The sequence below is a fragment of the Propioniciclava sinopodophylli genome (assembly GCF_004324755.1).
GTDB classification, from domain to species: Bacteria; Actinomycetota; Actinomycetes; order Propionibacteriales; family Propionibacteriaceae; genus Propioniciclava; species Propioniciclava sinopodophylli.
In genome coordinates, this window is sequence record NZ_SDMQ01000008.1 from 57,093 (window position 1) to 113,184 (window position 56,092).

53 protein-coding genes and 1 pseudogene (2 of these 54 only partly in view) are annotated in these 56,092 nt (G+C 70.5%); 38 read left to right on the forward strand and 16 right to left on the reverse strand.

The annotated features are described in order from the left end of the window. The 4 genes from ET989_RS08970 to ET989_RS14940 all read left to right on the forward strand — a co-directional run. On the forward strand, positions 1-370 hold the 3' portion of the coding sequence (locus tag ET989_RS08970) for a tyrosine recombinase XerC (protein ID WP_131168202.1). The gene continues 578 nt to the left of window position 1, outside the view; only the last 370 of its 948 coding nucleotides appear in the window; the start codon falls outside the window, past its left edge; its stop codon occupies positions 368-370. Between the two features lie 191 nt (positions 371-561). Then, entirely contained in the window at positions 562-1,326 is a 765-nt protein-coding gene (locus tag ET989_RS08975; RefSeq protein ID WP_241656285.1) for a type IV secretory system conjugative DNA transfer family protein, read from the forward strand. Next, positions 1,319-1,744, forward strand: a complete 426-nt coding sequence (locus ET989_RS14935; RefSeq protein ID WP_165490100.1) for a hypothetical protein — start codon at positions 1,319-1,321, stop codon at positions 1,742-1,744. The genes ET989_RS08975 and ET989_RS14935 overlap by 8 nt, the downstream gene beginning before the upstream one ends. Before the next feature lie 248 nt (positions 1,745-1,992). Continuing rightward, positions 1,993-2,145, forward strand: a complete 153-nt coding sequence (locus ET989_RS14940; RefSeq protein WP_165490101.1) for a hypothetical protein — start codon at positions 1,993-1,995, stop codon at positions 2,143-2,145. Between the two features lie 41 nt (positions 2,146-2,186). On the opposite strand, the gene ET989_RS08990 is transcribed toward ET989_RS14940, so the two are convergent. Next, positions 2,187-2,375 (reverse strand): hypothetical protein, encoded by a 189-nt coding sequence (locus ET989_RS08990; protein WP_131168205.1) that lies wholly within the window; start codon positions 2,373-2,375, stop codon positions 2,187-2,189. Between the two features lie 51 nt (positions 2,376-2,426). Between ET989_RS08990 and ET989_RS08995 the strand changes: the two genes are divergently transcribed. Further along, on the forward strand, positions 2,427-3,113 hold the full coding sequence (locus ET989_RS08995; protein WP_241656286.1) for an ABC transporter ATP-binding protein: 687 nt from the start codon (positions 2,427-2,429) through the stop codon (positions 3,111-3,113). An 11-nt stretch (positions 3,114-3,124) separates the two neighbouring features. Then, the gene (locus ET989_RS09000; RefSeq protein WP_206662286.1) at positions 3,125-5,896 is read left to right on the forward strand and encodes an FtsX-like permease family protein; all 2,772 of its coding nucleotides are present in this window, start codon (positions 3,125-3,127) and stop codon (positions 5,894-5,896) included. Positions 5,897-6,191: 295 nt separating this feature from the next. Here ET989_RS09000 and ET989_RS09010 read toward each other — a convergent pair whose 3' ends face one another. Further along, positions 6,192-7,133, reverse strand: coding sequence for a M23 family metallopeptidase (locus tag ET989_RS09010; protein WP_206662287.1), 942 nt, complete (start codon positions 7,131-7,133; stop codon positions 6,192-6,194). 313 nt (positions 7,134-7,446) lie between these two features. Between ET989_RS09010 and rpsB the strand changes: the two genes are divergently transcribed. The 7 genes from rpsB to ET989_RS09045 all read left to right on the forward strand — a co-directional run bounded on the left by rpsB (position 7,447) and on the right by ET989_RS09045 (position 13,491). Beyond that, a complete protein-coding gene (rpsB, locus tag ET989_RS09015) occupies positions 7,447-8,436 on the forward strand; it encodes a 30S ribosomal protein S2 (protein WP_131168208.1) in 990 nt (329 codons plus the stop codon). Positions 8,437-8,470: 34 nt separating this feature from the next. After that, positions 8,471-9,280: a translation elongation factor Ts gene (gene tsf, locus ET989_RS09020; RefSeq protein WP_131168209.1), complete on the forward strand. Its 810-nt coding sequence runs from the start codon at positions 8,471-8,473 to the stop codon at positions 9,278-9,280. A 108-nt stretch (positions 9,281-9,388) separates the two neighbouring features. Then, positions 9,389-10,099, forward strand: coding sequence for a UMP kinase (gene pyrH / locus ET989_RS09025; protein ID WP_131168210.1), 711 nt, complete (start codon positions 9,389-9,391; stop codon positions 10,097-10,099). A gap of 33 nt (positions 10,100-10,132) precedes the next feature. Beyond that, entirely contained in the window at positions 10,133-10,687 is a 555-nt protein-coding gene (gene frr, locus ET989_RS09030) for a ribosome recycling factor (RefSeq protein WP_180320777.1), read from the forward strand. Position 10,688: 1 nt separating this feature from the next. Next, positions 10,689-11,570 carry a phosphatidate cytidylyltransferase gene (locus ET989_RS09035; RefSeq protein ID WP_131168212.1) on the forward strand — a complete coding sequence of 294 codons (882 nt, stop codon included), beginning with the start codon at positions 10,689-10,691 and terminating at the stop codon, positions 11,568-11,570. An 11-nt stretch (positions 11,571-11,581) separates the two neighbouring features. Then, a complete protein-coding gene (gene rlmN, locus ET989_RS09040) occupies positions 11,582-12,754 on the forward strand; it encodes a dual-specificity RNA methyltransferase RlmN (protein WP_131168213.1) in 1,173 nt (390 codons plus the stop codon). Then, the gene (locus ET989_RS09045; protein WP_131168214.1) at positions 12,754-13,491 is read left to right on the forward strand and encodes a YwaF family protein; all 738 of its coding nucleotides are present in this window, start codon (positions 12,754-12,756) and stop codon (positions 13,489-13,491) included. The genes rlmN and ET989_RS09045 overlap by 1 nt, the downstream gene beginning before the upstream one ends. On the opposite strand, the gene ET989_RS09050 is transcribed toward ET989_RS09045, so the two are convergent. Beyond that, positions 13,492-14,568: an LOG family protein gene (locus ET989_RS09050; protein WP_131168215.1), complete on the reverse strand. Its 1,077-nt coding sequence runs from the start codon at positions 14,566-14,568 to the stop codon at positions 13,492-13,494. It abuts the gene before it with no gap. Between the two features lie 18 nt (positions 14,569-14,586). On the opposite strand from ET989_RS09050, the gene dxr reads away from it, so the two are divergent. From dxr to ET989_RS09085, 7 genes are all read left to right on the forward strand, one after another. Then, positions 14,587-15,741 carry a 1-deoxy-D-xylulose-5-phosphate reductoisomerase gene (dxr, locus tag ET989_RS09055; RefSeq protein WP_131168216.1) on the forward strand — a complete coding sequence of 385 codons (1,155 nt, stop codon included), beginning with the start codon at positions 14,587-14,589 and terminating at the stop codon, positions 15,739-15,741. Beyond that, positions 15,741-17,027, forward strand: coding sequence for a M50 family metallopeptidase (locus ET989_RS09060; RefSeq protein WP_131168217.1), 1,287 nt, complete (start codon positions 15,741-15,743; stop codon positions 17,025-17,027). The genes dxr and ET989_RS09060 overlap by 1 nt, the downstream gene beginning before the upstream one ends. Before the next feature lie 11 nt (positions 17,028-17,038). After that, complete coding sequence (gene ispG / locus ET989_RS09065) at positions 17,039-18,184, forward strand: flavodoxin-dependent (E)-4-hydroxy-3-methylbut-2-enyl-diphosphate synthase (protein WP_131168218.1); 1,146 nt, start codon at positions 17,039-17,041, stop codon at positions 18,182-18,184. A 138-nt stretch (positions 18,185-18,322) separates the two neighbouring features. Then, positions 18,323-19,150 carry a GNAT family N-acetyltransferase gene (locus ET989_RS09070; protein ID WP_131168219.1) on the forward strand — a complete coding sequence of 276 codons (828 nt, stop codon included), beginning with the start codon at positions 18,323-18,325 and terminating at the stop codon, positions 19,148-19,150. A 149-nt stretch (positions 19,151-19,299) separates the two neighbouring features. Further along, positions 19,300-20,316 carry a TerC family protein gene (locus tag ET989_RS09075; protein ID WP_131168220.1) on the forward strand — a complete coding sequence of 339 codons (1,017 nt, stop codon included), beginning with the start codon at positions 19,300-19,302 and terminating at the stop codon, positions 20,314-20,316. Positions 20,317-20,394: 78 nt separating this feature from the next. Next, entirely contained in the window at positions 20,395-22,158 is a 1,764-nt protein-coding gene (locus ET989_RS09080) for a proline--tRNA ligase (protein ID WP_131168221.1), read from the forward strand. After that, complete coding sequence (locus ET989_RS09085; RefSeq protein ID WP_131168222.1) at positions 22,155-22,949, forward strand: sulfite exporter TauE/SafE family protein; 795 nt, start codon at positions 22,155-22,157, stop codon at positions 22,947-22,949. The genes ET989_RS09080 and ET989_RS09085 overlap by 4 nt, the downstream gene beginning before the upstream one ends. 4 nt (positions 22,950-22,953) lie before the next feature. On the opposite strand, the gene ET989_RS09090 is transcribed toward ET989_RS09085, so the two are convergent. Then, positions 22,954-23,901, reverse strand: a complete 948-nt coding sequence (locus ET989_RS09090) for a DUF4439 domain-containing protein (protein WP_131168223.1) — start codon at positions 23,899-23,901, stop codon at positions 22,954-22,956. An 86-nt stretch (positions 23,902-23,987) separates the two neighbouring features. On the opposite strand from ET989_RS09090, the gene rimP reads away from it, so the two are divergent. After that, positions 23,988-24,467: a ribosome maturation factor RimP gene (rimP, locus tag ET989_RS09095; RefSeq protein WP_131168224.1), complete on the forward strand. Its 480-nt coding sequence runs from the start codon at positions 23,988-23,990 to the stop codon at positions 24,465-24,467. Positions 24,468-24,474: 7 nt separating this feature from the next. Further along, the gene (gene nusA / locus ET989_RS09100) at positions 24,475-25,443 is read left to right on the forward strand and encodes a transcription termination factor NusA (protein ID WP_131168225.1); all 969 of its coding nucleotides are present in this window, start codon (positions 24,475-24,477) and stop codon (positions 25,441-25,443) included. A 78-nt stretch (positions 25,444-25,521) separates the two neighbouring features. Here nusA and ET989_RS09105 read toward each other — a convergent pair whose 3' ends face one another. The 3 genes and pseudogenes from ET989_RS09105 to ET989_RS09115 form a co-directional block, all read right to left on the reverse strand. Then, on the reverse strand, positions 25,522-26,103 hold the full coding sequence (locus ET989_RS09105) for a hypothetical protein (RefSeq protein ID WP_131168226.1): 582 nt from the start codon (positions 26,101-26,103) through the stop codon (positions 25,522-25,524). Between the two features lie 170 nt (positions 26,104-26,273). Continuing rightward, a pseudogene (locus tag ET989_RS09110) lies at positions 26,274-27,896 on the reverse strand (solute symporter family protein). Beyond that, positions 27,893-28,330 carry a DUF485 domain-containing protein gene (locus tag ET989_RS09115; protein ID WP_131168227.1) on the reverse strand — a complete coding sequence of 146 codons (438 nt, stop codon included), beginning with the start codon at positions 28,328-28,330 and terminating at the stop codon, positions 27,893-27,895. The pseudogene ET989_RS09110 and the gene ET989_RS09115 overlap by 4 nt, the downstream one beginning before the upstream one ends. Before the next feature lie 185 nt (positions 28,331-28,515). Between ET989_RS09115 and ET989_RS09120 the strand changes: the two genes are divergently transcribed. The 5 genes from ET989_RS09120 to ET989_RS09140 all read left to right on the forward strand — a co-directional run bounded on the left by ET989_RS09120 (position 28,516) and on the right by ET989_RS09140 (position 34,402). Next, entirely contained in the window at positions 28,516-28,791 is a 276-nt protein-coding gene (locus ET989_RS09120) for a YlxR family protein (RefSeq protein WP_131168228.1), read from the forward strand. Positions 28,792-28,929: 138 nt separating this feature from the next. Next, complete coding sequence (gene infB, locus ET989_RS09125) at positions 28,930-31,899, forward strand: translation initiation factor IF-2 (protein ID WP_131168229.1); 2,970 nt, start codon at positions 28,930-28,932, stop codon at positions 31,897-31,899. Between the two features lie 142 nt (positions 31,900-32,041). Further along, positions 32,042-32,509, forward strand: a complete 468-nt coding sequence (gene rbfA / locus ET989_RS09130) for a 30S ribosome-binding factor RbfA (RefSeq protein WP_131168230.1) — start codon at positions 32,042-32,044, stop codon at positions 32,507-32,509. Between the two features lie 4 nt (positions 32,510-32,513). After that, entirely contained in the window at positions 32,514-33,413 is a 900-nt protein-coding gene (truB, locus tag ET989_RS09135) for a tRNA pseudouridine(55) synthase TruB (RefSeq protein WP_131168231.1), read from the forward strand. Beyond that, on the forward strand, positions 33,410-34,402 hold the full coding sequence (locus ET989_RS09140; RefSeq protein WP_421958220.1) for a bifunctional riboflavin kinase/FAD synthetase: 993 nt from the start codon (positions 33,410-33,412) through the stop codon (positions 34,400-34,402). Before truB ends, ET989_RS09140 begins: the two co-directional genes overlap by 4 nt. A 127-nt stretch (positions 34,403-34,529) precedes the next feature. Here ET989_RS09140 and ET989_RS09145 read toward each other — a convergent pair whose 3' ends face one another. The 4 genes from ET989_RS09145 to ET989_RS09160 all read right to left on the reverse strand — a co-directional run bounded on the left by ET989_RS09145 (position 34,530) and on the right by ET989_RS09160 (position 38,042). Then, positions 34,530-35,054 carry a GNAT family N-acetyltransferase gene (locus ET989_RS09145; RefSeq protein ID WP_131168233.1) on the reverse strand — a complete coding sequence of 175 codons (525 nt, stop codon included), beginning with the start codon at positions 35,052-35,054 and terminating at the stop codon, positions 34,530-34,532. A gap of 122 nt (positions 35,055-35,176) precedes the next feature. After that, on the reverse strand, positions 35,177-36,577 hold the full coding sequence (locus ET989_RS09150; protein WP_131168234.1) for an NAD(P)(+) transhydrogenase (Re/Si-specific) subunit beta: 1,401 nt from the start codon (positions 36,575-36,577) through the stop codon (positions 35,177-35,179). Further along, on the reverse strand, positions 36,574-36,870 hold the full coding sequence (locus tag ET989_RS09155; protein ID WP_131168235.1) for an NAD(P) transhydrogenase subunit alpha part 2: 297 nt from the start codon (positions 36,868-36,870) through the stop codon (positions 36,574-36,576). Before ET989_RS09155 ends, ET989_RS09150 begins: the two co-directional genes overlap by 4 nt. Next, positions 36,867-38,042 carry an NAD(P) transhydrogenase subunit alpha gene (locus ET989_RS09160; protein WP_131168236.1) on the reverse strand — a complete coding sequence of 392 codons (1,176 nt, stop codon included), beginning with the start codon at positions 38,040-38,042 and terminating at the stop codon, positions 36,867-36,869. Before ET989_RS09160 ends, ET989_RS09155 begins: the two co-directional genes overlap by 4 nt. Positions 38,043-38,272: 230 nt before the next feature. Between ET989_RS09160 and rpsO the strand changes: the two genes are divergently transcribed. Further along, complete coding sequence (rpsO, locus tag ET989_RS09165) at positions 38,273-38,536, forward strand: 30S ribosomal protein S15 (RefSeq protein ID WP_131168237.1); 264 nt, start codon at positions 38,273-38,275, stop codon at positions 38,534-38,536. A 243-nt stretch (positions 38,537-38,779) separates the two neighbouring features. Further along, on the forward strand, positions 38,780-41,002 hold the full coding sequence (locus ET989_RS09170; protein ID WP_131168320.1) for a polyribonucleotide nucleotidyltransferase: 2,223 nt from the start codon (positions 38,780-38,782) through the stop codon (positions 41,000-41,002). A gap of 190 nt (positions 41,003-41,192) precedes the next feature. On the opposite strand, the gene ET989_RS09175 is transcribed toward ET989_RS09170, so the two are convergent. Next, on the reverse strand, positions 41,193-41,897 hold the full coding sequence (locus ET989_RS09175) for a hypothetical protein (RefSeq protein ID WP_241656288.1): 705 nt from the start codon (positions 41,895-41,897) through the stop codon (positions 41,193-41,195). Positions 41,898-42,305: 408 nt separating this feature from the next. On the opposite strand from ET989_RS09175, the gene dapB reads away from it, so the two are divergent. Together dapB and ET989_RS09185 are read left to right on the forward strand one after the other, a co-directional pair. Continuing rightward, positions 42,306-43,040, forward strand: a complete 735-nt coding sequence (gene dapB, locus ET989_RS09180; RefSeq protein ID WP_131168239.1) for a 4-hydroxy-tetrahydrodipicolinate reductase — start codon at positions 42,306-42,308, stop codon at positions 43,038-43,040. 4 nt (positions 43,041-43,044) lie between these two features. Beyond that, positions 43,045-43,752, forward strand: a complete 708-nt coding sequence (locus ET989_RS09185) for an LmeA family phospholipid-binding protein (protein ID WP_131168240.1) — start codon at positions 43,045-43,047, stop codon at positions 43,750-43,752. On the opposite strand, the gene ET989_RS09190 is transcribed toward ET989_RS09185, so the two are convergent. Then, the gene (locus ET989_RS09190; RefSeq protein WP_131168241.1) at positions 43,753-44,796 is read right to left on the reverse strand and encodes a glutathione S-transferase family protein; all 1,044 of its coding nucleotides are present in this window, start codon (positions 44,794-44,796) and stop codon (positions 43,753-43,755) included. A gap of 56 nt (positions 44,797-44,852) precedes the next feature. Then, positions 44,853-45,803 (reverse strand): sugar-binding transcriptional regulator, encoded by a 951-nt coding sequence (locus tag ET989_RS09195; protein ID WP_131168242.1) that lies wholly within the window; start codon positions 45,801-45,803, stop codon positions 44,853-44,855. A gap of 106 nt (positions 45,804-45,909) precedes the next feature. On the opposite strand from ET989_RS09195, the gene ET989_RS09200 reads away from it, so the two are divergent. The 3 genes from ET989_RS09200 to glpK all read left to right on the forward strand — a co-directional run bounded on the left by ET989_RS09200 (position 45,910) and on the right by glpK (position 50,116). After that, a complete protein-coding gene (locus ET989_RS09200; protein WP_131168243.1) occupies positions 45,910-47,637 on the forward strand; it encodes a glycerol-3-phosphate dehydrogenase/oxidase in 1,728 nt (575 codons plus the stop codon). A gap of 116 nt (positions 47,638-47,753) precedes the next feature. After that, positions 47,754-48,518: an MIP/aquaporin family protein gene (locus ET989_RS09205; protein WP_131168244.1), complete on the forward strand. Its 765-nt coding sequence runs from the start codon at positions 47,754-47,756 to the stop codon at positions 48,516-48,518. A gap of 83 nt (positions 48,519-48,601) precedes the next feature. Further along, a complete protein-coding gene (gene glpK / locus ET989_RS09210) occupies positions 48,602-50,116 on the forward strand; it encodes a glycerol kinase GlpK (protein ID WP_131168245.1) in 1,515 nt (504 codons plus the stop codon). Between the two features lie 127 nt (positions 50,117-50,243). On the opposite strand, the gene ET989_RS09215 is transcribed toward glpK, so the two are convergent. Further along, positions 50,244-50,801 carry a GNAT family N-acetyltransferase gene (locus ET989_RS09215; RefSeq protein ID WP_131168246.1) on the reverse strand — a complete coding sequence of 186 codons (558 nt, stop codon included), beginning with the start codon at positions 50,799-50,801 and terminating at the stop codon, positions 50,244-50,246. A 51-nt stretch (positions 50,802-50,852) separates the two neighbouring features. Between ET989_RS09215 and ET989_RS09220 the strand changes: the two genes are divergently transcribed. The 3 genes from ET989_RS09220 (at position 50,853) to ET989_RS09230 (ending at position 55,241) form a co-directional block, all read left to right on the forward strand. Further along, positions 50,853-52,535: a ribonuclease J gene (locus tag ET989_RS09220; protein WP_206662288.1), complete on the forward strand. Its 1,683-nt coding sequence runs from the start codon at positions 50,853-50,855 to the stop codon at positions 52,533-52,535. Between the two features lie 192 nt (positions 52,536-52,727). Then, positions 52,728-52,913: a 50S ribosomal protein L28 gene (gene rpmB, locus ET989_RS09225; protein WP_131168247.1), complete on the forward strand. Its 186-nt coding sequence runs from the start codon at positions 52,728-52,730 to the stop codon at positions 52,911-52,913. Positions 52,914-53,015: 102 nt separating this feature from the next. Further along, positions 53,016-55,241, forward strand: coding sequence for an ATP-dependent DNA helicase RecG (locus ET989_RS09230; protein WP_131168248.1), 2,226 nt, complete (start codon positions 53,016-53,018; stop codon positions 55,239-55,241). Positions 55,242-55,245: 4 nt separating this feature from the next. Here the strand turns inward: ET989_RS09230 and ET989_RS09235 are convergent, their stop codons facing one another. Continuing rightward, the gene (locus ET989_RS09235; RefSeq protein ID WP_131168249.1) at positions 55,246-55,677 is read right to left on the reverse strand and encodes a pyridoxamine 5'-phosphate oxidase family protein; all 432 of its coding nucleotides are present in this window, start codon (positions 55,675-55,677) and stop codon (positions 55,246-55,248) included. A gap of 35 nt (positions 55,678-55,712) precedes the next feature. On the opposite strand from ET989_RS09235, the gene ET989_RS09240 reads away from it, so the two are divergent. Further along, positions 55,713-56,092: the 5' portion of an RsmD family RNA methyltransferase gene (locus ET989_RS09240; RefSeq protein WP_131168250.1), read on the forward strand. 205 nt of this gene lie beyond the right edge of the window; 380 of the gene's 585 nt are visible here — the first part of the coding sequence; it begins with the start codon at positions 55,713-55,715; its stop codon lies beyond the right edge, outside the window.

The following is a 56,092-nucleotide window of genomic DNA, read 5'->3' on the forward strand; positions in this document are numbered from 1 at the left end:
CAAGGATCGTTCGACGCCCCTGGGCGAGCCCGCGAGGCGCGCCCTCGACGCCTGGCTCGCCGACCGCCACCGCCTCGCCGGGCCGGACGCCGGCGCCGCCGTCTTCGTGGGGGCGAGGGGGAGCCGCATCGACCCGCGGGTCGTCCGCAGGGTCGTCCACGACGCCCTCGACGCCGTGCCGGATGCCCCCAGCCTGGGCCCCCACGGCCTGCGGCACGCGATGGCCACCCACCTGCTCGAGGGCGGCGCCGACCTGCGGGCCGTGCAGGAGATCCTCGGCCACGCCTCGCTCGGCACGACGCAGATCTACACCCACGTCACCAACGAACGGCTGCGCGACGCCTTCCGCCAGGCGCACCCGCGCGCATGAGGCGTCCGGCCCACCAGTGCCGTCATGGTGCACGAGGCCAGGAACCGATTCGACCGAGTGCAGCGTGCTGGAGTTCCTGGGGGGACCACGATCGTGCGCTCACCGGCGACGACCGCACCGCCGGGAACACGATCACCACCGTCCAGCAAGCGTTGACCTTGTTCTTCCAGCCAGACATTCGCCGTCGGTGCATGCCGCGTCCGGGGCATCCGGCCACCGACATCGCCGACATCATCCGGCGCGGGGGCACCATCTACCTGCTGGGACGCGAGGACCCCTACGCCAGCGCCAGCCCGCTGATGACCGCCCTGGCCGAACACGTCCTCGACACCGCCCTCGCCCTCGCCACGGCCAGCGAGCACAACAAGCTGTGCCCGCCGATGCTGGCCTGCCTCGATGAGTTGCCCTCGACCGCACCCCTGCCCACCCTCCGCATCCGGATGGCCAACGAACGAGCGTTGGGCATCTCGTTCATCTGGGCTGCACAGACGTGGCGGCAGCTCGCCGCCCTGTACGGCGAGCAGGAAGCCCGCGCCTTGCTCGGCCTGACCAATGTGCTGGTCATGTTCGGCGGCAGCAAGGACGGCGGGTTCAACCGGGAGATCTCCGAACTCGTCGGCAGCGTCCGCGTCGCCCGCACCACCTGGCAGACCGGCGGCAAGGGTGGCCGCAGCGTCAGCGGGGAGGACATGGCCATCCTCAAACCCGAGGAAGTCCGGCAGATCCCCACCAAGCAGGCCCTCGTCGTCCCCGAGAACGCACCCCCGATCATCGCCAAGCTGTCGCGCTGCATCGAGGGCAAGACCGGACGCCAACTGTTGGCCGAACTCGATGCCACCCGCACCATCGTCGAGCGTGCGCGTGCTGACGAGGTCTCCATCGAGGCCCGCCAACTCGCCGCCCTGGCCAACGCCCGCCGGCACGCACTCACCGAGGCGGCCGACCACGATGGATAGGACACCGGACAAGTCGCTGGTGTGGACGTTCCCCACCCCCAACACCCCACTGTTGGCCGTCGCCTACCGCGACCTCTACCTCGCCGCAGAGGGCACCGCCCAGCAGAAGGAGATGCTCGGCGACCCGGCCCTGCTCCCGCGCCCGTGGGACCCGGCCACCTGCCAGGACCCGCTCCTGCGCCAGGAAGTGTGGGACTGGCTGGAGGAGTTCGTGGTCTGGTTCAACCGTGAGTACGTGTGGGACCCCAACGCCGGCATGATCCCTTCCTGCTGGCCCCAGCACCCCCACCTCGTCCACGAGATTGCCGTGCTCGCCGACCAACGCCGGCGTGCCGGCATCGCGACCACCAGCGACCTGCTCGAGGACTGGCACCGCTACGCCGTGCCCGCCTTCATCGACCGGATGAAGGCCGCCTGAAGAACCAGTGCGACGACAGCCACCCCAGCTGGCCTGCCCGCGGCCGCCACGCCCGCCTCTTGAACGAGTTCGACACCCGCCTGCGCGCCTACGCCAGCGACGTCACCACCCTCACCCAGCACCACCGGGCCGCCCTCCTGGCCGAACCCGCCGAAACCCGAGCTCAGCCCGGCCAGCCCGCCGCCCCGGCCCATGCTCCGCCTGGTCGACGGCAGCGCCGTCGACCCCGACACCGGGGAGATCCTCCGATGACCCACCAACCCGACCAGCAGCTCGACCTGCTCGACTTCATCCCCTACACCGACGGCGGCCGGCAAGGCGCCCCACCACCGCCCCCCGAGATCACCGAGCGCCGGTGGTGCCACCGCTCGCTCGTCGTGGCCGCCCTGGGCCACAACTAAGCCGGCCCACTTATATAGAGAATCCGACATACCCGGGAGAATCAGAAGGGCCCAAACGGGCGTTGCTCCTGCTTGCGCTTCATCCGCAAGTCGTCATACGCGTTCTCGACACGCTCTTGCTCGCGCGCGCTGCGGATCTTCACCTCCTGCTCTCGTGTCAGCTTCGGCGGCCTGATGAAGGCGAGAATTCGCTCTATGAGGGTGCGGTGCTGGCCAGGCGTTACGTTCATGGGGTCTATTCTCGCCTAACTGGGACGATCGAAGTGAGTCAAGGGGGAACGGTGACGGAGATTCTCAGCTTGGCGCACGTGGAGAAGGCCTATCGGATGGGTGATGGTCGCACGCTGTTAGCTGCTGATGATGTGAGCTTGACACTAGCGGCGGGGAGTCGCACGGCTGTGGTCGGGGCGTCGGGGTCGGGCAAGTCCACGCTGTTGCACCTTGTGGGCGGGTTGGACCGTCCTGATGCGGGCACGATTTCGGTGTTCGGTGAGGAGATCACAGAGCTTGGGGCGAAGGCCCTGGCGGATTTCAGGTCTGGTGTTGGGTTCGTGTTTCAACAGTTCCATCTGATTCCGGCGTTGTCGTTGCTGGACAATGTGGCTGCTCCGTTGATCGGCCGTGCAGGTGCTGCCCGGCGTCGCGCGCGGGCGGCCGAGATGTTGGAGGCGGTCGGGTTGGTGGATCGGGCTTCGGCGTTGCCCTCCCAGTTGTCGGGGGGGCAGCAGCAGCGGGTAGCGATCGCGCGGGCGCTGGTGGTGGAGCCGAAGCTGTTGTTGGCCGATGAGCCGACCGGGAACCTGGATTCGGTGACTGCGGCGGAGATCCTCGACCTGATCGCCCGCGTGCACGCGGAGTTCGCCACGACAGTGTTGTTGGCCACCCATGATCCGGAGGTCGCGGCATCGTGTGATGCGCAGGTGCATGTGAGCGACGGCCGGGTGACCGGCATCTCGGGCGGCGTGTGATGGCGGGGTTGATGTGGTCGCGGTTGCGGTTGGACTGGAAGCGGTCGCTGGCGACGCTGGTGGCGGTGATGTTCGCGGTGACGAGCTTCGTCGTCCTGACCGGCGCGACCGTGACCCAGCGGGTTGAGGTGCTACAGAGCGCCGATGCGGCGTATCGGTCGAGCTATGACGTTCTGGTCCGTCCGAGTGCGGCGTTGACCGATCGGGAGGAGGAGACGGGTCGGGTCCGACCGAACTTCCTGTCCGACACCTATGGCGGGATCACGATGGAGCAGGTCGCCCAAATCGAGGACGTTCCTGGTGTGGAGGTGGTGGCGCCGATCGCGATGGTCGGGATTATGTGGGCTCCGGTGCGTATCCCGATCGACCTGGGTGACGAGGTTGCAGCGTCGGGGACGCAGGTGTTCCGGATCGCGACGACCGCGGTCTCGCGGGGTGGGTTCACCATGCCGAGCCAGTCGGCCTACCTGTACGTCACCGACCGTGCGTTGGCGCCCGGTGAGGTGGGTGAGATGACCTACCCGGTCGAACAGGTGGACGGGGCGGCGGCCTATCCGTGCCTGGCTCCCCAACCGCAGGGACGTGACCAGATGGTGGCCGACCCGTTCGAACCGGCCGCCCGCTACTGGGGCTACTGCATCTCCAGGCAGGACCCAAAAGCGATATTCGCCGGCGAGCTACGGGTCTCGATCCCGGTGTTGGTGGCCGCGATCGACCCGGACGCCGAAGCAGAACTGGTCGGCTTGGACCACACTGTCACCTCCGGCCGCTACCTCACCGCAGAGGATCAGCTGCAGTTCCGGGCCTCTGAGGACCTGGGGGCGCCGTTCCCGCGGGAGGACGCGCCGGTCGCCCCAGCCCTGCTGGCCGAGATGGCCGCCGAGGTCGACTACGGCTTGGAGATCGACGTCGAGGAGCTGGACGCCGACAGCGTGGTCCCGGCCCTGCTCGCCGCCAAGAACCGCGCCGACCAGGCCGACCTGATCGCAGCAGCCCCCGCCGCGCGCCAGGTGACCACCGAGTGGTTACCCATGGCTGACCTGCAGTCCCACCTCGTCGCATCGACCGCACCGAACCCCGAGCGCGGCCCCGATAACTCCGACGAGATCTGGACCCTGACGATCATGCGCCCCTCCGGGGTGGACTTCACCAGCCACACCCAAGACACCGGCGGACTGGCAGCCGAGGCGTCCGAGCCCGACCTCAACGCCTACTTCGGACACGGGTGGAGCAGTGGGTACGACCCGATCCCCGGCAGTGTCGCCGACAGCGCCTACCGCCAGATCGACGTGCTGGAGTCGGAGAAGTCCACCCACTTCGGGGTCCTCGCCTTCGAAATGGTCGGCACCTACGACCCCACCCGCACCCAGGTGGGTTCACCCCTGAGCCAAGTCCCCTTGGAGACCTATCGGACCGGTCAGGTCACCGTCGCAGACGAAGCCACTGCCACTGCTCTCGGTCAGGAACGCTTCCTGAGCAACCTCAACCCGGCCGATTATCTGATGACCGCCCCCAGCGTCCTCATCCCTTTGGACGCGCTCGGGATCATCGACGAGAAGTACCTACCCCGCCCCGGCGCGGGAGCGGTGGACGCCGGCGCGCCGATCAGCGCCGTCCGCGTCCGGGTCGCTGATGTGACCGGATGGGACGCCGCCAGCCGCGAACGCGTCCGGTTGGCCGCACAACTTATCCACGACCAGACCGGCCTTGCCGTCGACGTCACCATCGGCTCCGCTCTCGCCCAGCAGTCGGTCACCCTCACCCAGACCGACGGCCGACCCGACCTGCACCTGGTCGAGCTGTGGACCCAGAAGGGCGTCACCACCTTGGTCGTGGAATCGGTCGACCGCAAGAGCGTGCTGTTGTTTGGCCTGATCCTGCTTGCCTCCGGCCTGACCGTGGCCACCGTCGCCAACGTCGCCGTTGCGGCGCAACGCACCGACCTGGGCGTGCTCGCCAGCATTGGCCACACCCCCGCCCGCATCACCGGCCTGGTTCTGGCCCAACAAGCCACCCTCGGGTTCATCGCCGGACTCGCCGGCGCGCTGCTCGCCTGGCCGATTGCCACACTGATGCGCATCGACTACGCCCCCCTGCGAGCCGTCGCAGCCATCCCCGTCGCGATCGCCTTGATGCTGCTGGCCAGCATCCCCGCCGCTCTGTGGGCAGCCCGCCTCGCCCCGATCGACTTGCTCCGACCGCCCGTGCGCGCTGGACGCCGCAGCGCGCCGGTGAGCAACGAAGCCGCCCTCGGCTGGGCCCAACTCGCCCGCCGACCCCTGCGGCTCATCCGGGCCGCCCTTGGCGTGGCTATCGCCGTTACCGCGCTGGGTCTACTGCTGGCAATCGCCTGGTCCTTTCGCGGCGCCATTGTCGGCAACCTTCTCGGCGACGCCATCGCCCTCCAAGTGCGTACCGTCGACATCATCGCTGGAATCGTCCTCGCCCTCCTGGCGGCCATCGGGGTGGCCATGACCCTCAGCTTCGGCGCCCTCGAGGACGCCCCCGACTGGGCCGTCCTCACCGCCATCGGCTGGACACCCCAACGCATCAGCCGAGCCATCCTCACCCAAGGAGCAGCCATCGGCATCTTTGGGGCAACTCTCGGAGCCATCGCTGCCATCGCCTTTGCGGTGATCTTCACCGAAGCCACCCTGAACGATCTAGCCATCCCCATCGCCCTGGTGGCCCTTGGTGCTATCGCTCTCAGCACCGTTGCTTCAACCATCCCCGCCGCAACCATCCGACGGCTACCCCCAGCACGCGTCCTCGCCGGACGATAAGCGGCTCATCACAATCCACGGTGTAGTCGGGGTCTGAATCCGCCGGTTTCGAGTAGTGATCTGGCGATGTAGTGGGTGAGGTTACGGAAGCCGAGGGCGCTGCCGCGGCGGTGCTCGAGTGGGGTACGGACGCCTGCGCTGCACCCATGCGACCGGTAACTCCGGCGGCCGCCGACCGGGAGAGAGACCGGCCGCGCGCGTAAGCATCCAAGGCGGCGACATCGTTCTCCGAGAGACTCACGCTCAACTTCACCTGTCCCCTATCACCGCTCTTCCTCCTCCAGTAGCAGACTGCTCAGCTGAGCCAGCCCAGCGGGTCGACGTGGCGTCCGTCGGCCTTGACCCCGAAGTGGAGGTGGCACCCTGTCGACCAACCCGTGCTGCCCATCGTGCCCACCAGTTGGCCGCGCGCGAGCCGGTCGCCGGCCCGGACGCGGTAGCCCTCGGCGTGCAGGTAGACCGTCTGCAGGTTGACCCCGTCCACGCTGCCGTGGGAGAGGACGAGCCGCCACCCGCCCGAGCTGTCGTACCCCATGTGGCTCACCACCGCGTCAGCGGCCGCGTACAGGGGCGTCCCGCACGCCGCGGACAGGTCGATGCCGTTGTGCATCCGCCACTCGTTGAAGATCGGGTGCAGCCGCATGCCGAAGCGGGAGCCGAGGCGTCCGACCGTCGGTGGGGTCAGCCGGCCGTTGCCCGCCGGACCCAGCGGGCTCGAGGCCGCGAGCGCGGCCTCCCGCGCCGCCGCGCGCTCGCGCACCTGGGCCGCCGCCGCCTCGGGCAGCAGCCGATAGGTCGCCGTCACCAGGGAGAGTGGGTCGCGGTATGCCTCGCCGTGCCTGAGACCCCAGTGCAGGCAGGCTGCCGTCGGGCACGGCTGGTGCCCAGGCTCGAGGCGTCCGACCGCCTCGCCCGCCGCGACCCGCGCCCCGATCGGCACCACCGCCACGACCGGCTCCAGCGTGGTGCGCTCGGTGCCGTGGTCGACCACGACCACCGGCCGCCCCGCGACCTCGCCGGCGAACGACACCACCCCGGACGCCGGCGCCACGACCGCGTCCCCGGGCTCGCCGGCCAGGTCGACCCCGCGGTGCCCGGCGCCCCAGCGCACCTCGGGCGGGTCGTAGCCCCGCACCACGGGGCCCGCCAGCGGCCACAACCCGGACGCCACGGCCGGCGGCGCCACAGCGCCCACCAGCACAAGCACGCACAGCACCGTCCAGACCACTCGTCGCATGCCGGGACACTAGGCAGCGCCTGTCACGTCACGTCTGCCCCGGCCCTTCGAGGCTCGCTGCGCTCGCACCTCTGAGACGGTGGGCCGATTGGCGGCGCGGGGCGGGCGCGCCGTAGGATGAGCCCAGCGACCCGGCAGATCCGGGTCGACTTCGCGTGCAGGCCACGTCGAACCCCCGAGGTCCCCGGTGACGGGGTGGGGGGAGCGGCGCTGCACCAGGCGGGGCCGATCGCCGGCCCCACGAACCGAACCAGGCGGTCTCGCCCGGGCGCGTGCGCGTGCCCAGGGCCCGTCCGCCGAGAAAGGAACGGCCATGGCCGTCGTGACCACGCGTCAGCTGCTCGAGAGCGGTGTCCACTTCGGGCACCAGACCCGTCGTTGGAACCCGAAGATGAAGCGCTTCATCTTCGGTGAGCGCAACGGCATCTACATCATCGACCTCCAGCAGTCCCTCACCTACATCGACAAGGCGTACTCCTTCGTCAAGGACACCGTCGCGCGCGGCGGCCAGATCCTGTTCGTGGGCACCAAGAAGCAGGCCCAGGAGGCCATCGCCGAGCAGGCCACCCGCGTCGGCATGCCCTATGTGAACCAGCGCTGGCTGGGCGGCATGCTCACCAACTACGCCACGATCTCCAAGCGCACCGCGAAGATGAAGGAACTCGAGGCGATCGACTTCACCAACGTCGCCGCGTCCGGCCTCACCAAGAAGGAGCTCCTGCAGCAGGAGCGCAAGAAGGAGAAGCTGGAGAAGACCCTCGGTGGCATCCGCGACATGCACAAGCTGCCGCAGGCCATCTGGGTCGTCGACACCAAGAAGGAGCACCTCGCGATCGACGAGGCGCGCAAGCTGCGCATCCCGATCGTCGGCATCCTGGACACCAACTGCGACCCGGACGAGGTCGATTACGCGATCCCGGGCAACGACGACGCCATTCGCTCCGTCGCGCTGCTGACCCGCATCATCGCCGACGCCGCCGCCGAGGGCCTGCTGGCCCGTAGCTCCGGTGGCGTGTCCACCGGTGCCGCAGAGGTCGAGCCGATGGCCGAGTGGGAGCGCGAGCTCCTCGGTGCCGCCGAAGCCCCGCAGGCCGCCGCTGAGACTGTCGCCGACACCGATGAGCGTGCGGTTGCGGTCGAGGTCGACGAGGCCGCCCCGGTCCCCGCTGCGGCCGGTGACGAGCCGGTCCCGGCCGCCGTGTCCGCCGCCTCGCCCGTGTCGGCCGACTCGCCCGTGTCCGCGGACTCCCCGGATTCGCCCGAGTCGCCGGCCAGCCCGGCGTCGGCGTCCGACGACAAGTGACTCCCCGACAGAACAACCAGGAAGCGAGATAGTCATGGCGATCACCGCCCAGGACGTCAAGAAGCTCCGCGACGCCACCGGCGCCGGGATGATGGATGCGAAGAAGGCCCTCATCGAGGCCGAGGGCGACTTCGAGGCCGCCATCGAGATCCTCCGCGTGACCGGCGCCGCCAAGGTGTCCAGCCGCTCCGACCGTGAGGCCAGCAACGGTCTCGTGGCCGCCGCCGGCACCACCCTCATCCAGCTGGGTGCCGAAACCGACTTCGTCGCCAAGAACGACGAGTTCGTCGCGCTCGCCACCCAGGTCGCCGAGGCCGTCTCCGCCGCGGGTGCCACCGACGTCGAGTCCGCCAACGCGGTCAAGCTCGGTGACGTCACCGTGGCCGAGGCCATCGCGACGCTGGCCGCCAAGATCGGCGAGAAGCTCGAGCTCGCCGCCGTGGCCAGCTACGAGGCGCCCGCCGCCATCTACCTCCACCGCCGCAGCCAGGACCTGCCCCCGCAGGTCGGGGTGATGGTCGAGTATGAGGGCGGTGACGACGAGTTCGTCCGCGGCATCGCCATGCAGATCGCCGCGATGCAGCCGCAGTGGGTCTCCCGTGAGGACGTCCCCGCCGACGTGCTCGAGAAGGAGCGCCACGTCGCCGAGCTCACCGCCAAGGAGGAGGGCAAGCCCGAGAACATCATCGGCCGCATCGTCGAGGGTCGTCTCGGTGGCTTCTTCAAGGAGGTGACCCTGCTCGAGCAGGCGTCCGTCTCCGACGACAAGAAGACCGTGGGCCAGCTGCTCAAGGAGCACGGCGTGACCGTCAAGCGCTTCGTGCGCCTGTCGGCGGGCGCCTGACCCTTCGACAAGCTCAGGGACCCGAGCATCAACTAGAGTGGCGTGCACCGTGCTGGTCGCGGTGCACGCCACTTGACACGTCCGAACGCCACCGACCAAGGAGAACGCATGCCTGCCTACGACCGGATCCTGCTGAAGCTCTCGGGTGAGGCGTTCGGTGGGGGATCGGTGGGCGTCGACCCCGACATCATCTCCGGCATCGCGGGCGAGATCTCCGACATCGTCGCCGCGGGCACCCAGGTGGCGATCGTCACCGGCGGCGGCAACTTCTTCCGGGGCGCGCAGCTGCAGCAGCGCGGCATGGAGCGGCGCCGCGCCGACTACATGGGCATGCTCGGCACGGTGATGAACTGCCTCGCCCTCCAGGACTTCCTCGAGCAGGCGGGCGTCCCCACCCGCGTGCAGACCGCCATCACCATGGGCCAGGTAGCCGAGCCGTACGTGCCGCTGCGGGCCGTCCGGCACCTCGAGAAGGGCCGCGTCGTGCTCTTCGGCGCCGGCTCGGGCATGCCGTTCTTCTCCACCGACACCGTCGCCGCCCAGCGCGCACTGGAGATCGGCGCCGACGTCCTGCTGATGAGCAAGAACGGCACTGACGGCGTCTACGACTCCGACCCGCGCACCAACCCGGACGCACGTCGCTACGACGAGCTGTCCTACAACGACTTCCTCGCCCAGGACCTGAAGGTGGCCGACGCGACCGCCATCAGCCTGGCCCGGGACAACGGCCTGCCCATGGTCTTCTTCGACCTCGGCGTCCGCGGCAACATCGCGCGGGTCGTCAACGGTGAGAAGATCGGGACGACCGTCCACGCCTGACCAGACCACCACGAGTAAGGAGCATCGACGATGATCCCCGAGATCATGGCGACCGCCGAGCAGAAGATGAAGGCGACCATCGAGCACGTCAAGGACGAGCTCGCCGGCATCCGCACCGGGCGCGCCCACCCGGCCATGTTCAACAAGATCATGGTCGACTACTACGGCACCCCGACCCCGCTGCAGCAGCTTGCGACCTTCCAGGTTCCCGAGGCCCGCCAGGTGCTGATCAGCCCCTTCGACCGCAACGCGATGAACGCGATCGAGAAGGCCATCCGTGACTCCGACCTGGGCGTGAATCCGGCCAACGACGGCCAGCACGTGCGCATCGTGCTGCCCCAGCTGACCGAGGAGCGTCGCAAGGAGTACATCAAGATGGCCCGCAACAAGGCCGAGGAGGCCCGCGTCGCCGTCCGCAGCAACCGCCGTCACGCCGTCGACAGCATCAAGAAGCTGGAGAAGGACAAGGAGATCGGCGAGGACGACGGCCGCAACGGTGAGAAGCAGCTTGACACTTTGACCAAGAAGTACGAGGAGCAGGTCAACGAGCTGCTCAAGGCCAAGGAAGCCGAGCTCCTCGAGGTCTGACGTGACGGACCACGCTGCGGCGCCCCCCAGGAAGAAGCGATCGGCCGGGCGCGACCTGCCGGCCGCGATCGCGGTGGGCGTCGGGCTGGTCGCCCTGCTGGTCCTGACGCTCGCCTTCTGGCACTGGGGCTTCATCCTGCTGGCGGCCCTCATGCTGAGTTTGGGCGCGATCGAGGTGCACCAGGCCATGAAGCGACTGGGCATGAACGCTGCCATCATCCCGATCGTCCTCGGTACGGTCGGGATGATCGTCGGAACCTACGCCGCAGCGACCGTCCCCGACGCGCTCCTGTGGCGGATGCCCTGGCACTCCGTGTTGCTGATGTTCCTGGGCGCCACGGTGCTGGCCGCGCTCATCGTGCGGTTCCCCAAGGGGCACGAGAACTTCGTCCGGGACGCGTCGGCGTCGGTGTTCATCATCGGCTACATCGCCCTGCTGGGCTCCTTCACCGCGCTCATCCTCGCCGGTGAGAACGGCGCCGCGCGCATGGTGACGTTCCTGCTGTGCGTCGTCGCCAACGACACCGGCGGCTACGCGGTGGGCGTCCTGTTGGGCCGGACGCCCCTGGCGCCGGCCATCAGCCCCAAGAAGACCTGGGAGGGGCTGGCCGGGTCGCTCGGCTTCGCCATCGTGGCCGGGTCGGTGCTGGCCCACTTCGTCCTCGACGTCGGCTGGTGGGTCGGCGCGTTCGTCGGCATCGTCTGCGTGTTCTTCGGCACGGCCGGCGACCTGATCGAGAGCTCGATCAAGCGCGACGTCGGCATCAAGGACATGAGCTCGATCCTGCCCGGCCACGGCGGCGTCATGGACCGCCTCGACTCGATGCTCGTGGCCGCCGCCCCCGCCTGGCTGGTGATGTACCTGTTCGTCCCCGGCGGGTAGCCTTCGGTGCGATGACTGAGGGACTGACCGAGGCCGAGCGCGCACGCGCTGACGAACTGGACGCGCACGCCCGTGCCGGGCGGGTGTTCCCGCTCGTGTTCGACGCGCCGCGCCGCGGCAAGCCGCCGCGCCACTGGGCCGACCTGGCCCCCGACGAGCGCCGCGCTGCCGTCACCGAGGCGGGCCTGCCGGGCTTCCGTGCCTCCCAGTTCGACCACCATTACTACACCCAGGCGAGCACCGACCCGACGGCGTGGACGGACCTGCCGGCGTCCCTGCGCGAGCAGGTGGCGGTGACCTTCTTCCCCGACCTTCTGCACGAGGTGCGCTCCCAGACCGCCGACGAGGGCACCACGGTGAAGACCCTGTGGCGCCTGCACGACGGCAACCTCGTCGAGAGCGTGCTGATGGAGTACGGCGTCCCCGGCAAGCCCTCCAGCGGCGGCGGACGCCACCGCGCCACCCTCTGCATCTCCTCCCAGGCCGGCTGCGGCATGGCCTGTCCCTTCTGCGCGACCGGCCAGGGCGGCCTGCAGCGCAACCTGTCCACGGCCGAGATCGTGGGCCAGGTCGTGGCCGCCAGCCAGCGCGTCCGCCTCAACAACATCGTGTTCATGGGCATGGGCGAGCCGATGGCCAACTACCCGGCCATCATGGGCGCGATCCGGCGCATGGTCGACGACCTCGGGCTGTCGGCGCGCGGCATCACCGTCTCGACCGTCGGGCTCGTGCCGCGCATCGAGAAGCTTGCCACCGAGGGGCTGCCGGTCACGCTCGCGGTCAGCCTCCACGCCCCCGACGACGAACTGCGCGACACGCTCGTGCCGATCAACACCCGCCACAAGGTCGACGAGGTTGTCGACGCCGCCCACGCCTACTTCACCGCGACCGGGCGCCGCGTCTCGATCGAGTACGCCCTGATCCGCGACGTCAACGACCAGGCGTGGCGCGCGGACGCGCTGGCCGACCTGCTCACCCGGAAGGGGCGGGGCGCGCACTGGGTGCACGTCAACCCCATCCCGCTGAACCCGACGCCCGGCTCGAAGTGGACAGCCTCGCGGCGCCACGACGAGCAGGAGTTCGTCCGACGGCTCAACGCCCGCGGCATCGCGGCGACGATCCGGGACACCCGGGGGCAGGAGATCGACGGCGCCTGCGGGCAGCTCGCCGCCAAGGAGCGCTGATGGGGTACTTCTCCGCCAGCCCGGCCGGGCGCCCCTTCCGGCTGTTCGGAGGACGCCACCTCGCCGCACTGGCGGGCACGAGCCTCGGCATCGCCGGCACGATCGCGCTCGGTCGCCGCCAGGACGAGGCCGGACGCCGCCGCACCAAGGCCGTCGTCATCGCGGCCCTGTGGGGCCAGGAGCTCGCCTACCACGCCTGGAAGGCCCGCCACGGGCAGTGGAACGTGCGGGAGATGCTGCCGCTGCACCTGTGCTCGGTGCTGGTGTGGGCCGGCGGCATCAACTTTCTCCGGCCGACCCGGCTCGGCGACGACCTCACCTGGTACTGGGGGCTGACGGGTGCGCCACAGGCGCTGCTGACCCCCGACCTGGCCGACTATGGCGACCGGCACTTCCGATTCCACCAGTTCTTCATCAGCCATGGCTTCCTGCTGACGGTGCCGCTGTGGCAGGTGTTCGTCGAGGGCCGACGCCCGACCCCGGCCGGGGGCGTCCGCGCGTTCGCGATGCTGCTGGCCCAGGCTGGGCTCGCGCACGTGGTCAACCGCCGCATCGGCAGCAACTACCTGTTCGTCACCCGCAAGCCGGACACCGCGAGCATCCTCGACAAGCTGCCTCCGTGGCCGGGCTACATCCCCTATCTGGTGGCGATGGCGGGCGTCCTGTTCGCCGCCGAGTACGCCCCGTTCGCCGTGGCAGACGCCCTGCGCGACCGCCGCCCGCGGCGCCGCGCCTGATCAGCTCAGCAGCGCGAGAACCTCGTCGACGCTGTCGACCAGATGGATCTGCGACTCCATCAGCCGTCCCTTCGCCAGCGCCTTGAGCAGCGGCCAAGCCGGGACGGTCCGCGTCCAGTACTCGTGGCCCAGCAGCACCATGGGCCGGATCTCGTGGGTCTCCAGGGCGTAGAAGTTGCGGGTGAGGGCCTGGAAGATCTCCTGCGTGGTTCCGGCGCGGCCGGGGGAGTAGACGATGCCCGCTCCGCACAGGCGCAGCAGGATGTCCTCGCGGATGGCGTTGTCGAAGTACTTCGCGATCGCAGTGCCGAAGACGTTGGGCGGCTCGTGGCCGTAGAACCACGTCGGGACGCCCACGGACAGGCGCGAGCAGTCCCAGCGCTTCTTCACCGCGAAGCCCGCGGCTGCCCACACGCCCGCATCCGGCGCGAAGGAGGGCACCTCGGCGAGCACCGAGCAGGCCAGCGGCAGGGCCTCGGCACCGTCGCGGAAGCTGGCGCCGAGGTTCGCCGCCTCCATCGCGCCCGGCCCCCCGCCGGTCAGCACAAGGTGCCCCGCCTCGGCGAGGCCGTGCCCCAGCCGGGCGGCCTGCACGAACTCGGGCGTACCGCGTCCGACCGAGTGGCCGCCCATGACGCCCACGCCTGCCCCCGGCGCGGTGACGATGTCGATCAGCGCGTCGCTGACGAAGTGGTCGTGCAGCGACTGCGCCAAGGTGGCGTCCAGCAGGCGGGAGCGCTCGCGCAGCGTCCAGCCGTAGACCTTGGCGTCCGGCGTGGCGGCGTAGCCCCCCTCCAGGCCGGCGTAGAGGTCTTCGGGGGCGTAGAGGCGCGAGGGGTAGGCGTCGAACGGCAGCTGCGGCAGCCGGGGGAAGATCGCGGCGCCGCGCTCGGCCAGGCTCGCCGCGACCCGGTGCTTGAGCCGGCAGCCGAGGAAGAAGGCGTTGTGCACGGGGGTGCGCTCCAGAACCTCGCCGCGGCCGCGCAGGTCGAGCGCCTGGACGACGCACCCGGCCAGCGACCGCTCGCGCCGCACGTGCTCGTCGAACGCCTCGATGGTCTCGATCTCGGCACGCATGGTGAGAGACTAGCTCCCGTGCGTGACGTCGTGATCCTTGGCAGTACCGGCTCGATCGGGACGCAGGCGTTGGACGTGGTCGCGTCCCGCCGCGACCGGTTCCGGGTGGTGGCGCTGACCGCGGGGGGCTCCCAGCTGGCGCTGCTGGCCGACCAGGTGCGGGCGTTCGCGCCGCGGTTCGTGGGCGTCCCGACCCCCGACGCCGCCGAAGAGCTGCGCGCCCTGCTGGGGGAGACAGACGTCGAGGTGGTGGGCACCGACGCGAACGAGATGGCCGCCCGGCTGCCCGCCGACGTCGTCCTGAACGCCATCACGGGTGCGGCCGGGCTGCTGGCCACCCTCGCGGCGCTGGAGTCCGGCACCACCCTGGCGCTGGCCAACAAGGAGTCCCTGGTCATCGGCGGGCGGCTCGTGACGGACGCCGCGGCCCCGGGCCAGCTGGTTGCCGTCGACTCCGAGCACTCGGCGTTCGCCCAGGCGCTGCGGGCCGGGCGGGCGAGCGAGGTGCGCCGGCTCATCCTGACCGCCTCGGGCGGGCCGTTCCGGGGGCGGACGCGCGCCGAGCTGGCCGACGTCACGCCCGAGCAGGCGATGGCCCACCCGACCTGGGACATGGGCCGGGTCATCACTATCAACTCCTCGACCCTGGTCAACAAGGGCCTCGAGCTGATCGAGGCGGCCCTGCTGTACGGCGTCGACTACGACGCCATCCACGTGGTCGTGCACCCCACCAGCGACATCCACTCCATGGTCGAGTTCGTGGACGGGGCGACCATCGCCCAGGCCAGCCCGCCAGATATGCGCCTGCCGATCGCGCTCGGCCTGGCCTGGCCCGACCGCGTGCCGGACGCCGCGGCGTCCTACGACTGGTCGGTGCCACGCACGTGGCACTTCGAGCCGCTGGACGACGCGTCCTTCGGCGCGGTCGAGCTCGCACGCCGCGCCGGGAAGGCGGCCGGCACCGCGCCCGCGGTCTACAACGCGGCCAACGAGGTGTGCGTGGACGCCTTCTGCGCCGGCCGGATCGGCTTCTTGGACATCGTGGATACCGTGGAGGCCGTGCTGGACGAACACCTCGCGACGGGCCACGTGCCCGACGATGCCCTGACCGTCGAGGCCGTGCTGGCCGCCGACGCCTGGGCCCGCGAACGGGCCACCTCGGGGTCGCGCTGATGGAGCTGTTCTGGACCATCGTCTTCGGGCTGCTCTTCTTCGGCCTGCTGATGGCCTCGGTCGCGCTCCACGAGGTCGGCCACTTGCTGCCCGCCAAGCTGTTCGGCGTCCGGGTGCCGCAGTACTTCGTCGGCTTCGGACGTACCCTGTGGTCGATCCGGCGGGGCGAGACCGAGTACGGCGTCAAACTGTTCCCCCTGGGCGGGTTCGTCCGGCTGCTCGGCATGTACCCGCCGACCCGGCCGGGCGCGAGGCAGACCTGGCTCCAGCGATTCGCCGACGACGCCCGCGGCTACGAGTGGGACGAGGTACGCCCCGGTGACGTCGAGGGCAACCGGCTCTTCTACCAGAAGAAGACGTACCAGAAGCTGATCATCATGGCCGGCGGCATCACGGTGAACCTCATTCTGGCTTTCCTGCTGTTCTGGGGCGTCACCGGCCTGCACGGCACGTGGCGCGAGCAGCCTGTCGTCCGAAGCATCCAGCAGTGCGTCATCACCGAGCAGCGCGAGGACATGGCCTGCCGGCCGTCCGACCCGCTGACGCCGGCCGCGCAGGCCGGCCTGACCGAGGGCGACCGCATCCTGAGCTTCAACGGTGCCCCGATCGCCGAGTACGCCGACCTGACCGAGCTCATCCGGGCGAACCTCGACCGCCCGGCGACGCTGGTCGTCGAGCGCGGCGGCCAGCAGGTCACGCTGCCCACCGTGAACACCCGCGTCACGGGCGTCCGCGACACCCTCGACCCTTCCCGCGTCATCCCCGCCGGCTGGCTCGGCGTCGTGCCCGTGATGGAGAAGGAGTACGGCGGCCCCGTCGACGTGCTGCAGGACATGGGCCAGATGGCCGCCCAGTCGGTCGTCGCGCTGGCCCAGTTCCCGGTCAAGGTGTTCCACGTGATCGCCGACATGGTCACCGGCCAGCCCCGCGACGTGTACTCGCCGATCAGCATCTTCGGCGCCAGCTCGCTGGCCGGGCAGGCCGCCGTCCAGGAGGCGCCCATCGCCGACCGGGCCGCCATGTTCGCCAGCCTGCTGGGCTCGATCAACCTGTTCCTGGCCCTGTTCAACCTCGTCCCGCTGCCGCCGCTGGACGGAGGCCACATCCTCGGCGCCCTGTGGGAGTGGGTGCGCCGCACGGCCGCCCGCCTGGCCGGCCGCCCCGACCCCGGCCCGGTCGACACCGCCAAGATGGTGCCGGTGGCCTATGCGGTGGGAGGATTCCTCCTGCTGTGCGGCATCGCCCTGATCGTGGCCGACATCGTCTCGCCCGTGAAGATCTTCTGAAGGAGACAACCATGACCGTGAACCTCGGAATGCCCGTCACGCCGCCGCCCGTCCTCGCGCCGCGCCGCCCAACCCGGCGGATCAACGTCGGGAAGGTCGCCGTCGGCGGGGGAGCGCCCGTGTCGGTGCAGTCGATGACCACCACGAAGACGACCGACATCAACGCCACCCTGCAGCAGATCGCCGAGCTGACCGCGACCGGCTGCGACATCGTCCGCGTCGCCGTGCCCAGCCAGGACGACGCCGACGTGCTGCACATCATCGCGAAGAAGTCGCAGATCCCGGTGATCGCCGACATCCACTTCCAGCCCAAGTACGTGTTCGCCGCGATCGACGCCGGCTGCGCCGCCGTCCGCGTGAACCCGGGCAACATCAAGCAGTTCGACGACAAGGTCGGCGAGATCGCCAGGGCGGCCGCGGACGCCGGCATCAGCCTGCGCATCGGCGTCAATGCCGGCTCCCTCGACAAACGCATCCTCGCCAAGCACGGCGGCCCGACCGCCGAGGCCCTGGCCGAGTCGGCCCTGTGGGAGGCGTCCCTGTTCGAGGAGCACGGCTTCGGTGACTTCAAGATCTCGGTCAAGCACAACGACCCGATCGTCATGGTGAACGCCTACCGGCAACTCGCCGCCCAGTGCGACTACCCGCTGCACCTGGGCGTGACCGAGGCCGGCCCGGCGTTCCAGGGCACCATCAAGAGCTCGGTCGCGTTCGGCATCCTGCTGGCCGAGGGCATCGGCGACACCATCCGCGTGTCGCTGTCGGCGCCGCCGGTGGAGGAGGTCAAGGTCGGCCAGAAGATCCTCGAGGCGCTCAACCTGCGCCAGCGCCAGATGGAGATCGTCTCCTGCCCCGGCTGCGGTCGTGCCCAGGTGGACATCTGGGGCCTGGCCAACGACGTCACCGACGGGCTGGAGGGCCTGACCGCCCCGCTGCGCATCGCCGTCATGGGCTGTGTCGTGAACGGCCCGGGCGAGGCCCGCGAGGCCGACCTCGGCGTGGCCGCCGGCAACGGCAAGGGCCAGATCTTCATCAGGGGCGAGGTCATCAAGACGGTACCGGAATCCGAGATCGTCGCCACGCTCATCGAGGAGGCCAACAAGCTGGCCGCGGAGATGGAGCACACCGGGCAGGCCCCGGAGGTCGTCGTCCGCTGACCGGCCCGGGGCAGTGACGCACCTACAGCTGCGAGCGTGGTGAGCTCATCGAACACGTGCCACGCCCGCCACGGGCTCGGCGCCTTCGATGGCCGGATCCTGCTCCGGGGCGCGTGAGCGGCCACTACCCTGAACGCCATGCGTGCGCGAGTGCTCGACGAGGGTGACAGGCCGGTCGTCCAGCGGCTGTTGGACACAGACCCGGTCGGCCATTGCTTCGTCGCCTCCCGGGTCGACGCCGGCGTCCTGCGGGCCCATCGCGCGGGGGAGTTGTGGGGCTACCCGGCCCACGCTCCCCGATCGTTGCTGCACGTGGGAGCCAATGTTTTCCCGGTCAACGCCGACGACGAGGCGCTGGACGCCTTCGCCCTCGACCTGGGTCGTTGGCGCAGCTTCGTCGCACTCGTCGGACCCGTCCCCGCCGCCTTCGGTCTGTGGAACCGCCTCGTCGACGCATGGCCCGAGGTCTACGACCGCGCGCGGGTCGTCCGGGCCCGCCAGTTGCTGATGTCGTGTGCCGAACCCAGCGGGGTGGAACTGGACCCCCGCGTACGCCGGGCGTCGGCGTCCGACTTCGAATCGTACCTGCAGGCCGCGGCGCACATGTACCGCGAGGAACTGGAGGAGGACCCGCTCGGGACCAATCCTGCCGGCTACCGCGCCTACGTGCGGTCCCTGGTCGAGCGAGGGCTGGCCTACGCGATCGTGGAGGACGGCCGGGTGATCTTCAAAGCCGACCTCGGGGCAGTCTCCGCGAGGGTGGCGCAGGTGCAGGGCGTGTGGGTGAGGCCCGACCTACGTGGCCGGGGCGTCTCGGCGCCGGCCATGGCGGCCGTCACCACCGCGATCATCGAGCAGGGTCGGGTGGCTTCGCTGTACGTCAACGACTTCAACGCGCGCGCCATCGCCAGCTACCGCAGGGTCGGTTACGAGGTCGTCGGGGAGTTGGCCTCGGTCCTCTTTTGAATCGTGTACTTTTCCCCTATTCTGGTCACCAGAGGGGAGTACTTCCCAAGTCCGTGTCCGGCCAGTGCGGCACCCCAAGGTGTCCCGGCGCGACGCCTGTTCCGGCAGGCGAAGGAGACCTCGGCCATCGTCAAGACCGAGGAGTTTCCATGCCGCCTGTCGGCACCCCCCTTCTGTGGGCCATCACCCTCGGCGCCGTGCTCGTGCTCGTCGCCGTTGACTTCGCCCTGACCCGCCGTCCGCACGAGGTCTCCATGAAGGAGGCGCTCGGGTGGTCGGCCTTCTACATCGCGTTGCCCCTTGCCTTCGGCGCCTGGGTGTGGGGCGGTTACGGCCCCCAGCGGGGGCTTGAGTTCTTGACCGGTTACCTCGTCGAGAAGACGCTGAGCGTCGACAACCTGTTCGTCTTCATGGTGCTGCTCGCGGCGTTCGCGGTGCCGGCCGAACTCCGCCAGCGGGTCCTCCTGTTCGGCATCGTCGGGGCGCTGGTGCTCCGCGGCGTGTTCATCGCCGTGGGTGCCCAGCTCATCGCCAGCTTCTCGTGGGCGTTCCTCCTGTTCGGGGCCATCCTGCTCGTCACCGCCGTGAAGGTGCTCCGCGACGCGCTCGCGCCCAGCCATCACGCGATCGACGTCTCGCAGCTGCGTTCGGTGCGCCTCGTGCGCCGCTTCATGCCGGTCACGGACGACTACCACGGCCCGCGCCTGTCGGTCGTCGAGGGGGGTCGTCGCGCGCTCACGCCGATGGCGCTGGTGGTGCTCGCCATCCTCAGCGTCGACGTGGTGTTCGCGGTCGACTCGGTCCCGGCCGTGTACGGCATCACCGATGACCCGTACCTCGTCTTCGCCACCAACGCGTTCGCGCTGCTCGGCCTGCGTGCGCTCTACTTCGTGCTCGAGGGCGCGCTCGGGCGCCTCGTCCACCTCGGTTACGGCCTGGCCGCGATCCTCGCCTTCATCGGCGTGAAGCTCGTCCTGCACTGGGCGCACGGCCTGTGGTCGTGGGTGCCCGAGGTTCCCACGCTGGCCTCTCTGGGCGTCATCGTGGGCATCCTCGCCCTGGTGGTGACGACGAGCCTCATCGCCACCCGGAACGGGTCCCACCCCCGGGGTGACGCCGCTGCCGCGACGGACGCCGAGTCCCAGCCGGCGCGGCGCGAGGCCTGAGGTGTGGCTGTGGGCCTGCAGGGCGCGGAGGCGACCGAGGTCGGCTGAGGCCGCCCTCATCCCCTAGGCTTGGCGCTCGTGATCACACGCCTGTCCGAGCTGTTCGTCCGTACCCTCCGCGAGGACCCCGCCGACGCCGAGGTGCCGAGCCACCGCTGGCTCGTCCGCGCGGGGTACGTCCGCCGCGTAGCTCCGGGCATCTACAGTTGGCTGCCGCTCGGCCTGCGCGTGCTGCACAAGGTCGAGCAGATCGTCCGCGAGGAGATGGACGCCATCGGCGCACAGGAGGTGCGCTTCCCGGCGCTGCTGCCCCGCGAGCCGTACGAGGCCACCAACCGCTGGACGGAGTATGGCCCCAACCTGTTGCGGCTGACCGACCGCAAGGGTGCCGACATGCTGCTCGGCCCCACCCACGAGGAGATGTTCACCCTCATGGTCAAGGACCTCTACTCCTCCTACAAGGACCTGCCACTCAGCCTGTACCAGATCCAGACCAAGTACCGGGACGAGGCCCGTCCCCGCGCGGGCCTCCTGCGCGGCCGCGAGTTCGTGATGAAGGATTCCTACTCCTTCGACATCGACGAGGCCGGACTGCAGGCGTCCTACGACCGGCACCGCGAGGCCTACCAGCGCATATTCGACCGGCTCGGACTGGAGTACGTCATCGTGTCGGCGACCTCTGGCGCGATGGGCGGCTCGGCCTCGGAGGAGTTCCTCGCCGTCGCCGAGATCGGCGAGGACACCTTCGTCCGCAGCGCCGGCGGCTATGCCGCCAACGTCGAGGCCGTCAAGCGCCCGCTCGCACCCCAGCAGGACGCCACGAGCGTCCCCGCCGCACACGTCGAGGACACCCCCGATACGCCGACCATCGAGACCCTCGTCGCGCTGAGCAACGAGCGGTACCCCCGCGCCGACCGCGCGTGGAAGGCCGCCGACACGCTGAAGAACGTCCTGTTCATGCTCAAGCATGCCGACGGCACCCGGACGCCGCTGGCCGTCGGGCTGCCCGGCGACCGCGAGGTGGACGCCAAGCGCCTCGAGGCCGCCGTCGAGCCCGCCGAGGTCGAGCCCTTCGGTGACGCGGACTTCGACCAGTACCCCCAGCTCGTGAAGGGCTACATCGGCCCCGGCGCCGCCCTCGGGCTGGACGCCGACGGCAACGGGATCCGCTACCTGACCGACCCCGACGTGGTGCACGGCACCCGCTGGATCACGGGCGCGAACGAGGCCGGACGCCACGTCTACGACCTGGTCTACGGTCGCGACTTCGCCTCCGACGGCGTGCTGGACGTCGCCGAGATCCGCGAGGGCGATCCCGCCCCCGACGGCTCCGGCCCGCTGGCGCTGGCCCGCGGCATCGAGATGGGCCACATCTTCCAGCTCGGCCGCAAGTACGCGGACGCGCTGGGCCTGAAGGTGCTCGACCCGAACGGCAAGCTCGTGACGGTGACCATGGGCTCCTACGGCGTCGGCGTCTCGCGCGCGGTCGCGGCCGTGGCCGAGTCGACCTGCGACGACAAGGGCCTGGCCTGGCCGCGCAACGTCGCCCCGTTCGACGTGCACATCGTCGCCACCGGCAAGGACGAGGCGGCGCTCACGTTCGCCAACCGCCTCGCGCACGAGCTGGACGAGGCCGGCGTGTCGGTCCTGCTGGACGACCGCAAGGCGTCCCCGGGCGTGAAGTTCGCCGACGCCGAGCTGCTGGGAATGCCCACCTCGGTCGTGGTGGGCCGCACGTTGGCCGACGGAGTCGTCGAGGTGCGCGACCGCGCCAGCGGCGCCAAGGAGGAGCTGGGCGTCGACGTCGTGGCCAACCACGTGGTCGCGCTCGTCAAGGGGTGACCGGCCTCGAGCTGCCGCTACTGACGATCGCCCTGCTCGTCGCGGCCTCGTTCCTGGCCGGCTGGGTCGACTCGATCGTCGGTGGGGGCGGACTCATCCAGCTGCCGTCGCTCTTGATCGGGCTGCCCGCGGACACGCCCGTCCCGACGATCGCCGGCACCAACAAGCTGCCCAGCGCCATGGGCACGGCGGTGGCCGTCATCACCTACCTGCGGCGGGTGCGCATTCCGTGGGCCGCGCTCCTGCCCTTGATCGCCTTCTCCTACCTGGGCTCCTCGCTGGGCGCCCAGCTCACCCACTTCCTTGACCGCGCCGCCTTCACCCCGCTGGTGCTGGCCGCCATCGTGGGCGTGGGCTGGTACACGTGGCGGCGTCCGCAGCTCGGCCTGCACCACGAGGTGCGGCACGCGGGCTGGCGCGGGTTCGCGTGGCTGGCGCTGATCGGGCTCGTCGTGGGTCTGTGGGATGGCTTCATCGGCCCCGGCACCGGCTCGTTCTTCCTGATCCTGATCGTCGCCGTCATGGGCTTCGACTTCCTCACCTCCACCGCGTTGGCCAAGATCGCCAACCTGACCACCAACATCGCCGCGATCGTCGTGTTCGGCATCTCTGGCAACATCCTGTGGGGCCTGGGCGCGGCGATGGGCGTGGCCAACCTGCTGGGTGGTCTCCTCGGCGCCACCATGGCGCTCAAGCACGGCAACGGGTTCGTCCGCAAGGTGTTCCTGGTCGTGATCGTCGCCCTCGGCCTCAAGCTCTGCTGGGACATGGTCGCACCGCTGTTCGCCTGAGGCGTCAGGTCGACGGCAGCCCCGGCCAGCGCTCCAGCAGCCCGCCCCAGCGCGGCACGTCCGCGGCGACGTCGCCGAGCGCGGTGACCAGCAGCGGGCGCAGGGCGGCCGGTCCGTGGGCCAGCGCCCGTCCGAGCACGGGCAGGGCCGCGGCTTGCAGGCGGGCCGCCAGCGCGCGCCCCGCGGCGGCGTCGGCGGGCCGATCGACCGCGTACCACGGGGGAGCGGGCGTCGGGGTCGCCGAGGCGGCCGTGATGCCGGCGGCGAGGTCGTCCCGCAGACCCGACCAGAACTCCAGTCGGCCACGCAGCGCGTCCGTCTCGTCGGCCGCCAATCCGGGCGCGCCCGCCGCGACCTGCAGCCCGTACAGGGTGGCCGCGGCCGCGTCGAGCGCGGCCTGGGCGGCGGCGTCCGGCTCCTGCGGCGCCGGCAGGCGGACGCCGCGGCCCGGCTCGCGCGCCCCGGAGGCCTCCGGGAACTGTGCGGCCAGCGCGACCGTCCACGCGGCCATGGACGCCCAGACGATCGGTCGGGCCGTGCTCGCGTCGAGGGCCTGGGCGGTGAAGGCCTCCTGCGCCGTCTCCAGCGCAGCGGCCAGGCCGGTGGGCGTGGGCGGGGGGGCGGGCGTGCTGGTCGCCTCGGCCGCCGGGGTCGGGACGGGTACCAGCGAGGGGGTCGGGGCGGCCGTCGCCACGGGCGCGGACAGCGACACGGCCGGGAACTGGTCGTCGGTCACGTCCAGCGCCCATCCCAGCAGGTCGGCCTGCGCCCGCGTCAGCGGGCCTGACGCCGCGGTCACCAGCTGGGCGCGCAGCTCCTGCAGCGCCTCGTGCCCGGGCACGGAGGGATCGGGCGTGGGGGCGCTGACCGGGGGCACCCCGGACGGGAGGACGCCGCACCCGGTGAGCGCCGCCAGCGCGGCACCCCCCAGCAGGACGCGTCGGGTCAGCACGCGAACGAGGCTACACCGGGGGCCAGCGGCCGGCGGGCTACACTGTCCTTCACACAACTGCACGGCCACAACAGGAACGGAGCGCCATGAAGGAACAAGCCATCGCCGCACTCGTGGGGCCCGTTGCCGAGCAGCACGGCCTCGAGGTCGACCGCATCGAGATCGCCAGCGCCGGACGGCGCAGCTTCCTGCGGGTCTACCTCGACGGCGACGGCCCGGACGGCCGCGGCCCCAGCCTCGACGAGATCGCCGACGCCACGCGCGCCCTCTCGGTCGCCCTCGACGAGTCGGACGCCACCGGGCAGGCCCCGTACACCCTGGAGGTCTCCAGCCGCGGCGTGAGCCGTCCGCTGACCGAGGCCAAGCACTACCGCCGCAACGTCGGACGCCTGGTCGCCCTCACCCTCGCCGATGGCCAGGTCACCGGGCGCATCGAGGCCTCCGACGCCGACGGCGTGGACCTGGACGTGGACGGGCACACTCGTCGCGTCGCGTACACCGACATCAGCAAGGCCGTCGTGCAGGCCGAGCTCCGCAAGGACGCCGGCGACGACGAGGAGGAGTGAGCAGGACATGGACATCGACATGACGGCACTGCGTTCCCTGGAGCGCGACAAGGAGATCCCCATGACGGTCCTCGTGGGCGCGATGGAGGAGGCCATCCTCAACGCCTACGAGAAGTCGGCCCACCCGGTGAAGGGCGCGCGCGTGGAGCTGGACACCAAGACCGGCCGCTTCGCCGTCATGGCGCCCGAGACCGACGACGAGGGCGTCGTCGTCGGTTGGTACGAGGACACGCCGGAGGGCTTCGGCCGCGTCGCCGCGGCGACGGCCCGGCAGGTCATCTTCCAGCGCCTGCGCGAGGCCGAGGACGAGCAGAAGTTCGGCCATTTCTCGGCCAAGGAGGGTGACATCGTCACCGGCGTCGTCCAGGCCGACCGCGACTCGCGCACCGTCCGGGTCGACCTCGGCCCGCTGGAGGCCATCATGCCCCCGGCCGAGCAGGTGCCCAACGAGACCTACACCCACGGCCAGCGACTCAAGGTGTACGTGGTGGCCGTCCGCCGCGAGCCCAAGGGCCCCCAGGTGGTCGTCTCCCGCACGCACCCGAACCTGGTGCAGCGCCTGTTCAAGCTGGAGGCGCCCGAGATCGCCTCCGGCGTGGTGGAGATCAAGGCCGTGGCCCGCGAGGCCGGCTTCCGCACGAAGATCGCCGTGGTGAGCCACGACACCAACGTGTCGGCCAAGGGCGCCTGCATCGGCCCGATGGGCCAGCGGGTCCGGGCTGTCATGAACGAGCTGAGCGGCGAGAAGATCGACATCATCGACTGGTCCGAGGACGGCGCCAAGTTCGTCGCCGAGGCGCTCAGCCCGGCCAAGGTGTCGTCGGTGATCGTCACCGACCAGTTCGCCAAGGCAGCCCGCGTCATCGTGCCGGACTACCAGCTGTCGCTGGCGATCGGGCGCGAGGGGCAGAACGCCCGCCTCGCCGCCCGCCTCACCGGCTGGCGCATCGACATCCGCCCCGACACCCAGGCCTGAGCCCCGGGTTCACGACACGGACGCCGCCCGCAGCGCATCGCTGCGGGCGGCGTCCGTCCCTTCTCCCCAGGAGTGCGGTCAGCGGCCGCCGCGGCCCATTCCCTTGCCGCCCCCGCCCGGGCCGCCGTCGCCAATGACGCCGGCCTCGACGGCCTTCTTGACGGCGTCGGCCTCGGCCTGGGTGAGCTTGCCGTCGGTGACGGCCTGCTCGAGGCGGTCCTGCAGCGCGGCCGCGCGCTCGGCGTCGCGCTCGCTCTCCAGCGCGGTGAGTGCTTCGGCGACCTTGGCCTCGTCGACGCCCAGCGCCTTGGCCAGCTCTGCCGCGAGCTCGGCGCGGCGCTCCTCCTGCGTCGGGCGCGTGGTGGAGTCGTCGGCCTGGCGCGCCTCGCGCAGCGCGTCATGCGCGGTCTGGAGGGCCTCGGACACCTTCGCCTCGTCGAGGCCGAGCTTCTCGGCGAGCTCGGCGGCCTGCATGCCGCCGCGGTGCTTCTCGCCGGCCTCCCCGCGCCCGCCCTGCTGGGACTGGTCCGCCTGGGGTGTGGTCGTCGTGGGCGCCGCCGTCGGGTCCGCCGCCTGCGCGAGGCTGGAGATCCCCGCGACACCCCCGAGGGCGAGAGCGGCGGTGCCGAGGGTCAGTCCGACCTTCTGGATGCTGTTCATGGTGTTTCCTTTCGGTGCTCCTTGCATGATCACCATTCAGCCGCTCGGATCTGTCGAGGGCCTTCGGCGTTCCTGTCAACGCCCTGTGAATGCCCGGACGGCCGGCCCCGGGTGGGGCCGGCCGTCCGTAGTGGGTCGGCGTACAGCGACGTCGGTGCACGCCAGCATTCTCAGTGGGCGATGGCCTCGCCCGCGCCCGCACCGGTCATGGAGCGGACCTCCATCTCGGCGGCGAGCTCCTGGTCGCCGCGCACCGCGGAGGTGACCGTGCCGATGTAGCCGGCCAGGAAGGCCAGCGGCACCGAGACGAGCGCCGGGTTCGTGAGCGGGAACCACGCGAAGTTGACCGCCTCGCCCAGCATCGCGGACTTGGAGCCCGAGATGGAGGGGGAGAACAGGATCAGCACGACGGAGCTGATCAGGCCGGCATAGATCGACCAGACCGAGCCGCGCGTGTTGAACCGGCGCCAGTACATCGTGTACAGGATGGACGGCAGGTTGGCCGATGCCGCCACCGCGAACGCCAGCGAGATCAGGAAGGCGATGTTCTGGCCGTTGGCGAAGATGCCGCCGATGATCGCCAGCACGCCGATGACGACCGACGTGATGCGGGCGACCTTGACCTCCTGCTCGGGATCGGCCTTGCCGCCCTTGAGGATGGAGTTGTACACGTCATGGGCGAACGAGGCGGACGCCGTGATCGTGAGGCCGGCGACCACCGCGAGGATCGTCGCGAAGGCGACGCCCGAGATGACGCCCATGAAGATCTCACCACCCAACTCGAGGGCGAGCAGCGGGGCTGCGGCGTTCGCCCCACCGGGTGCGGCGAGGATCGCGGCCGGGCCGACCAGCTTGGCGGCACCCATGCCGAGCACCAGCGTGATCAGGAAGAACACGCCGATCAGGGCGATGGCCCAGACGGCGGAGCGACGGGCCTCCTTGGCGGTGGGCACCGTCTAGAAGCGCATGAGAACGTGGGGCAGGCCCGAGGGGCCGGCGACCAGCGCGATCGACAGCGACAGGAAGGACAGCTTGGTGAACTCCGAGGCTCCGTACTGCTGCATGGGCACCAGGAGGTCCTTGCCGTTGCCGTAGGCAGGGTCGAGGGCCGCGGTCTGGGCCTGGGCCATCAGCTCCGACAGGTTGAAGCCGTCGCCGAGCAGCACGAGCAGGGCCATGACGGAGGCGCCGCCCACGAGCAGGACGGCCTTGATCATCTGCACCCAGGTGGTGCCCTTCATGCCGCCGATGAGGACGTAAGCGACCATCAGCAGGCCGACCAGGGCGATCACGAGCGACTGCATGTTGCGGTCGGACACGCCGAGCAGCAGGGCCACGAGGCCACCGGCGCCGGCCATCTGGGCCAGCAGGTACACGAACGAGATGACCAGGGTGGAGGTCGCGGCCGCGGTGCGGACCGGCTTCTGGTTCATGCGGAAGCTGAGGACGTCGGCCATCGTGTACTTGCCGGTGTTGCGCAGCGGCTCGGCCACGAGGAACAGGGCCACGATCCAGGCCACGAAGAAGCCGACGGAGTAGAGCAGGCCGTCGTAGCCGTAGAGGGCGATGGCGCCCGTCACGCCGAGGAAGGCGGCGGCCGACAGGTAGTCGCCGGTGATGGCGAGGCCGTTCTGGCGGCCCGAGAAGGCGGCGCCGCCGGTGTAGAAGTCGGTGGCCTTGGACTTCTGGCGCGTCACGACGATGACGATGCCCATCGTGGCGACGACGAACAGGGCGAACACCCCGATGTTGATCATCGGGTTGCCGTACTGGGTGGTTTCCAACAGCGTCATGCCTGGACCCCCTTCTCGAGCTGGGCCTTCAGGGCACCCGACACGGGGTCGAGCTTCTTGGTGGCGAATTTGACGTAGATGAAGGTCCAGGCGTACACGACGGCGAACTGGAGCAGGCCGATCGTCATGCCGACGCTCAGTGAACCGACCAGCGGGGTCGCCATGAAGTCGACGGCGTAGATCGACAGCAGCACGAAGGTGAAGTAGGACACCAGGCCGGCGACCGTCATCGGGAACGCGAAGTTGCGGAACGTCGAGCGCAGATTCAGGTACTCGGCGGTCTTGGAGACGGCGACGAAGGAGTCGGTGGTCGGCGCCTCGTGCGGCTTCTCGGTGTGGACCAGCTCAGGCAGCGGCCAGTGGTCCTCGGGGAGGTGGAACTCGGTTTCGTCGGCCCAGGGCTTGCCCTGTGACTCGTCACGGTCTGGCGACATGCAGGCGCTCCTCACGCGGCAGTGGGGCCGTCGTTGGCCCCGGTCTTCTCCAGAAGGTAAGGCATGGAGCAAAGAATCTCAACATCGAGATTGTCGAGATCAAGTAACTTGATCTCCGCCCTACACTTCTCCCCTCAGCGGCAGCGTGCCACGGGCGCATCGTTGCGGGCCACTAGGGTTGTCCCGTGCCGATCAGGACGTGTGTGGGGTGCCGGAGGACCGACGACCAGGCCTCGCTCGTGCGCGTGGCCCGCGGGGCCGCGGGCGGGGTCGTGGTGAGCCGTACCGCACCCGGACGCGGTGCGTGGCTGCACCCCGGGTGCGGGGCCGCCGCGCTGAAGCGCCGGGCGATCCCGCGGGCGCTCCGGTTGCCGGTGAGTGAGTCGGCGGCGCTGGCCGAGGTCGTCGCGCAGGTCGACGCGCTGGGCCCCGCTTGGGCATTTCGGCCCCCGAGCGACTAGACTATTTGACGCGCTTCGCGCAGCTCGTGCGCGAACACAACCAGAAGGTGGGCTAACGCTCATGACCACTCGATGAGTTCCCAGAAATGAGCATCAACAACTAACTGGCCTGCGCACTCGCGGGCCTGAAGGAGAGTAGTGGCCAAGGTCCGCGTCTACGAACTCGCGAAAGAGTTCGGACTCGAAAGCAAGGATGTCCTCAAGACACTCCAGGACATGGGCGAGTACGTCCGGTCCGCATCATCCACGATCGAGCCGCCGGTTGTCCGGCGGCTGACCGAGAAGCTCAAGGGCGGCCAGTCCGGCAAGCCCGCCCCCGGCGCGCCCGCTCCCGCGGCGCCTGCCACGAAGCCCGCGGCCCCCGCCGCAGGTTCGCCGCGTCCCGGCGCCCCCGGCCCGCGCCCCGGCGCACCGCGTCCGGCCGCCCCGCAGCCAGCCGCCCCCGCCGCCCAGTCGCCGGCCCCGGCTCCCGCCGAGGCGATCCCGGCCCCGGTTCCCGCAGAGGCGGCTCCGGCCCCGCAGGCACCGGCCCAGCCGGCCGCGCCCGCGGCGTCCGCCGCACCGCAGGCCCCGGAGCAGCGTCCGGCAGCCCCCGCTGCCCGTCCCGGTGCCCCGGCGCCCCGCCCCAGCGCCCAGGCCCCCGCGCCCGCGCCCGCGCCGCGTCCGGGTGCTCCGGCCCCCCGTCCCGGCGCCGCGGCTCCCCGGCCTGGTGCCCCCGGCCCCCGTCCGGGCGGTTCGGGCGGCCTGCCCGGCAACCGTCCCGGTCGTCCGTCCGGCGCCCCGCGCCCGGGCAACAACCCCTTCGCACCCAGCCAGGGCATGGGCGTCCGTCGCCCGCGTCCCGAGGGCCCCGGCGGCGCACCGCGTCCCGGTGCGCCGGGTGCGGCGGGTCGTCCCGGCCCCCGCCCCGGTGGCGAGGGTGCCCCGCGCATGCCGCGTCCGGGTGGCACGGGCGGACTGCCCGGCATGCCGCGCCCGAACCCGGCTATGATGCCCAAGCAGGTCTCCAACCAGCTCAGCCCCGCGGGTGCCCGCGCGGGTCGCCCCGGTGGCGGCCCCGGCGGCCCCGGCCGCGGTCGCCCCGGCGGTGCCGGTGGCGGTCGTCCGGGCATGGGCGGCGGCCCCTCGACGGGCCCGATCGGTGGCGGCGGTGGCCGCGGCCGTGGCGGTCGCGCCGGTGGTGGCACCCAGGGTGCGTTCGGCCGTGGCGGTGGCCCGGCCCGGCGCGGACGGAAGAGCAAGAAGGCGCGTCGCGCAGAGTTCGACCAGATGGAGGCCCCGACGATCGGTGGCGTGCGGATCCGCAGCGGTGAGGGCCAGAAGGTCCGCCTCCGTCGCGGAGCGTCGCTGACCGACCTGGCCGAGAAGATCGGCGTCGAGCCGGCATCGCTGGTGCAGGTGCTGTTCCACCTGGGCGAGATGGTCAACGCCACCCAGTCGGTGGCCGACGACACCCTCCAGGTGCTGGGCGCGGAGTTGAACTACACCATCGAGGTCGTCTCCCCCGAGGACGAGGACCGCGAACTGCTCGAGTCGTTCGACATCGAGTTCGGCGAGGACTTCGGCGACGAGGACGACCTCGAGTCGCGCCCGCCGGTGGTCACCGTCATGGGCCACGTCGACCACGGCAAGACGAAGCTGCTGGACGCGCTGCGCCACGCCAACGTGGTGGCCGGCGAGGCCGGTGGCATCACGCAGGCCATCGGTGCCTACCAGGTCGCCACCGAGATCGGTGACGTCGAGCGTCGCATCACCTTCATCGACACCCCGGGCCACGAGGCGTTCACCGCCATGCGTGCCCGTGGCGCCAAGTCGACCGACATCGCCATCCTCGTGGTCGCGGCCGACGACGGCGTGATGCCCCAGACGATCGAGGCGCTGAACCACGCGAAGGCGGCCGACGTGCCGATCGTGGTCGCGGTCAACAAGGTCGACAAGGAGACCGCCGACCCCGTCAAGGTGCGCGGCGAGATGACCGAGTACGGCCTGATCCCCGAGGAGTACGGCGGCGACACGATGTTCGTCGACGTCTCGGCGGTCACGCACCAGGGCCTGGACAACCTGCTCGAGGCCATCGTGCTGACGGCGGACGCCGCCCTCGACCTGCGCGCCAACCCGGACATGCCCGCCCAGGGTGTGGCCATCGAGGCGCACCTCGACAAGGGCCGCGGCCCCGTGGCCACCGTCCTGGTGCACCGCGGCACGCTGAGGACCGGAGACTCGATCGTCGCCGGCTCCGCCCACGGCCGCGTCCGCGCGATGATCACCGACACCGGCGAGACCGTCGACGAGGCCCCGCCCTCGATGCCGGTGCAGGTGCTCGGCCTGACCTCCGTGCCGGGGGCCGGCGACAACTTCCTGGTCGTCGAGGACGACCGGATGGCCCGCCAGATCGCCGACAAGCGCGAGGCCCGCCAGCGTGCGGCCTTCCTGGCCAAGACGACGCGCCGCAAGACCCTCGACCAGCTGTTCGAGCAGATCGAGAAGGGCGAGACCCAAGAGCTCAAGCTCATCCTCAAGGGCGACTCGGCCGGTTCGGTCGAGGCGCTGGAGGACTCGCTGGCCCAGATCGACGTCGGCGACGAGGTGTCGCTGCGCGTCATCGACCGCGGTGTCGGTGCCATCACCGAGACGAACGTTTCGCTGGCCGCGGCGTCCGACGCCGTCATCATCGGCTACAACGTCCGCCCGCAGGGCAAGGCGACGCAGCTGGCCGACTCCGAGGGCGTCGACATCCGCTACTACTCGGTCATCTACGCGGCGATCGACGACGTGGAGGCCGCCCTCAAGGGTCTGCTCAAGCCGATCTTCGAGGAGAAGACGATGGGTCAGGCGGAGATCCGCGAGATCTTCCGCAGCTCGAAGTTCGGCACGATCGCCGGCTGCATGGTGCTCGATGGTCACATCAAGCGCAATGCGAAGGCGCGTCTGCTCCGCGACGGCGTGGTCGTCACGGAGACCTCGATCGCGTCGCTGCGGCGCGAGAAGGACGACGTCACCGATGTCCGCGAGGGTTACGAGTGTGGTCTCACGCTCCACAACTACAACGACATCAGGAACGGCGACATCGTCGAGACCTACGAGATGCTGGAAAAGCCGCGCGACTGAGCTCGGCGACCTGACCTGACCTGATCGGATCGCTCCCATCCTGATGCAGCCCACGCATCAGGGTGGGAGCGATCGCGTTGCGTGCCTGTCTCCGGCGCCCCACTAGACTGCAGATTCCGTTCGAGAGAGAGGAAACCCGACCATGGGCAACCCGAGGTACATCAAGGTCGCCGAGCAGATCAAGGTGATCGTGGCGGAGCTCATCGAACGCCGCATCAAGGATCCGCGCCTGGGCGACTTCGTCACGGTGACCGACGTGCGACTCACCGGTGACGGCCGCGAGGCCACCGTGTTCTACACCGTCCTGGGTGGCGAGGAGGAGCGCGTGGGCACCGCCGCGGCCCTCAACTCGGCCACGGGCATGATCCGCTCCACGGTCGGCAAGAACCTGGGCATGAAGTTCACCCCGACGATCGCGTTCGTGCTGGACGCCGTGCAGGAGACCGCCGCCGAGATGGAGGCCCTGCTCGCCAAGGCGCGCGCCTCCGACGCCGACCTGGCCGCCCGCTCCGCCGGGGCCACCTACGCCGGCGAGGCCGACCCCTACAAGAAGCCCCACGAGGACGAAGCGGACGACGCGGACGCCTTGGGCGAGGGCGACGAGGCCTGAGCCGGTGGCCGAGCCGTCCCTCCTGGTCGTCGACAAGCCCTCGGGCATCACGAGCCACCGGGTCGTCGCGCGGGCGCGCCGGGCGCTGGGCACCAAGAAGGTGGGCCACGCCGGCACGCTCGACCCGATGGCCACCGGGGTGCTCGTCCTCGGCGTCGAGAAGGGCACCCGGCTGCTCGGCCACCTGCTGCTCACCACCAAGACTTACGAGGCCACGATCCGGCTCGGTCAGGCGACCAACACCGACGACGCCGACGGTGAGGTGACGGACGCGGCGGGCGCGACCCTGGCCGCCGTGGGGTCGCGCCTGCGTGCCGGGGTGGAAGCCCTGACGGGCACCATCTCGCAGGTGCCCAGCACCGTGTCCGCGATCAAGGTCAACGGCCAACGCGCCTACGCGCTGGCCCGCAGGGGTGAGGACGTCGCGCTGGCGGCTCGGGAGGTCACAGTCTCCCGCTTCGACGTCGCCGACGTGCGCCGGGCCGACGTCGACGGGCTGGGCGTCGTCGACGTGGACGTCGTGGTCGATTGCAGCTCGGGCACCTACATCCGGGCCCTGGCGCGCGACCTGGGCGCCGCCCTCGGCGTGGGCGGGCACCTGACCGCCCTGCGCCGCACCCGCGTGGGGCCGTTCGGGCTCGACCACGCAACGTGGGACGCCGACCTGCCCCAGTTGGAGCGCGGCGAGCTGTTCGACGTGCGCCCCTACCCGCTGGGCGCCATCGCCCCGCTCGCCTTCGCCACCGTCGAGGTGGACGCCGGCGCCGCCCGCGACATCGGCTACGGCCGCGCCCTCTCGCTCGCGGTGCCCGCCGACCCCACCGCGCTCGTCCACGACGGGCGGCTGCTGGCGCTCTACCGGCCCGCGGCGTCCGGCAGCGAGCCCGTCGCGGTGCTGGCCTGAGCGTGTGGCGTTGTAGGGTGAGCGGGCAGCGAAACCGGAGGGAGCAGGCGTTGACAGGGTCCGTGGTGGTCATCGGCAACTTCGACGGCGTGCACCCCGGGCACCAGCAGGTGCTCGCCGCGGCCAAGCGGGCCGAGCCGGGCGTGCCCCTGGTCGTCCTCACCTTCTGGCCGCACCCGGCCTCGGTCGTCCGCCCCGACGGGGGCCCCAAGCTGCTCACCAACCTCGAGGACCGCGTCGCCCTGCTGCGCGCTGCCGGCGCCGACGAGGTGCGGGTGATCGACTTCACCCGCGAGCTGTCGCAGCAGACCCCGGCCGAGTTCGTCGAGTCCCACATCCTCCCGCTGGCGCCCCGCCGCGTCGTGGTGGGGGAGAACTTCCGCTTCGGCCACAGGGCGGCCGGTGACGTCGCAGCGCTGACCTCGCTCGGGGAGGGCCGTTTCGCGGTGACCGGGCTGCCGCTCGTGCACGTCGGCGACGAGGAGACCTGCAGCTCCGGCGTCCGGGCCGCCCTCGAGTCGGGCGACGTGGTGCACGCCGCCGAGCTGCTGGGTCGCCCGTTCCGCTTCCGCGGCATCGTCCGCCATGGGGACAAGCGCGGCCGCGAGCTGGGCTTCCCGACCGCGAACCTGCCGGTGCCCAACGAGTACGCCTGTCCCGCCGACGGTGTCTACGCCGGCTGGGTCACCCGCATGGACGGCCGCGACGCCCACGGCAACCCCCTGCCCGCCGGCGAGCGGACGCCCGCGTGGCCGGCCGCCATCTCGGTGGGCTCGAACCCGACCTTCGACGGCCACGACCGCCGTGTGGAGAGCTTCGTGCTCGACCGCGACGACCTGGAGCTCTACGACGCCCCGATCGCGGTCGACTTCTGCTCGCGCATCCGCGGGCAGGTCCGCTTTGACGGCATCGAGGCGCTGGTCGCCCAGATGGACGCCGACGTCGAGGCCACGCGTCAGGCCCTTGCTGAAGCCCGCACCGCGGGATAGCGCCGCCCGTTGAGCCGGGCCCCCTTCCTCTTCGGCGCGCGCGGGCGGGGCCGAGCTGGACGCCGTCGTGCAGCCAGACATGCGTCGAGGGCCCCACCCGCACGGGTGGGGCCCTCGACGTCGGCGGTCAGCGGACCGTCAGCGACTTGCGGAAGATCGCCTCGATCGGGTCGTTGGTGCCCTCGCCCTCGCCGTCGATGACGGACAGGTTGATGGCCGAGCGGTGCTCGCCCGTCGGGGCGTAGCCCAGGCCGACGTAGAGGGGGATGGCGGCCGGGTTGTCGGGAGTGACGCCGAGGAAGACCTCGTCGTAGCCGAGCTCGCGGGCCAGCTCCTCCAGATGTTGGGTGAGCGCGGCGCCGAGGCCCTTGCGGCGACCCTGCGGGTAGACCCACAGGAGCTTCATCTCGGGGACGAGCGGCGTGCCGTCGTCGTCGCGGGTGTCGAGGATCACGCGGCCGGCGATCTCGCCGTCGATGAGGCCGACGACGACGTAGTAGCCGCCCTTGGCCTGCTCCTCCAGGTACGAGGCCGAGAGACCCTTCGTCTTGGCGGTCTCGTTGGCCTCGAGGGCCGGAAGGTCCTCCGCCGTCGCGAGTCGCGTCTCGATCGATGCCCTGCCAGCCCCGGCCATGTCCTCACTCCTCCTCATGTGCGCATCCCCACGCACTGCCCCAGTGTTGCGGATGCTCGGCGAAACGCAAGTCCGTCTTACCCGGCGGGCATCGTCGGCCGACGATGCCCGCGTGGGCCCACGCACCGCCCCCTTGGGGCTCAGCTGAGCTCCTTGATGTGCGTGACGACCTCGGCGACCGCCTGCTGGGCCGAGCCGTACAGCATCGAGGTGTTGTCGGCGAAGAACAGCGCGTTCTCGATGCCCGAGTAGCCCGCACCGCGTCCACGCTTGATGACGATGCACTGGCGCGCCTTGTCGGCGTCCAGGATCGGCATGCCGTAGATGGGGCTGGATTTGTCGGTGCGGGCGACGGGGTTGACCACGTCGTTCGCGCCGATGACCAGGGCCACGTCGCACAGCGGGAAGTCGGAGTTGATCTCGTCCAGGTCGAAGATCTGGTCGTAGGGGACGCCGGCCTCGGCCAGGAGCACGTTCATGTGGCCGGGCATGCGACCCGCGACCGGGTGGATGGCGAACTTCACGTCGACACCCTCGGCCTCGAGCAGCTTGGTCATCTCGTAGACCTTGTGCTGGGCGCCGGCCACCGCCATGCCGTAGCCGGGCACGATGATGACGCTCTCGGCGTAGCGCATCATGGCGGCGGCGTCCATGGCGGAGGCCTCCTTCATGGTGCCGCCGGGGCCGTCGACGGACTGGGCCTCGCCGGAGATGGGTGTGAACAGCACATTGGTGAGCGGCCGGTTCATGGCCTTGGCCATGAGCAGGGTCAGCAGCGTGCCGGCAGCGCCGACCACGATGCCGGCGATGATCAGGGCCGGGTTGCCCAGCACGTAGCCCTCCAGGCCGACGGCCAGGCCGGTGAACGCGTTGAGCAGGGAGATGACCACCGGCATGTCGGCGCCGCCGATGGGGGAGGTCAGGGCCAGGCCCAGGATCAGGGCCATGAGGAAGAAGGCCACCACGAGGATCGGGTGTGGGCCCACCACCACGATCGCGATGCCGAGGCCGAGGGTGACCAGCGTGTGGATCACGTTGCCCAGGTTCTGCACCGGCCAGCGGACCGCCTTGCCCATGACGCCCTGCAGCTTCGCCCACGCCAGCACCGAGCCGGAGAAGGCGACCGAGCCGATGAACGCGCCCAGCATGGCCAGCACGGCGTGCAGGCCGGTCGGGGGCACCGGGCGGGTGAACTCGACCGCGGCGATCAGGGCCGCAGCGCCGCCGCCCATGCCGTTGTAGATGGCGACCATCTGCGGCATGTCGGTCATCTTGACGACCTTGCCGAGCCAGGCCGCCACACCGCCGCCGACGACGATGGCGACCACGGCCAGGACCAGGTTGATCGTCTTGTCCGGCGCGAAGTAGGCCAGCCCGCCGCTCTCGCCGGGGATGAAGAAGGTCGCCAGGGTCGCGAGCACCATGCCCACGCCGGCCCACTTGATGCCCGCGGCCGCGGTCTTGGGCGAGCTCATCGCCTTCAGGCCGAGGATGAACAGGACGGCGGCGACCAGGTAGACGCCGTTGAGCACCCAGGTCATGCCTCGACCGCCTTCTTGTCCTTGGTGGTGAACATGCCGAGCATCCGCTCGGTCACGATGTAGCCGCCCGCGGCGTTCGCCGCGCCGAGCAACACCGCGAGGAAGCCCAGCACCAGCTGGATGGGCGTCTCGGCGTGGGCCAGCGCCCACATCGAGCCGACCAGGACGACGCCGTGCACGAAGTTGGAGCCGGACATCAAAGGCGTGTGCAGGATCACTGGCACCCGCGAGATAACCTCGTAGCCGACGAAGGCGGCGAGGATGAAGATGTAGAGGTAGAGCAGGTCGATCATGCGGTCGGCTCCTTCGACGCTGTGGCTTCGGTGGGCAGCGGGGTGGGCTGGGGCAGGCCGAGCACCTTGGCGACGCCCGCGTGGACGACCCGGCCGTCGTGGGTCAGCGCGGTGCCCGCGATGACCTCGTCGCCCCAGTCGATGGAGAGCCTGCCGTCGGCGATCATCGGCGTGGTGAAGCTGAGCAGGTTCTTGGCGAACATCTCCGAGGTGTGGACGGGCATCCTGCCGGGCAGGTTCACCGGGCCCACGACGCGGGCGCCGCCGACCTTGACCTCCTTGCCAGCCGCGGTCCCCTCGACGTTGCCGCCGCCTTCGGCGGCCATGTCGACCACCACGGACCCGGGCTTCATGGCCTCGACCATCGCGCGGGTCACGATGACCGGCGCCTTCCTACCGGGGACGGCCGCGGTCGTGATCAGCACGTCGGCGTCCGCCACGGCCTTGGCCAGGGCGGCGCGCTGCTGGTCGACCTCCTCGGCGGTCAGCTCGCGGGCGTAGCCGCCCTCGCCGGCCGCGTGGACGCCGGTGTCGACGAACTTGGCGCCCAGGCTCTCGACCTGCTCGCGGGTCTCGGGGCGGACGTCGTAGCCCTGCACCATGGCGCCCAGGCGCTTGGCGGTGGCGATCGCCTGCAGGCCGGCCACGCCGGCGCCGATGACCAGCACGCGGCTGGGCCGAATCGTGCCCGCGGCATACGTCAGCATCGGGAAGAACTTGGGCGCGCGGGCCGCGGCGATCAGCACGCACTGGTAGCCGGACGCCGAACCCTGCGAGCTGAGGATGTCCATCGACTGGGCGCGCGAGATGCGCGGCAGCAGCTCCAGCGCGAAGGTGGTCGCGCCCGTCGCGGCCAGGGCGTTCGCGTGCTCGGCGCTGGCGTACGGCGTCAGCAGGCCCATCAGCACCTGGCCGGGGCGCAGGGCCGCGGCGTCGGCGTCCGACAGGTTGCCGATGGTCCAGACGATGTCGCTGCCGGCGATGACGTCCGCGGTGGAGTCGGCCCACTCGACGTCGCCGAGGGATTCGGGGGTGGCGAACGCGGTGTCGGTCGCCCCTCGCTGCACGAGCACGCGGGCACCCAACCCGGCCAGCTTCTTGACGACGTCACCGACGATGGGGGAGCGGGTCTCGTGCTCCGCACTCGCCGGGATCCCGATCACAACGCTCATGGCACTCCTTTGCGCTTGGCCCGCTCAGGCTACTACGACGTGTCGTGGTGTGCACGGCCTCACGGCATCGAGAGTTTCGACTTCGACAGGTTGAAAGGGCATCCGACGTGGGCGATTGGGAGGTGCGGTGCGGCGTCCGGTAGAGTGGTCCACCGGCGTCAGAGCGCCCGCGGATCAAGAGAGCCACCCGACCGGGAACGGCACCGCGCAACGGACGAGGGGAGCAGCACATGGATGCCGCAACGAAGAAGGCCATCATCGAGGAGTACGCGACGACGCCGGGCGACACGGGCTCTCCCGATGTCCAGATCGCCCTGCTGTCCAAGCGAATCTCGCACCTGACCGAGCACCTGAAGCAGCACAAGGGTGACCACCACAGCCGTCGTGGCCTCATGCTGCTGGTCGGCCAGCGCCGGCGCCTGCTCAACTACGTCGCCAAGAACGACGTCGAGCACTACCGTGCGCTGATCGCGCGTCTCGGCCTGCGCCGTTGACGTACACGTCCCCACATCAGGGAGTGGCCTGCGCGGCCGCTCCCTGATGCGCATGTCCAGGCGCTAGCCTGAACACCACAACTGAACACATGTCCACCGCTGCACCTGGCCCGCGCTATTCGGTCCTCGGTAGTGGCCTCCGGGGCGACAAGCGTCCCGTGGGCCTCGATCGAAGACCGAAACCCTACGAATGAGTGGCCGGAGCTCAGGTGTTGCACGCTTGAAAGGAAATACTCCATGGCCATGGAGGGTCCCGAGGTCCGCTTCACGGAAGCGGTCATCGACAACGGTTCGTACGGCAAGCACGTCGTGCGCTTCGAATCCGGCCTGCTCGCGCAGCAGGCGAACGGCTCCGCCGCCGTGTACCTCGACGAGGACACGATGCTGCTGAGCGCCACCACCGCCCAGAACAACCCGCGTGACGCGATCGACTTCTTCCCGCTGACGGTCGACGTCGAAGAGCGCATGTACGCCGCGGGCCGCATCCCCGGCTCGTTCTTCCGCCGCGAGGGCCGCCCGTCCGAGGCCGCCATCCTCGCGTGCCGCCTGATCGACCGCCCGCTGCGCCCCTGCTTCGTCAAGGGCCTGCGCAACGAGGTCCAGGTCGTCGTCACGGTCATGGCGCTGAACCCGAACGTCCGCTACGACGTGCTCGCGATCAACGCCGCGTCGGCGTCCACCACGCTCGCCGGCCTGCCGTTCGCCGGCCCGGTCGGTGGCGTCCGCGTCTCCCTCATCGGCGACCAGTGGGTCGGCTTCCCGACCGTGGAGCAGATGGAGGCCTCGGTCTTCGACATGGCCGTCGCCGGCCGCGTCCTGCCCGACGGCGACGTCGCGATCATGATGGTCGAGGCCGGTGGCACCGAGACCACCGTCGACCAGGTCCGCGCCGGCAAGAAGGCTCCGACCGAGGAGGTCGTGGCGTCCGGTCTCGAGGCCGCCAAGCCCTTCATCAAGGCCCTCTGCGAGGCCCAGGCCGAGCTGGCCAACCAGCTGCCCAAGGCGATGAAGTCCTTCCCGGTCTTCCGCGACTACGAGGACGACGTCTTCGAGGCCGTCGCCCAGGTCGCCACCGAGCGCCTGCAGGCCGTCATGAGCATCGCTGGCAAGCACGAGCGCGAGACCTCCACCGAGGATCTGCTCGCCGCCGTCCGCGAGGAGGTGGGCCCCCGCTTCGAGGGCCGCGAGAAGGAGGTCACCGGCGCGTACCGTGCCCTGACCAAGAAGGTCGTCCGCCGCAAGACCCTCACCGAGGGCGTCCGCATCGACGGCCGCGGCACCCGCGACATCCGCACCCTGTCGGCCGAGGTCGGCGTGATCCCGCGCGTCCACGGCTCGGCGCTGTTCATGCGCGGCGAGACCCAGATCCTGGGCGTCTCCACGCTGAACATGCTCGACATGGAGCAGAAGCTGGACACGCTCTCGCCCGAGACGACCAAGCGCTACATGCACAACTACAACTTCCCGCCGTACTCCACCGGTGAGACCGGTCGCGTTGGTTCCCCCAAGCGCCGCGAGATCGGCCACGGGGCGCTCGCCGAGCGCGCGCTGGTGCCGGTGCTGCCGGGCCGCGAGGAGTTCCCCTACGCGATCCGTCAGGTGTCGGAGGCACTCGGCTCGAACGGCTCGACGTCCATGGGTTCGGTCTGCGCCAGCTCGCTGTCGCTGATGAACGCCGGCGTGCCGCTGAAGGCCCCCGTGGCCGGCATCGCCATGGGCCTCATGTCCGAGGAGATCGACGGCGAGATGCGCTACGTCGCGCTCACCGACATCCTGGGCGCCGAGGACGCGCTGGGCGACATGGACTTCAAGGTCGCCGGCACGCGTGACTTCATCACCGCGCTCCAGCTCGACACCAAGCTCGACGGCATCCCGTCGGAGGTGCTCGCCTCGGCGCTGCAGCAGGCCCGCGAGGCGCGCCACACGCTGCTCGACGTCATGAGCGAGGCCATCGACACTCCCGACGAGATGAGCCTGTATGCGCCGCGCATCATCACGGTGAAGATCCCGGTCGACAAGATCGGCGAGGTCATCGGCCCCAAGGGCAAGATGATCAACCAGATCCAGGATGACACTGGCGCCAACATCTCCATCGAGGACGACGGCACGATCTTCATCGGCGCGACCAACGGCGAGTCCGCCGAGGCCGCCCGCTCGCTGATCAACGCGATCGCCAACCCGACCATGCCGGAGAAGGGCGAGCGGTACCTCGGTACCGTCGTCAAGCTGATGGCGTTCGGCGCGTTCGTGTCGCTGCTGCCCGGCAAGGACGGCCTGTTGCACATCAGCAAGCTGCGCACGCTGAACAACGGCAACCGCGTCGAGAACGTCGAGGACGTCCTGTCGGTCGGCCAGAAGGTCCAGGTCGAGATCTCCGAGATCGACGACAAGGGCAAGCTGTCGCTGGTCCCGGTCGTTGAGGGCGAGAAGAAGGCCGAGGACGCCGAGGCTCCCGCCGAGGCATGATCCCGAGCCACGGCTCACCACGAACGGCGTCGCTCCTGAGGGGCGGCGCCGTTCGGCGTCCCGGGTCGGCCCACCGGGTCGCGCCCCTCGTGGGGGCTGGTTTCCCGACACTTCGCGGTGGCAACACCACTTTGCCGGTGTTGCACTGCCGGTGGAGTGGCGCTGGGCCAGCGTAGTGGGGCGGAGCCAGTCACGATGTCTGTCGGCGGCCGTGGTCGAGGGCCCGCCGCACCCGTTCCGCCAGTTCGGCGGGTCGGAGGAGTTCGCTCCAGCCCCAGCGCACGAGCCACCAGCCTTCGTCGCGGAACGCCTGCTCGCGCCGCTTCTCCGCCATGATCACGTCCTCGGGGCGCCCGAGCCCCCCGTCGTACTTGAGAGCACCGTCGAACTCACCGATCACCCGCTCGTCCTCCCAGCCGAAGTCACCCAGGCCGACGACGATGCCGGACGCCGTGCGCACCACGCGCTGCAACACGGGCGCGGGGACGCCCTGGAGGAGAAAGTGGGCTCGGCTCAGGGACTCACCCGGCGAGCCGGCTCGTCCATCGGCGAACGCGACCACCCGGCGCGCCCGGCGCATGCCCGGACGCCTCCTGGCTCTGTCCAGCGCCTGTTCGAGCGCGACGCGTTGCACCCCCTGACGGAGCGTGGCGTCCGCCGCGGCGACACCCCACTCGAACGGGACGGTCCGCGCCAGATCGACCACGGTGCGGGCCAGCGATGTGACCGGGACGCCCTGCACCACCGTGCGCTCGTCGTCGGGCACGGGGGCACGGAAGGCGCGAAGCGTCGGCGTCCGCTCACCGTTGGAGTGTGGCCGGGTGACCCAGACCGACGAGAGCAGGGACTGAGGCACCGGGAGACCCAGGAGCACGGCAGCCGAGATGTGGCTCACGACGGTTCCTTCGCCCAGCGCGTGCGCCGCGGCACGGACCCGGGCGATGTGCGCCGCACCGGGTCTGGGCGCCGGCGCCTCGATGAAGGATCCCCGTCTCACTCGGGTGATGCGTCCCTCCCGTACGGCGCTCCGCACCTGGGCGGGGCCCCAGCCTTTGAGGGCGGCGAGTTCGGAGGTCGACCAGATGCGAGGTTCCATGGAGACCAGCCAACCGGGTGTCGGCGGGCCCAGCTGTTGTCCAGCGGGCAGGGGGTGTTGTCCGTAGGCCAACCTGTGCCGCGTCGTCCACCTCGCTGCCCAGGGTGCAGGGAGCTGGCGTTGCGACGCCGGCTTCCTTGCACTCGGGCAGTGACGTGGGCGGATGCCGGCCGGGCGCACGACCCGGGGCGGCCCTAGGATGGCCGCATGTTGAAAGTGGCGGTGTTCGGGGCGAAGGGGCGCATGGGCGTCGAGGTGTGTCGTGCGGTCGAGGCGGCCGACGACCTGGAGCTGGTCGCCGCCCTCGACGTGGGCGACGATCCGGCCCTGGCGGTGGACTCCGATGTGGCCATCGACTTCACCGTGCCGGACGCCGTGATGGGCAACCTCGAGTGGTGCGCCGCCCAGGGCGTCCACGCCGTCGTGGGCACGACGGGCTTCACCCCCGAGCGCCTGGACCGCGTCCGGGAGCTGTTCGCCGACGGGCGGGCCAACGCCATCGTGGCGTCCAACTACTCCATCGGCTCGCTGCTGATGATGAAGTTCGCCGAGATCGCCGCCCCGTTCTTCGAGTCGGTCGAGATCATCGAGCTGCACCACCCGATGAAGGTGGACGCCCCCTCCGGTACGGCCATCACCACCGCCGGCCGGATCGCCGCGGCGCGCGCCACCGCCGGCCTGGGAGAGACCCCCGATGCCACCGAGACCGACCCCCACGGCGCCCGCGGCGCCAAGATCGACGGGATCAGCGTCCACAGCGTTCGCCAGCGCGGGCTGTTCGCCAACCAGGAGGTCCGGTTCGGCAACGAGGGCGAGCAACTCGTCATCGCCGAGAACGGGTTCACCCGGGCGTCCTACATGCCGGGCGTCATCGCCGCCGTCCGAGCCGTGCCCGGTCTGCCGGGCGTGACCGTGGGCATCGAGTCACTGCTGGGGATCTGAGCGCATGAAGCGCTTCCTCGGGGTCCTGGTCGTGCTGGTGCTGCTGCTCGCCGGCTTGGTCGTGGGGGGCGCCTACGTCTTCGACGACCGCATCCGGTCCACCGTCGAGGACCGGGTCGCCGTCGAACTGCAGCGCAGCGTGCCGTTCGCGACGCGCCCGACGGTGCGCATCGAGGGCGAGCCCCTCGCGCTGCACCTGGTCACGCGCGAGTTCCCGAGCGTGAACGTCCGGGCCCGCGAGATGCCGGTCCAAGCCGCGGAGGCGATCACAATCCCGCTGTACGACGTCGACTTCACCCTCGCCGGCGTCCGCTACGAAACGGACGCCGTGCACGCGGCCTCGTTGACCGGTGGCGGGTGGCTCGACTACGCCGACCTCGCGGCCGTGGCCGGGGTGCGGATCCAGCCGACCGAGGACGGACGCCTCGCGCTGGAGCGGGACGTCGAGTTCCTCGGCATCGCCTTAACCGGACGCCTCGTCGGCCGGGCCGCGCTCGACCGGGCCATGCAGACGATCAGCCTGACCGACACCGAGCTCGACCTGGCCGGCGTCGCCATCCCGCCTGACGCCACGCAGGCGCTCGTGGACGCGATCCTGCAGCCGATCCCGGTGGCGCTGCCCTACGGCCTCCAACTCAGCGCGCTGGGACCGGGGGAGCAGGGCCTCGACGTGGTCGTGGACGCGACCGACGTGACGTTCCCGACGCGGTGATCAGGCCAGCTCCACCGGGTTGGGGGAGCGCTCGCCGTTGCGGACCTGCCCGGGGGGCGTCCCCTCGCCGAAGGGGGACCCGTCGAGCTCCTCGCGGTGGTGCGGGCTGAGCCACGCCACGGGGTCTGGCCCCTTGGGCACGATCTGGTTCGGGTTCAGGTCGGTGTGCACGAGGTAGTAGTGGCGCTTGATCTGCTCGAAATCGATCGTGTCGCCGAACCCGGGGGTCTGGAACAGGTCGCGGGCATAAGCCCACAGCACGGGCATCTCGGTCAGCTTGGAGCGGTTGCACTTGAAGTGGCCGTGGTAGACGGCGTCGAAACGCACCAGCGTGGTGAACAGGCGCACGTCGGCCTCGGTGATCGAGTCGCCGACGAGGTAGCGCTGCAGCGTGAGGCGGTCCTCGAGCCAGTCGAGCGCTTCGAACAGCCGTAGGTAGGCCGCCTCGTACGCCTCCTGCGAGCCTGCGAACCCGCACCGGTACACGCCGTTGTTGACGTCGTGGTAGATCCGCGCCATGACCTCGTCGATCTCCTCGCGCAGTCCCTCGGGGTAGAGGTCGGGCGCGCCGGGCCGGTGGTGCTCGGTCCACTCGGTGGAGAAGTCGAGTGTCATCTGGGCGTAGTCGTTGGTCACCACCGCGCCGGTGGTCACGTCGACCAGGGCGGGGACCGTGATGCCGCGCGAGTAGTGCGGGTCGCGCTTGAGGTAGGCGTCCTTGAGCCGGTGGATGCCGAGCACGGGGTCGACCTCACCGGGGTCGAGGTCGAAGGTCCACGAGTCGGCGTCGTGGGTGGGGCCTGGCAGGCCAAGGCTGATCGCGTCCTCAAGGCCCAGTAGACGCCGCACGATGATCGTCCGGTTCGCCCACGGGCAGGCTCGCGCGGCGATGAGGCGGTACCGGTCTGGTTCGACGGGCACGGCGTCCTCACCGTCGTCGACGGTGCGCTTGACGCGCGTGGCGATGTAGCGGGTGTCGCGGTCGAACTCCTCACCCTTGCGGGAGTACACACCGCCCTTGCTGTGCTCGGGTCGCTCGGCCATGACACCACCGTCTCACGCCGGGACGCCCCACAGCCACGTCTCGCAGCAGGGGACCTCTACAGCCGACGCAGCGTGGCCCGGGCGGTCGCCTCGTCCAGCACGAGGTCGGTCGCGACCCCGGCTCGCAGGGCCCCGACCACCGCCGGCGCTCGCAGCGGGTCGGCCACCACGCAGATCCGACGGGGCACGCGGGCCAGCTCGCCCGGAGTGAGCCCGGTGGCCCGTTCGTTGGCGGCGATGTCGGCGTAGCTGCCGTCCTCGCGCAGCAGTACGGTGCAGATGTCGCCGACGACGCCGTCGGCGGCCAACTGCAGGCGCTCGTCCTCGTCGAGGTAGCCGGTGGCGTACACGTGGGAGGGGATGGAGCCGGTCAACGAACCCACCCCGAAGATGGCGACGTCGAGGCGGGCGAGCTGGTCCAGCACATGGCGTACCGACCGCTCGCGCCACATGGCGGCCTTGGTGTCGGGGTAGTCGAAGAACGCCGGCACGGGGAAGAGGACCACCGCGGAGTCGAACGCGTCACCGATCGACTGCATGATTTCGCGGATGTAGGGCACGCCGGACGACCGCTGGTTGGCGCCCCCGTTCATTTGGATGATCGCGCTGCCCGTCAGCGGCCGGTGGCGCAGGTGCTGGGTCAGCGACGCCATGGTGACGCCCCACGCGACCCCGATGTTCATCGAGTCGCCGACGACCTCCGTGAGCAGGCCGGCGGCGCGTTGGGCGACCTGGTCGATGCGTGCCATGGGGGAGAGGCCCCCGCGCAGGGCGACCAGGTGAACCCGGACACCGAAGGCGTCCGACAGGGACCGGGCGACCGGCGCCTGCGAGCTCGACCCCTCGGCGATGGTGATGCGCACCAGACCGGTCTTGCGCGCGTCGGCCAGCAGGCGCGACACCGTCGAGCGAGAAACGTCGAGCCCGTGGGCGATCGCCTCCATCGTCTCGCCCTGAATGTAGTAGCGCGTCGCCGCGCGGTACATCTGTTCGTACCGCTCGTTCACTGCTTGCCTCCTTGCTGCACGTTCGTGCAGAAGCGTGCACCATCCGTGCAGTTGGGGCAAGATGAGGCCGTCAGCGACGAAGACGACGCACACCGGGAGCCCAAAGATGACCATTCCTGCCCTCAATCCGACGCAGCGCGCGCGCGACCTCGAGGCGGTGACCGAAGAGACGTTCGACATCCTGGTGATCGGGGGCGGCGTGACCGGCGCCGGCGCCGCGTTGGACGCCGCCACGCGCGGGCTGAGCGTGGCGATCGTGGAGGCCCAGGACTGGGCCTCGGGCACGTCCAGCCGCTCGAGCCGGCTGATCCACGGCGGCCTGCGCTACCTCTACAACCTTGATTTCGCCCTCGTGGCCGAGGCCCTCGCCGAGCGCGGTCGCCTGCTGACCAAGCTCGCCCCCCACCTCGTCAAGGCCCAGCCATTCCTCTGGCCCCTGAAGCAGCGCGTCATCGAGCGCGCCTACTCCGCGGTCGGTGTGGGCCTCTACGACGTCCTCGCCGTGGCGGGCGCCGGCGGCCGCAAGACCGTTCCGATCCAGAAGCACCTGAGCAAGCAGGGGGCCAAGGAGCGCTTCACCGACGTGCGCGACGACGCCCTCATCGGTGCGATCGAGTTCTACGACGCCCGCGTCGACGACTCGCGCATGGTCATCAACCTCGTCCGCAGCGCCGTGCGCCACGGCGCCCGGGCGCTCTCGCGTGCCCAGGTGGTCGGCTTCGTGCAGGACGCCGGGGGTCGCGTCGGCGGCGCCACGGTCAAGGACCTGGAGTCGGGCGAGGAGTTCACCATCAAGGCGCGGGCCGTGATCAACGCCACCGGCGTGTGGACCGAGACGACCCAGGCGTACGCCAAGACCACCAAGGGCCTGAAGGTGCTCGCCAGCAAGGGCATCCACATCGTGGTGCCGCGCGAGCGCATCAACGCCCGCTCCGGCATGTTCCTGCGCACCGAGAAGTCGGTGCTGTTCATCATCCCGTGGCGCCACTACTGGGTGATCGGCACCACCGACACCGCGTGGCACGAGCAGCTGAAGCACCCCGTGCCCACCGCGGCCGACATCGACTATCTGCTGGACCACGCCAACGCCGTCCTGTCCGCCAACCTGACCCGCGACGACGTGATCGGCACCTACGCCGGGCTGCGGCCGCTGCTGCAGCCCGTCGGGCACGACGAGGCCAAGTCGGCCAAGGTGTCGCGCGAGCACACGACGCTGGAGGCGGCGCCCGGCCTCGTGGTGATCGCCGGCGGCAAGTACACGACCTACCGCGTCATGGCGGCGGACGCCGTCGACGTCGCCCTCGGCAAAGTGCGCGCCAAGGAGCTGCCGTCGATCACCAAGGACGTCCCCCTGCTGGGCGCCGATGGGTTCGATGCCTTCGCGCGGCGGGCGGCGTCCCTCGGCGCGGAGTACGCGCTGACCTCCGAGCAGGTCGAGGACCTGCTCGACCGCTACGGCTCGGAACTGCCTGCTCTGTTCGCCCTCATCGACGAGGATCCCTCTCTCGGCCAACGGCTCGAGGCGTGCCCGTGGTACCTGCGGGCCGAGGTCGCCTTCGCGTGCCTGTACGAGGGTGCCCTCCACCTCGAGGACATCCTCATCCAGCGCATCCGGCTGAACTCGACCACGCCCGACCGTGGGGCGTCCGCGGTCGACGAGGTGGCGCAGATCGCCGCTCCCTTGTTGGGATGGGACGACGAGCGCACGGCGTCGGAGAAGGCCAACTACACCGCGCGAGCCGCCGCTGAGCTCGCGGCCCAGGAACAGCCGAACGACGCTGCGGCGTCGCAGGCCCGCATCGAGGCTACGGATGTGACGCCGTCCTCGTTGTAGAACACCCCTGGCTCGTCGTAACCGCGGCGGGCCACCATCACCCAACCAGTGGCGACCCCGCTCCCCGCGGACGCCGTTTCGGCACTCGCACCGTCGATGCCAGAAAGTGAGATCACGTGTCTCTAGGAACCGTCTTCCTCTCGGAGGTCGTCGGCACGGCGATGCTGCTGTTGCTCGGCGGTGGCGTCGTCGCCAACAACATCCTGCCCAAGAACAAGGGCGCCGGCACGGGCTTCCTGCACGTCAACTGGGGCTGGGGCCTGGCGGTCTTCGCCGGTGTTCTCGTCTCCTACAAGTCCGGTGGCCACCTGAACCCGGCCGTGACCCTCGGCCTCGTGGCCGCGGGCAATAACGAGTTCGTGCCCGGCATCGCCGTCAACGCGATGTCCATCGCCACGTACATCAGCGCGCAGATGGTCGGCGCCTTCATCGGTGCCGTCCTGTGCTGGCTGGCCTACAAGAAGCAGTTCGACGATGACGCCCCCGCGGGCGCCAAGCTCGGCGTCTTCTCGACCGGCCCCGAGATCCGCAACCCGCTGTGGAACCTCGTCACCGAGGCCATCGGCACCTTCGTGCTGGTGCTGGTCGTCCTCGCGTCCGGCAACTGGGGCGACTCGGCCACCAAGACCCCGGCCGGCCTCGGCTGGCTCGGCGCCCTCGGCGTCGCCCTGCTGGTCGTCGGCATCGGCGCCTCGCTCGGTGGCCCCACCGGCTACGCCATCAACCCGGCTCGTGACCTCGGCCCGCGCATTGCGCACGCCGTGCTCCCGATCCCGAACAAGGGCAGCTCCGACTGGGGCTACAGCTGGGTCCCGGTTGTGGGCCCCATCATCGGCGGCGTGCTCGCCGGCCTCATGAGCGGCGTGCTGCTCCCCGCCTGACCCACCCCGCACCATGGGTGGCCGGACGCCGGGCGTCCGGCCAGCCACCCCGACTGAACAACACAACGATGTGAAGGAACACCATGACTGGCAAGTACGTCCTCGCCATAGACCAAGGCACCACCAGCTCGCGTGCCATCATCTTCGACCACAGCGGCCAGATCGTGGCCACGGGCCAGAAGGAGCACGAGCAGATCTTCCCGCGCGCCGGATGGGTCGAGCACGACCCCAAGGAGATCTGGGACAACATCCGCGAGGTCGTCGCCGAGGCGCTGGCCAAGGCGTCCATGAACAAGGACGACATCGTGGCCGTCGGCGTCACCAACCAGCGCGAGACCGCGATGGTGTGGGACAAGAACACCGGCGAGCCGGTCTACAACGCGATCGTGTGGCAGGACACCCGCACTGACAAGATCGTCAAGGAGCTCGGCGGCGGCGACGACGACAAGTACAAGGCCAAGGTCGGCCTGCCCCTGGCCACCTACTTCTCGGGCCCGAAGGTCAAGTGGATCCTCGACAACGTCGAGGGTGCGCGCGAGAAGGCCGAGGCCGGCGACCTGATCATGGGCAACATGGACACCTGGGTCATCTGGAACCTCACCGGCGGCACCGACGGCGGCGTGCACGTGACCGACGTGACCAACGCCTCCCGCACCATGCTGATGGACCTCGACACGCTCGCATGGGACGAGGGCATCGCCAAGGACATGGGCATCCCCATGTCGATGCTGCCCGAGATCAAGTCGTCGTCCGAGGTCTACGGCGAGGGCCGTGCGCACGGTCTGCTCGGCGGCGTCCCGATCGCCGGTGACCTGGGCGATCAGCAGGCCGCGACGTTCGGCCAGGCCGCCTTCGAGGTCGGCATGGCCAAGAACACCTACGGCACCGGCTGCTTCATGCTGATGAACACCGGCGAGGAGAAGGTGCCCAGCAAGAACGGCCTGCTCACCACCGTGTGCTACAAGATCGGCGACAACAAGCCGATCTACGCCCTCGAGGGTTCGATCGCCGTCACCGGCTCGCTGGTGCAGTGGCTGCGCGACAACCTGAAGATGTTCGACTCGGCCCCCGAGGTCGAGGAGCTGGCCAACTCGGTCGAGGACAACGGTGGCGCCTACCTGGTGCCGGCGTTCTCCGGCCTGTTCGCGCCGTACTGGAGGTCGGACGCCCGCGGTGCGCTCGTCGGCCTCACCCGCTTCGTCAACCGTGGTCACATCGCCCGTGCCGTGCTGGAGGCCACCGCCTACCAGACGCGCGAGGTGCTGGACGCCATGGAGGCCGACTCCGGCGTGAAGCTGGCCGAGCTCAAGGTCGACGGCGGCATGACCGCCAACGAGCTGCTCATGCAGTTCCAGGCCGACCAGCTCGGCGTGGACGTCGTCCGCCCCGTCGTCGCCGAGACCACCGCGCTGGGTGCGGCGTACGCCGCCGGCATCGCGGTCGGTTTCTGGGACGGCGAGCAGGACGTCATCGACAACTGGGCCGAGGACAAGCGCTGGACCCCGTCGATGGACGAGGACGAGCGTGCGCGCCTCTACCGCAACTGGAAGAAGGCCGTGACCCGGACCTTCGACTGGGTCGACGACGACGTCACCTGACGCTGATCAGACCGGACGCCGCCCGCGGGAGTTTCCCGCGGGCGGCGTTCCGCGTTGCCAGACGGAGCGGCGTCCAGGTGTCAGTTCTGGCCGTCGGTGGGACAGGTGCCGGAGCGAGCGCCGTGGGTCACCGCAGCGCGGTGTGCAGGCGAATCATCTTGACCGACGCCGCCTCGTCCTCGGTACCGACGGTGCGGTGGCTGCCGTCGGGGCCCCAGCCGGCCGAATCGAGGAAGCGGCGCAGGGGGTCGTCGGTCGAGCGCACCCACCACGTGGCGCGGGTGAAGCCGTCGGCACGCAGGGTGTCGGCGACGGCGTTCAGCAGCCGTGACCCGTGGCCCTGGCGCTGGGCGGGCGGGTCGATGATGAACTCGCCCACCATCGCGTCCTGCCCCGGGTGGGCGTCGGTGTCGTCGCTCGGGCCCACTGCGGCGAACCCGACCACCCGGCTCTGCTCTATTGCGACCAGGACGCGGAACTGGGCCAAGGGCGGCCGGGCGATGGCGGACGCCCATGATTCGGTCATGCTGGACAGGTCGACCGACGCGAGAACGTGCTCGGCGACGTCGGCGGGGAACAGCTGCTGCCAACTGCGCCGCTGGATGGCGGCGATGCGCTCGGCCTCGTTCGGCAGGGCCAGGCGGCAGGAGTCGGCGGTGCGCGCGGGTTGGTTCACGCCGTTCATCGTAGCGGCGCGGACCGACCGTCCGTCCCGAGGCCCCGCTACAGTGGCGGGGTGCGTGAAGCCCTGAAGACACCGCCCCAGCTCGCTCCCGACACTCTCCGGATCACCCCTCTGGGCGGCCTGGGGGATGTCGGCCGCAACAGCGCGACCTTCGAGGTCAATGGCGAGATCCTGATGGTCGACTGCGGGGTGCTGTTCCCCGACGAGACCCACCCCGGTGTCGACCTGATCCTGCCCGGCCTGCACCTGGTCAACGACCGCCTCGACGACATGGTCGCGCTCGTCCTCACCCACGGCCACGAGGACCACATCGGCGCCGTGCCCTACCTGCTCCGCCGCCGTCCCGACATCCCCGTGCTCGGCAGCAAGCTCACGCTGGCGTTCGTGCGCGAGAAGCTCAAGGAGCACCGCATTCGCAACACCGACCTGCGCGAGGTCGAGGAGGGGTCGCGCACCCGGATCGGCGGGTTCGACCTGGAGTTCATCGCGGTGAACCACTCGATCCCCGACGCGCTGGCGGTCCACATCCGCACGGCCGGCGGCAGCGTGCTGCACACCGGCGACTTCAAGATGGACCAGCTGCCCCTCGACGGGCGCATCACCGACCTGCGCGCCTTCGCGAAGGTGGGGGAGGAGGGGCTCGACCTGTTCATGGTCGACTCCACCAACGCCGAGACCCCCGGCTTCACCACGCTGGAGAAGGACATCCAGCCGGCGATGGAGCGCGTCTTCGCCCACGCGAAGGGCAAGCTGATCGTGGCCTGCTTCGCCAGCCACGTGCATCGCGTCCAGCAGGTGATGGATGAGGCGGTCAAGGCCGGCCGCAAGGTCGTCTACGTGGGCCGCTCGATGGTGCGCAACATGACGCTGGCCGCCCAGCTGGGCTACCTTGACGTGCCCGGCAACACGCTGATCGCGCTCGATGACATCGACAAGTACGCTGACCACGAGGTGGTGATCATCTCCACCGGATCGCAGGGCGAGCCGCTGAGCGCCCTGAGCCGCATCGCCAACCACGAGCACCCGATCATCCGCGCCGGCCACGGCGACACGGTGCTGCTGGCCAGCTCACTCATCCCCGGCAACGAGAACTCGGTCTACCGCGTCATCAACGGCCTGACCAAGAACGGCGTCAAGGTCGTCCACAAGGGCAACGCGCTGGTGCACGTCTCCGGCCACGCTTCGGCCGGCGAGCTGCTCTACTGCTACAACATCGTCCGCCCGCGCAACGTGATGCCGGTGCACGGCGAGGTGCGCCACCTGGTGGCGAACGCCGAGCTGGCCATCGCCACGGGCGTCCCGCGCGAGAACACCGTCGTCGTCGAGGACGGCGCAGTGGTCGACCTGCGCGAGGGTCGCGTGAAGGTCGTCGGACGCCTCGAGTGCGGCTACATCTTCGTCGACGGCTCGACGGTGGACGCCGTGGGCGACGCCGAGCTGGACGAGCGCCGCATCCTCGGCGAGGAGGGCTTCATCTCCGCGATCGCCGTGGTCAACCTGCACTCCGGGTCGCTCGTCGAGGGCCCCATCATCACCGCCCGCGGCTTCGTGGGTGCCGAGGGCATCTTCGACGACATCACCGCCGAGGTGGCGACGGCGCTGCGTGAGGCGTTGGAGGAGGGTGCCGACGACACCCACCAGCTGCAGCAGGTCATGCGCCGGCGCATCGGGCGTTGGGTGAGCAAGCGGTTCCGGGCGCGCCCGATGATCGTCCCGGTGGTGCTCGCCACCTGAGTCACCGCCCAACGCGACCTTCTTCCTCGACGCGGACGACAACGTATCGGCGATGACGGGGGGTTGGGTCTGCCCCTGAGGTGTCGATTTCGTCCCGGGCGTGAACTCGGGTACGATGGACAGGTTCCGATTTCGAACCTCGGCCCCGACGCGTTCCCCGTCGCGGGGGTCGAACACCAAAGGAGTAAAGCCATGGCCGCCGTGTGCGACGTCTGCGCCAAGAAGCCGACCTTCGGCCACAACGTGCCGTGGTCGAAGAAGAAGACCAACCGTCGTTGGAGCCCGAACATCCAGTCTGTGCGCGCCGTCATCAACGGTGGCACCAAGCGCATGAACGTGTGCACCTCCTGCATCAAGGCAGGCAAGGTCGCGCGCTGACCCAGCGCCCCGCAAGGCACTCCGAGGACCCGCCACGGCGGGTCCTTCGTGCGTCCCGGCCGGGCTGCGGAAGTGGCGGAGCCGGTGGCTAGGATCGCCGCCATGGTGACCCAGCGGTGGCAGACCCGCGCGTTCGCGGAGCTGAACGCGCCGCTCGGCGACGTGGTGGCCGGCCAGGCCAAGCTGTTCGAGGCGCTGCGCATCCACACCGTGGGCGACCTGCTGCGCCACCTGCCCCGGCACTACCTGTCCGGCACCGAGCTGACCGACCTCGCCACGCTGGAGGAGGGCGAGCACGTGGCCGTCATGGCGCGCGTGGAGCGCATCGACCTGCACGAGGGCCGCGGCGGCTCCCGGGGCAACAGCCGGCAGCCGAACTCGCGCCTGGAGGTCACCCTCACCGACGGCCACGGCCGCATCAAGGCCTCCTTCTTCGGTCGCGACCACACCGTGAGGTGGTGGCAGCGCGGGCTGAGCCAGGGCGTCCGCGGCATCTTCGTGGGCAAGATCGGCTCCTTCAACGGCCACCCCCAGATGACCCACCCGGCCTTCGTGATGCTGGACGCCGCGGGCCGGGTCGTCGGCAACTCCGAGGAGAAGGAGAAGATCGCCGAGCTGTCGCGGTCGGGGCTGGTCGGGCTGTACCCGGCGACGGCGAAGCTGAAGACGTGGACGATCGCCGAGTCCGTGCGGCTCGCCCTGGGCGTCCTGGACGGTGTCGAGGACCCGTGGCCGGCTTGGGTCCGCGAGCAAGCCGGCGTCGTTGGCCTCACCGAGGCCTACACCGGCGTGCACCGGCCGGAGGGGCGCAGCGACGTCGAGCGCGGCAACCGACGCCTCCAGTTCGACGAGGCCTTCTCCACCCAGCTGACCATGGCCTACCGGCGCGCCGAGAACGCACGGCAGTCGGCCGGGCCGCGCGCACGGCGTCCGGGTGGGCTGCTGGACGCCTTCGACGCCCGACTCCCGTTCACCCTCACCCGCGGGCAGCAGGAGACCTCTGAGGAGATCCTGGCCGACCTGGCCCGCAGCCAACCCATGCAGCGGCTGCTGCAGGGCGAGGTGGGCTCGGGCAAGACGCTCGTGGCGCTGCGAGCGATGCTGGCGGTCGTGGACGCCGGGGGCCAGGCCGTCCTGCTGGCGCCGACCGAGGTGCTCGCCCAGCAGCACCACCAGACGATCCTCGGGTTGATGGGGGAGCTGGGCATGGGTGGCGGCGTCCTCGGGGCACCGGAGTACGCGACCGATGTGGTCTGCCTCACCGGCTCCATGAGCGCCGGCGCCAAGAAGGCGGCCCTGCTCAAGGTCGCCTCGGGCGAGGCCGGCATCGTCGTGGGCACCCACGCGCTGCTGGCCGACCACGTCCAGTTCGTCGACCTCGGCCTCGTCGTCGTCGACGAGCAGCACCGCTTTGGGGTCGAGCAGCGCGCTGCCCTGACCGACCGGGCGGTCGCCAAGCCCCACGTGCTGGTGCTCACCGCCACTCCCATCCCGCGGTCGGTGGCCATGACCGTGTTCGGCGACCTGGAGGTCTCCACCCTGGCGGAGCTTCCGCGCGGGCGCGCCGAGGTCACCACCACCGTCGTGGACGCCGGGCGGAAGCCCGCCTGGGTCGAACGTGCCTGGGAGCGCGTGCGCGAGGAGGTCGCCCAGGGCCGCCAGGTGTTCGTGGTGGCGCCGCGGATCGGCGCCCCTCGACAGGCTCAGGGAACCGAATCGGAGGGGCTCGGGGTCCTGCAGCTGGCCGAGCAGCTCGGTTCGGGGCCGCTGTCAGGCGTCCGGTTGGGCGTCCTGCACGGCCAGCTGGCCGCCGATGCCAAGGAGGAGGTGATGGGGGCCTTCGCCCGCGGTGAGCTCGACGTGCTCGTGGCGACGACGATCGTCGAGGTCGGCGTGGACGTCCCCAACGCCTCGATGATGGTGATCTGGGACGCCGACCGCTTCGGCATCAGCCAGCTCCACCAGCTGCGCGGGCGCATCGGCCGCAGTTCGCTGCCCGGGGTGTGTCTGCTCGTCAGCTCCGCCGAACCCGAGGCGGCGTCGTGGCAACGCCTGGCGGCCGTGGCGTCCACCCGCGACGGCTTCGTGCTGGCCGAGCTCGACCTCGCCCAACGGCGCGAGGGTGACGTGCTCGGGGCCAGCCAGTCGGGCGGGCGCTCCACCCTGCGCCTGCTGCGGGTGCTGGAACACGCCGACATCATCGACGCGGCACGCGCCGTGGCGGAGGACGCGGTGCGTCGCGACCCGGACTGCGGTACGCCCGGGTTCGCCGACGCGGTGCTCCAGACCAACCTCGTCGCCGACGGCGACTGGATCGACCGGAGCTGAGGCCTCAACCGAGGGGGTGGAAGTCCTCGGGCTCGGGGCCGAACGCGAACGCGCGGCCGGCGATCTCGTCCACCTCGAGGCGCACCCAGTGCACCTTCAGGGTGGCGACCCACGGCGTCAGCCCGAGCTGCTCGACGGACTGGATTTCCCCGGGCCCGAGCTCGCGGGCCGTCCCGTGTGCCAGCACGCTGACCGCGCCGGTGTGGTCCCACTCATCGACCTGGAAGGCCATCCGGCCGCCCAGCGCGACGGCCAGCATCTTGCTGCCCTCGGCGGTGCGGAACACGATCGAGCGTCCGTCCACCACGTAGTTCACGGGGAAGATGTCCGGCTCACCGCCGATCACGATGGCGAGGCGTCCGATGCGGTGCTCGGTGAGGAACTGCCAGGACTGTGCCTCGTCGAGGGCCTGTGTCAGGTCGTCTGCCGTCGTCATGCGCCCAATGTAACGCGCCCGCTACCCTGCCACCCGTGAGTCGCATCATTGCCGGAAGTGCGGGCGGGCACCGCCTGGCCACCCCCAGCCACAGCCGCACCCGGCCGACGAGCGATCTGGTGCGCGAATCAGCGTTCAACCTCATCGCCGACTGGGCGGGCACGGTGGGGGAGCCGGCCGACGCGATGCTGGAGCGCTTCTCCTTCCTCGACCTGTACGGCGGGACGGGCGCGGTCGCACTCGAGGCCGCCAGCCGCGGCGCCGGCCCGGTGGTGTGCGTGGAGAAGGACCGCGGCACCGCGGCGCTGGCGCGCGGCAACGCGGATGCCACAGGCCTGCCCGTTCAGGTGGTCGCCCAGTCGGTGGACGCCTACCTCGCCGGGACGCCGCACACCTTCGACGTCGTGTGGTTCGA

What these genes read in the sequence shown, in the direction of transcription:
- ET989_RS08975 (WP_241656285.1), top strand. Translation starts at nt 562, where the DNA reads ATGCCGCGTCCGGGGCATCCGGCCACCGACATCGCCGACATCATCCGG.
- ET989_RS14935 (WP_165490100.1), top strand. Translation starts at nt 1,319, where the DNA reads ATGGATAGGACACCGGACAAGTCGCTGGTGTGGACGTTCCCCACCCCC.
- ET989_RS14940 (WP_165490101.1), top strand. Translation starts at nt 1,993, where the DNA reads ATGACCCACCAACCCGACCAGCAGCTCGACCTGCTCGACTTCATCCCC.
- ET989_RS08990 (WP_131168205.1), bottom strand. Translation starts at nt 2,375, where the DNA reads ATGAACGTAACGCCTGGCCAGCACCGCACCCTCATAGAGCGAATTCTC.
- ET989_RS09000 (WP_206662286.1), top strand. Translation starts at nt 3,125, where the DNA reads ATGTGGTCGCGGTTGCGGTTGGACTGGAAGCGGTCGCTGGCGACGCTG.
- ET989_RS09010 (WP_206662287.1), bottom strand. Translation starts at nt 7,133, where the DNA reads ATGCGACGAGTGGTCTGGACGGTGCTGTGCGTGCTTGTGCTGGTGGGC.
- rpsB (WP_131168208.1), top strand. Translation starts at nt 7,447, where the DNA reads ATGGCCGTCGTGACCACGCGTCAGCTGCTCGAGAGCGGTGTCCACTTC.
- tsf (WP_131168209.1), top strand. Translation starts at nt 8,471, where the DNA reads ATGGCGATCACCGCCCAGGACGTCAAGAAGCTCCGCGACGCCACCGGC.
- pyrH (WP_131168210.1), top strand. Translation starts at nt 9,389, where the DNA reads ATGCCTGCCTACGACCGGATCCTGCTGAAGCTCTCGGGTGAGGCGTTC.
- rlmN (WP_131168213.1), top strand. Translation starts at nt 11,582, where the DNA reads ATGACTGAGGGACTGACCGAGGCCGAGCGCGCACGCGCTGACGAACTG.
- ET989_RS09045 (WP_131168214.1), top strand. Translation starts at nt 12,754, where the DNA reads ATGGGGTACTTCTCCGCCAGCCCGGCCGGGCGCCCCTTCCGGCTGTTC.
- ET989_RS09050 (WP_131168215.1), bottom strand. Translation starts at nt 14,568, where the DNA reads ATGCGTGCCGAGATCGAGACCATCGAGGCGTTCGACGAGCACGTGCGG.
- ET989_RS09060 (WP_131168217.1), top strand. Translation starts at nt 15,741, where the DNA reads ATGGAGCTGTTCTGGACCATCGTCTTCGGGCTGCTCTTCTTCGGCCTG.
- ispG (WP_131168218.1), top strand. Translation starts at nt 17,039, where the DNA reads ATGACCGTGAACCTCGGAATGCCCGTCACGCCGCCGCCCGTCCTCGCG.
- ET989_RS09070 (WP_131168219.1), top strand. Translation starts at nt 18,323, where the DNA reads ATGCGTGCGCGAGTGCTCGACGAGGGTGACAGGCCGGTCGTCCAGCGG.
- ET989_RS09075 (WP_131168220.1), top strand. Translation starts at nt 19,300, where the DNA reads ATGCCGCCTGTCGGCACCCCCCTTCTGTGGGCCATCACCCTCGGCGCC.
- rimP (WP_131168224.1), top strand. Translation starts at nt 23,988, where the DNA reads ATGAAGGAACAAGCCATCGCCGCACTCGTGGGGCCCGTTGCCGAGCAG.
- nusA (WP_131168225.1), top strand. Translation starts at nt 24,475, where the DNA reads ATGGACATCGACATGACGGCACTGCGTTCCCTGGAGCGCGACAAGGAG.
- ET989_RS09105 (WP_131168226.1), bottom strand. Translation starts at nt 26,103, where the DNA reads ATGAACAGCATCCAGAAGGTCGGACTGACCCTCGGCACCGCCGCTCTC.
- ET989_RS09115 (WP_131168227.1), bottom strand. Translation starts at nt 28,330, where the DNA reads ATGTCGCCAGACCGTGACGAGTCACAGGGCAAGCCCTGGGCCGACGAA.
- rbfA (WP_131168230.1), top strand. Translation starts at nt 32,042, where the DNA reads ATGGGCAACCCGAGGTACATCAAGGTCGCCGAGCAGATCAAGGTGATC.
- ET989_RS09145 (WP_131168233.1), bottom strand. Translation starts at nt 35,054, where the DNA reads ATGAGGAGGAGTGAGGACATGGCCGGGGCTGGCAGGGCATCGATCGAG.
- ET989_RS09150 (WP_131168234.1), bottom strand. Translation starts at nt 36,577, where the DNA reads ATGACCTGGGTGCTCAACGGCGTCTACCTGGTCGCCGCCGTCCTGTTC.
- ET989_RS09155 (WP_131168235.1), bottom strand. Translation starts at nt 36,870, where the DNA reads ATGATCGACCTGCTCTACCTCTACATCTTCATCCTCGCCGCCTTCGTC.
- ET989_RS09160 (WP_131168236.1), bottom strand. Translation starts at nt 38,042, where the DNA reads ATGAGCGTTGTGATCGGGATCCCGGCGAGTGCGGAGCACGAGACCCGC.
- rpsO (WP_131168237.1), top strand. Translation starts at nt 38,273, where the DNA reads ATGGATGCCGCAACGAAGAAGGCCATCATCGAGGAGTACGCGACGACG.
- ET989_RS09170 (WP_131168320.1), top strand. Translation starts at nt 38,780, where the DNA reads ATGGAGGGTCCCGAGGTCCGCTTCACGGAAGCGGTCATCGACAACGGT.
- dapB (WP_131168239.1), top strand. Translation starts at nt 42,306, where the DNA reads ATGTTGAAAGTGGCGGTGTTCGGGGCGAAGGGGCGCATGGGCGTCGAG.
- ET989_RS09185 (WP_131168240.1), top strand. Translation starts at nt 43,045, where the DNA reads ATGAAGCGCTTCCTCGGGGTCCTGGTCGTGCTGGTGCTGCTGCTCGCC.
- ET989_RS09190 (WP_131168241.1), bottom strand. Translation starts at nt 44,796, where the DNA reads ATGGCCGAGCGACCCGAGCACAGCAAGGGCGGTGTGTACTCCCGCAAG.
- ET989_RS09200 (WP_131168243.1), top strand. Translation starts at nt 45,910, where the DNA reads ATGACCATTCCTGCCCTCAATCCGACGCAGCGCGCGCGCGACCTCGAG.
- glpK (WP_131168245.1), top strand. Translation starts at nt 48,602, where the DNA reads ATGACTGGCAAGTACGTCCTCGCCATAGACCAAGGCACCACCAGCTCG.
- ET989_RS09215 (WP_131168246.1), bottom strand. Translation starts at nt 50,801, where the DNA reads ATGAACGGCGTGAACCAACCCGCGCGCACCGCCGACTCCTGCCGCCTG.
- rpmB (WP_131168247.1), top strand. Translation starts at nt 52,728, where the DNA reads ATGGCCGCCGTGTGCGACGTCTGCGCCAAGAAGCCGACCTTCGGCCAC.
- ET989_RS09230 (WP_131168248.1), top strand. Translation starts at nt 53,016, where the DNA reads ATGGTGACCCAGCGGTGGCAGACCCGCGCGTTCGCGGAGCTGAACGCG.
- ET989_RS09235 (WP_131168249.1), bottom strand. Translation starts at nt 55,677, where the DNA reads ATGACGACGGCAGACGACCTGACACAGGCCCTCGACGAGGCACAGTCC.